57 protein-coding genes and 2 pseudogenes (1 of these 59 only partly in view) are annotated in these 55,668 nt (G+C 65.7%); 38 read left to right on the forward strand and 21 right to left on the reverse strand.

The window, feature by feature from the left end:
- Positions 1-282 precede the first annotated feature (282 nt).
- Together acnD and prpF are read left to right on the forward strand one after the other, a co-directional pair.
- Positions 283-2,901 carry a Fe/S-dependent 2-methylisocitrate dehydratase AcnD gene (gene acnD / locus LL253_RS16140; RefSeq protein WP_228227832.1) on the forward strand — a complete coding sequence of 873 codons (2,619 nt, stop codon included), beginning with the start codon at positions 283-285 and terminating at the stop codon, positions 2,899-2,901.
- Positions 2,901-4,121, forward strand: coding sequence for a 2-methylaconitate cis-trans isomerase PrpF (gene prpF, locus LL253_RS16145; RefSeq protein WP_228227833.1), 1,221 nt, complete (start codon positions 2,901-2,903; stop codon positions 4,119-4,121). The genes acnD and prpF overlap by 1 nt, the downstream gene beginning before the upstream one ends.
- 529 nt (positions 4,122-4,650) lie before the next feature.
- Here prpF and LL253_RS16150 read toward each other — a convergent pair.
- From LL253_RS16150 to LL253_RS16165, 4 genes and pseudogenes are all read right to left on the reverse strand, one after another.
- Positions 4,651-4,869, reverse strand: a pseudogene (locus LL253_RS16150) (nucleotidyl transferase AbiEii/AbiGii toxin family protein); the annotation flags it as partial.
- A 706-nt stretch (positions 4,870-5,575) separates the two neighbouring features.
- Entirely contained in the window at positions 5,576-6,661 is a 1,086-nt protein-coding gene (locus tag LL253_RS16155; protein WP_228227834.1) for an alpha/beta hydrolase, read from the reverse strand.
- A complete protein-coding gene (locus tag LL253_RS16160) occupies positions 6,658-6,900 on the reverse strand; it encodes a hypothetical protein (RefSeq protein ID WP_228227835.1) in 243 nt (80 codons plus the stop codon). Before LL253_RS16160 ends, LL253_RS16155 begins: the two co-directional genes overlap by 4 nt.
- 92 nt (positions 6,901-6,992) lie before the next feature.
- The gene (locus LL253_RS16165; protein WP_228227836.1) at positions 6,993-7,634 is read right to left on the reverse strand and encodes a hypothetical protein; all 642 of its coding nucleotides are present in this window, start codon (positions 7,632-7,634) and stop codon (positions 6,993-6,995) included.
- Between LL253_RS16165 and LL253_RS16170 the strand changes: the two genes are divergently transcribed.
- Positions 7,600-7,881, forward strand: coding sequence for a hypothetical protein (locus LL253_RS16170; RefSeq protein ID WP_228227837.1), 282 nt, complete (start codon positions 7,600-7,602; stop codon positions 7,879-7,881). The two genes, LL253_RS16165 and LL253_RS16170, sit on opposite strands and share 35 nt — an antisense overlap.
- 567 nt (positions 7,882-8,448) lie before the next feature.
- On the opposite strand, the gene nusB is transcribed toward LL253_RS16170, so the two are convergent.
- From nusB to hisG, 3 genes are all read right to left on the reverse strand, one after another.
- Positions 8,449-8,895 carry a transcription antitermination factor NusB gene (gene nusB / locus LL253_RS16175; RefSeq protein WP_009820418.1) on the reverse strand — a complete coding sequence of 149 codons (447 nt, stop codon included), beginning with the start codon at positions 8,893-8,895 and terminating at the stop codon, positions 8,449-8,451.
- Between the two features lie 86 nt (positions 8,896-8,981).
- Entirely contained in the window at positions 8,982-10,271 is a 1,290-nt protein-coding gene (gene hisD, locus LL253_RS16180; protein ID WP_228227838.1) for a histidinol dehydrogenase, read from the reverse strand.
- Positions 10,261-10,923 carry an ATP phosphoribosyltransferase gene (gene hisG, locus LL253_RS16185; protein ID WP_228227839.1) on the reverse strand — a complete coding sequence of 221 codons (663 nt, stop codon included), beginning with the start codon at positions 10,921-10,923 and terminating at the stop codon, positions 10,261-10,263. The genes hisD and hisG overlap by 11 nt, the downstream gene beginning before the upstream one ends.
- 130 nt (positions 10,924-11,053) lie before the next feature.
- On the opposite strand from hisG, the gene LL253_RS16190 reads away from it, so the two are divergent.
- On the forward strand, positions 11,054-11,299 hold the full coding sequence (locus LL253_RS16190) for a hypothetical protein (RefSeq protein ID WP_156784118.1): 246 nt from the start codon (positions 11,054-11,056) through the stop codon (positions 11,297-11,299).
- Between the two features lie 110 nt (positions 11,300-11,409).
- On the opposite strand, the gene mnmA is transcribed toward LL253_RS16190, so the two are convergent.
- Complete coding sequence (gene mnmA / locus LL253_RS16195; RefSeq protein ID WP_228227840.1) at positions 11,410-12,516, reverse strand: tRNA 2-thiouridine(34) synthase MnmA; 1,107 nt, start codon at positions 12,514-12,516, stop codon at positions 11,410-11,412.
- Positions 12,517-12,667: 151 nt separating this feature from the next.
- On the opposite strand from mnmA, the gene LL253_RS16200 reads away from it, so the two are divergent.
- From LL253_RS16200 to LL253_RS16210, 3 genes are all read left to right on the forward strand, one after another.
- On the forward strand, positions 12,668-12,967 hold the full coding sequence (locus LL253_RS16200; RefSeq protein ID WP_228227841.1) for a hypothetical protein: 300 nt from the start codon (positions 12,668-12,670) through the stop codon (positions 12,965-12,967).
- A 104-nt stretch (positions 12,968-13,071) separates the two neighbouring features.
- Complete coding sequence (sciP, locus tag LL253_RS16205; RefSeq protein ID WP_009820412.1) at positions 13,072-13,371, forward strand: CtrA inhibitor SciP; 300 nt, start codon at positions 13,072-13,074, stop codon at positions 13,369-13,371.
- A 224-nt stretch (positions 13,372-13,595) separates the two neighbouring features.
- Positions 13,596-13,850: a GlsB/YeaQ/YmgE family stress response membrane protein gene (locus tag LL253_RS16210; RefSeq protein WP_009820411.1), complete on the forward strand. Its 255-nt coding sequence runs from the start codon at positions 13,596-13,598 to the stop codon at positions 13,848-13,850.
- Between the two features lie 62 nt (positions 13,851-13,912).
- On the opposite strand, the gene LL253_RS16215 is transcribed toward LL253_RS16210, so the two are convergent.
- On the reverse strand, positions 13,913-14,161 hold the full coding sequence (locus LL253_RS16215) for a GlsB/YeaQ/YmgE family stress response membrane protein (protein ID WP_228227842.1): 249 nt from the start codon (positions 14,159-14,161) through the stop codon (positions 13,913-13,915).
- Between the two features lie 261 nt (positions 14,162-14,422).
- On the opposite strand from LL253_RS16215, the gene LL253_RS16220 reads away from it, so the two are divergent.
- The 9 genes and pseudogenes from LL253_RS16220 (at position 14,423) to ribH (ending at position 24,297) form a co-directional block, all read left to right on the forward strand.
- Positions 14,423-15,592 carry an efflux RND transporter periplasmic adaptor subunit gene (locus tag LL253_RS16220; RefSeq protein WP_228227843.1) on the forward strand — a complete coding sequence of 390 codons (1,170 nt, stop codon included), beginning with the start codon at positions 14,423-14,425 and terminating at the stop codon, positions 15,590-15,592.
- 78 nt (positions 15,593-15,670) lie between these two features.
- Positions 15,671-18,838, forward strand: coding sequence for an efflux RND transporter permease subunit (locus LL253_RS16225; protein WP_228227844.1), 3,168 nt, complete (start codon positions 15,671-15,673; stop codon positions 18,836-18,838).
- 82 nt (positions 18,839-18,920) lie between these two features.
- The gene (locus LL253_RS16230; protein ID WP_228227845.1) at positions 18,921-20,186 is read left to right on the forward strand and encodes a DUF445 domain-containing protein; all 1,266 of its coding nucleotides are present in this window, start codon (positions 18,921-18,923) and stop codon (positions 20,184-20,186) included.
- Positions 20,187-20,196: 10 nt separating this feature from the next.
- Positions 20,197-20,324, forward strand: a pseudogene (locus LL253_RS19950) (energy transducer TonB); the annotation flags it as partial.
- A gap of 71 nt (positions 20,325-20,395) precedes the next feature.
- The gene (locus tag LL253_RS16235) at positions 20,396-20,869 is read left to right on the forward strand and encodes a hypothetical protein (RefSeq protein ID WP_009820406.1); all 474 of its coding nucleotides are present in this window, start codon (positions 20,396-20,398) and stop codon (positions 20,867-20,869) included.
- Positions 20,866-21,855, forward strand: a complete 990-nt coding sequence (gene ribD / locus LL253_RS16240) for a bifunctional diaminohydroxyphosphoribosylaminopyrimidine deaminase/5-amino-6-(5-phosphoribosylamino)uracil reductase RibD (protein ID WP_266101047.1) — start codon at positions 20,866-20,868, stop codon at positions 21,853-21,855. Before LL253_RS16235 ends, ribD begins: the two co-directional genes overlap by 4 nt.
- A gap of 35 nt (positions 21,856-21,890) precedes the next feature.
- Positions 21,891-22,505 carry a riboflavin synthase gene (locus LL253_RS16245; protein ID WP_228222718.1) on the forward strand — a complete coding sequence of 205 codons (615 nt, stop codon included), beginning with the start codon at positions 21,891-21,893 and terminating at the stop codon, positions 22,503-22,505.
- A 68-nt stretch (positions 22,506-22,573) separates the two neighbouring features.
- A complete protein-coding gene (gene ribB / locus LL253_RS16250) occupies positions 22,574-23,863 on the forward strand; it encodes a 3,4-dihydroxy-2-butanone-4-phosphate synthase (protein ID WP_228227847.1) in 1,290 nt (429 codons plus the stop codon).
- Between the two features lie 11 nt (positions 23,864-23,874).
- Positions 23,875-24,297, forward strand: a complete 423-nt coding sequence (ribH, locus tag LL253_RS16255) for a 6,7-dimethyl-8-ribityllumazine synthase (RefSeq protein WP_009820402.1) — start codon at positions 23,875-23,877, stop codon at positions 24,295-24,297.
- Between the two features lie 42 nt (positions 24,298-24,339).
- Here ribH and LL253_RS16260 read toward each other — a convergent pair whose 3' ends face one another.
- Positions 24,340-25,422, reverse strand: a complete 1,083-nt coding sequence (locus LL253_RS16260) for an alkene reductase (protein WP_228222715.1) — start codon at positions 25,420-25,422, stop codon at positions 24,340-24,342.
- A 177-nt stretch (positions 25,423-25,599) separates the two neighbouring features.
- Here LL253_RS16260 and LL253_RS16265 point away from each other — a divergent pair, with 177 nt between their 5' ends.
- From LL253_RS16265 to LL253_RS19855, 6 genes are all read left to right on the forward strand, one after another.
- Positions 25,600-26,262, forward strand: a complete 663-nt coding sequence (locus LL253_RS16265; protein WP_228227848.1) for a COQ9 family protein — start codon at positions 25,600-25,602, stop codon at positions 26,260-26,262.
- 82 nt (positions 26,263-26,344) lie between these two features.
- Entirely contained in the window at positions 26,345-26,614 is a 270-nt protein-coding gene (locus LL253_RS16270) for a FeoA family protein (RefSeq protein WP_009820399.1), read from the forward strand.
- Entirely contained in the window at positions 26,611-28,476 is a 1,866-nt protein-coding gene (gene feoB, locus LL253_RS16275; protein ID WP_228227849.1) for a ferrous iron transporter B, read from the forward strand. The genes LL253_RS16270 and feoB overlap by 4 nt, the downstream gene beginning before the upstream one ends.
- Before the next feature lie 56 nt (positions 28,477-28,532).
- On the forward strand, positions 28,533-29,129 hold the full coding sequence (gene ssb / locus LL253_RS16280; RefSeq protein ID WP_228227850.1) for a single-stranded DNA-binding protein: 597 nt from the start codon (positions 28,533-28,535) through the stop codon (positions 29,127-29,129).
- Positions 29,130-29,147: 18 nt separating this feature from the next.
- Positions 29,148-29,900: an SDR family NAD(P)-dependent oxidoreductase gene (locus LL253_RS16285; protein ID WP_228227851.1), complete on the forward strand. Its 753-nt coding sequence runs from the start codon at positions 29,148-29,150 to the stop codon at positions 29,898-29,900.
- Between the two features lie 71 nt (positions 29,901-29,971).
- Positions 29,972-30,103 carry a hypothetical protein gene (locus LL253_RS19855; RefSeq protein ID WP_009820395.1) on the forward strand — a complete coding sequence of 44 codons (132 nt, stop codon included), beginning with the start codon at positions 29,972-29,974 and terminating at the stop codon, positions 30,101-30,103.
- Positions 30,104-30,116: 13 nt separating this feature from the next.
- On the opposite strand, the gene LL253_RS16290 is transcribed toward LL253_RS19855, so the two are convergent.
- From LL253_RS16290 to LL253_RS16300, 3 genes are all read right to left on the reverse strand, one after another.
- Positions 30,117-30,995 (reverse strand): UTP--glucose-1-phosphate uridylyltransferase, encoded by an 879-nt coding sequence (locus LL253_RS16290; RefSeq protein WP_228227852.1) that lies wholly within the window; start codon positions 30,993-30,995, stop codon positions 30,117-30,119.
- Positions 30,996-31,084: 89 nt separating this feature from the next.
- Entirely contained in the window at positions 31,085-31,546 is a 462-nt protein-coding gene (locus LL253_RS16295) for a hypothetical protein (RefSeq protein ID WP_009820393.1), read from the reverse strand.
- 170 nt (positions 31,547-31,716) lie between these two features.
- On the reverse strand, positions 31,717-31,890 hold the full coding sequence (locus LL253_RS16300) for a DUF1674 domain-containing protein (RefSeq protein ID WP_009820392.1): 174 nt from the start codon (positions 31,888-31,890) through the stop codon (positions 31,717-31,719).
- Between the two features lie 101 nt (positions 31,891-31,991).
- Here LL253_RS16300 and htpX point away from each other — a divergent pair, with 101 nt between their 5' ends.
- The 12 genes from htpX (at position 31,992) to LL253_RS16360 (ending at position 44,340) form a co-directional block, all read left to right on the forward strand.
- Complete coding sequence (htpX, locus tag LL253_RS16305) at positions 31,992-32,942, forward strand: zinc metalloprotease HtpX (protein ID WP_228227853.1); 951 nt, start codon at positions 31,992-31,994, stop codon at positions 32,940-32,942.
- Complete coding sequence (locus LL253_RS16310; RefSeq protein WP_228227854.1) at positions 32,942-33,247, forward strand: hypothetical protein; 306 nt, start codon at positions 32,942-32,944, stop codon at positions 33,245-33,247. Before htpX ends, LL253_RS16310 begins: the two co-directional genes overlap by 1 nt.
- Before the next feature lie 25 nt (positions 33,248-33,272).
- Entirely contained in the window at positions 33,273-34,595 is a 1,323-nt protein-coding gene (locus LL253_RS16315) for an RsmB/NOP family class I SAM-dependent RNA methyltransferase (RefSeq protein ID WP_228227855.1), read from the forward strand.
- Positions 34,596-34,656: 61 nt separating this feature from the next.
- Positions 34,657-35,148: a diguanylate cyclase gene (locus LL253_RS16320; RefSeq protein ID WP_228227856.1), complete on the forward strand. Its 492-nt coding sequence runs from the start codon at positions 34,657-34,659 to the stop codon at positions 35,146-35,148.
- A gap of 90 nt (positions 35,149-35,238) precedes the next feature.
- Complete coding sequence (rpe, locus tag LL253_RS16325) at positions 35,239-35,901, forward strand: ribulose-phosphate 3-epimerase (protein ID WP_228227857.1); 663 nt, start codon at positions 35,239-35,241, stop codon at positions 35,899-35,901.
- On the forward strand, positions 35,898-37,664 hold the full coding sequence (locus tag LL253_RS16330) for a heparinase II/III family protein (protein WP_407696123.1): 1,767 nt from the start codon (positions 35,898-35,900) through the stop codon (positions 37,662-37,664). The genes rpe and LL253_RS16330 overlap by 4 nt, the downstream gene beginning before the upstream one ends.
- A gap of 51 nt (positions 37,665-37,715) precedes the next feature.
- Positions 37,716-38,282, forward strand: a complete 567-nt coding sequence (locus LL253_RS16335) for a DUF1993 domain-containing protein (protein ID WP_228227858.1) — start codon at positions 37,716-37,718, stop codon at positions 38,280-38,282.
- 86 nt (positions 38,283-38,368) lie between these two features.
- Positions 38,369-39,958 (forward strand): bifunctional phosphoribosylaminoimidazolecarboxamide formyltransferase/IMP cyclohydrolase, encoded by a 1,590-nt coding sequence (purH, locus tag LL253_RS16340; RefSeq protein ID WP_228227859.1) that lies wholly within the window; start codon positions 38,369-38,371, stop codon positions 39,956-39,958.
- Between the two features lie 174 nt (positions 39,959-40,132).
- On the forward strand, positions 40,133-40,465 hold the full coding sequence (locus tag LL253_RS16345) for a UrcA family protein (RefSeq protein WP_009820384.1): 333 nt from the start codon (positions 40,133-40,135) through the stop codon (positions 40,463-40,465).
- A 195-nt stretch (positions 40,466-40,660) separates the two neighbouring features.
- Positions 40,661-42,184, forward strand: coding sequence for an NAD(P)/FAD-dependent oxidoreductase (locus LL253_RS16350; RefSeq protein WP_228227860.1), 1,524 nt, complete (start codon positions 40,661-40,663; stop codon positions 42,182-42,184).
- A gap of 4 nt (positions 42,185-42,188) precedes the next feature.
- On the forward strand, positions 42,189-42,596 hold the full coding sequence (locus LL253_RS16355) for a GtrA family protein (protein WP_009820382.1): 408 nt from the start codon (positions 42,189-42,191) through the stop codon (positions 42,594-42,596).
- A complete protein-coding gene (locus LL253_RS16360) occupies positions 42,574-44,340 on the forward strand; it encodes a hypothetical protein (RefSeq protein ID WP_228227861.1) in 1,767 nt (588 codons plus the stop codon). Before LL253_RS16355 ends, LL253_RS16360 begins: the two co-directional genes overlap by 23 nt.
- Here the strand turns inward: LL253_RS16360 and msrB are convergent.
- Genes msrB through LL253_RS16375 form a run of 3 tightly spaced genes read right to left on the reverse strand, consistent with a single transcriptional unit; the run spans position 44,321 to position 46,993 of the window.
- A complete protein-coding gene (msrB, locus tag LL253_RS16365) occupies positions 44,321-44,797 on the reverse strand; it encodes a peptide-methionine (R)-S-oxide reductase MsrB (RefSeq protein ID WP_228227862.1) in 477 nt (158 codons plus the stop codon). The genes LL253_RS16360 and msrB overlap by 20 nt on opposite strands.
- A 19-nt stretch (positions 44,798-44,816) precedes the next feature.
- Positions 44,817-46,007: an ABC transporter permease gene (locus LL253_RS16370; RefSeq protein ID WP_228227863.1), complete on the reverse strand. Its 1,191-nt coding sequence runs from the start codon at positions 46,005-46,007 to the stop codon at positions 44,817-44,819.
- Positions 46,004-46,993, reverse strand: a complete 990-nt coding sequence (locus LL253_RS16375; protein WP_228227864.1) for an ABC transporter ATP-binding protein — start codon at positions 46,991-46,993, stop codon at positions 46,004-46,006. The genes LL253_RS16370 and LL253_RS16375 overlap by 4 nt, the downstream gene beginning before the upstream one ends.
- 43 nt (positions 46,994-47,036) lie before the next feature.
- Between LL253_RS16375 and queG the strand changes: the two genes are divergently transcribed.
- Positions 47,037-48,077 (forward strand): tRNA epoxyqueuosine(34) reductase QueG, encoded by a 1,041-nt coding sequence (gene queG / locus LL253_RS16380; RefSeq protein WP_228227888.1) that lies wholly within the window; start codon positions 47,037-47,039, stop codon positions 48,075-48,077.
- Positions 48,078-48,365: 288 nt separating this feature from the next.
- Here queG and LL253_RS16385 read toward each other — a convergent pair whose 3' ends face one another.
- Both LL253_RS16385 and LL253_RS16390 read right to left on the reverse strand, forming a co-directional pair.
- Positions 48,366-48,737: a hypothetical protein gene (locus LL253_RS16385; RefSeq protein WP_228227865.1), complete on the reverse strand. Its 372-nt coding sequence runs from the start codon at positions 48,735-48,737 to the stop codon at positions 48,366-48,368.
- Complete coding sequence (locus LL253_RS16390; protein WP_228227866.1) at positions 48,734-49,390, reverse strand: EI24 domain-containing protein; 657 nt, start codon at positions 49,388-49,390, stop codon at positions 48,734-48,736. The genes LL253_RS16385 and LL253_RS16390 overlap by 4 nt, the downstream gene beginning before the upstream one ends.
- Before the next feature lie 107 nt (positions 49,391-49,497).
- On the opposite strand from LL253_RS16390, the gene LL253_RS16395 reads away from it, so the two are divergent.
- On the forward strand, positions 49,498-50,499 hold the full coding sequence (locus tag LL253_RS16395) for an adenosine kinase (RefSeq protein WP_228227867.1): 1,002 nt from the start codon (positions 49,498-49,500) through the stop codon (positions 50,497-50,499).
- Positions 50,500-50,533: 34 nt separating this feature from the next.
- Here the strand turns inward: LL253_RS16395 and LL253_RS16400 are convergent, their stop codons facing one another.
- From LL253_RS16400 to tsaD, 3 genes are read right to left on the reverse strand one after another with little or no spacing between them, the layout of a single operon-like run.
- Complete coding sequence (locus LL253_RS16400) at positions 50,534-52,054, reverse strand: lipopolysaccharide biosynthesis protein (protein ID WP_228227868.1); 1,521 nt, start codon at positions 52,052-52,054, stop codon at positions 50,534-50,536.
- 31 nt (positions 52,055-52,085) lie between these two features.
- Entirely contained in the window at positions 52,086-53,057 is a 972-nt protein-coding gene (locus LL253_RS16405; RefSeq protein WP_228227869.1) for an NAD(P)H-dependent glycerol-3-phosphate dehydrogenase, read from the reverse strand.
- A 13-nt stretch (positions 53,058-53,070) separates the two neighbouring features.
- Positions 53,071-54,105 (reverse strand): tRNA (adenosine(37)-N6)-threonylcarbamoyltransferase complex transferase subunit TsaD, encoded by a 1,035-nt coding sequence (gene tsaD / locus LL253_RS16410; RefSeq protein ID WP_228227870.1) that lies wholly within the window; start codon positions 54,103-54,105, stop codon positions 53,071-53,073.
- Positions 54,106-54,149: 44 nt separating this feature from the next.
- Here tsaD and hemC point away from each other — a divergent pair, with 44 nt between their 5' ends.
- Positions 54,150-55,091, forward strand: coding sequence for a hydroxymethylbilane synthase (gene hemC, locus LL253_RS16415; protein WP_228227871.1), 942 nt, complete (start codon positions 54,150-54,152; stop codon positions 55,089-55,091).
- Positions 55,088-55,668 carry the 5' portion of a uroporphyrinogen-III synthase gene (locus LL253_RS16420; RefSeq protein ID WP_228227872.1) on the forward strand. It continues 103 nt past the right edge of the window, so only the first 581 of its 684 coding nucleotides appear in the window; the start codon lies at positions 55,088-55,090; the stop codon falls past the right edge of the window. Before hemC ends, LL253_RS16420 begins: the two co-directional genes overlap by 4 nt.

Here is a 55,668-nt window from a genome sequence, read left to right on the forward strand (position 1 = left end):
GGACGAGTTCAACATGGGTCAATTCTCAGTGGAAATTTACGCCCTACCCGGGTCACTTCTCAGTGGAAATCAACAGGGCCAGTTTGAAATGGTTTCGGTCGACGAGCACGGCAAACCCAAGCCCTATCGCCCGCAAGCGTAGAACGTCCGGGAAATTTGCAAAGTTCGCCGATTTGCAGCTTTTCCTTCGCAAATCTTCGCCTTTTCAGAGGTGTCGGCTCCCTCGCGCGTGCGGGTAAGGATTTTCGACTCTGAAAAATTGCTCTGTAGAGATTTGCGCCGATGAATGATGCTTTTCGCCAGCCGCTTCCCGGCACCGACCTCACCTATTTCGATGCGCGCGCAGCGATCGATGCCATCCGACCTGGTGCTTACGACAAGCTCCCCTATGTGTCGCGGGTTCTTGCCGAGCAGCTCGTCAGGCGCTGCGATACGGCGCTGTTGCCCGAAGCGCTGCGGCAAATTGCAGAAAGCAAGCGCACGCTCGATTTCCCTTGGTATCCTGCGCGCGTCGTTTGTCATGACATTCTGGGGCAAACGGCACTCGTCGATCTCGCGGGCCTGCGCGACGCCATAGCCGATGAAGGCGGCGATCCAGCCAAGGTGAACCCCGTTGTTCCAACCCAGCTCATCGTAGACCATAGCCTGGCCGTCGAATTTTGCGGCTTCGATCGGCAAGCGTTCGAGAAGAACCGCGCGGTGGAGGATCGCCGCAACGAAGATCGCTTTCACTTCATCGAGTGGACCAAGAAGGCGTTCGAGAATGTGGACGTCATCCCGGCGGGCAACGGGATCATGCACCAGATCAATCTGGAAAAGATGTCGCCCGTCGTACAGGTCCGCGACGGTGTCGCCTTCCCGGACACCTGCGTTGGCACCGATAGCCACACGCCGCACGTCGACGCGCTCGGCGTTATCGCGATCGGCGTCGGAGGGCTGGAGGCCGAGACCGTCATGCTCGGCCGCGCCTCGATGATGCGGTTGCCCGACATCGTCGGCGTAAAACTGACCGGCCAGCGCCAGCCCGGCATCACCGCGACCGACATCGTTCTCGGCATCACTGAGTTCCTGCGCAAGGCACGTGTGGTCGGCGCCTGGGTCGAGTTCTTCGGAGAGGGTGCGGACAGCCTCACCATTGGCGACCGCGCGACCATCTCAAACATGTGCCCGGAATATGGCGCGACCGCCGCCATGTTCTATATCGACAGCCAAACGATCGACTATCTGCGCCTCACAGGGCGTGAGCCGGAACAGGTCGCGCTGGTCGAGACCTACGCGAAGCACACCGGGCTCTGGGCCGATGCGCTCAAGACTGCCGAATATAAGCGCGTTCTGGAGTTCGACCTGTCGAGCGTCGTGCGCAACATGGCCGGCCCGTCCAACCCGCATAAGCGCCTGCCGACCTCTGCGCTCGCGGAGCGCGAGATCGCCGTCAATCTCGACAAGGCGGTCGCTGAGGAAAAGCAGGGCCTGCTGCCCGATGGCGCGGTCATCATCGCCGCGATCACCAGTTGCACCAACACCTCCAACCCGCGCAACGTCGTCGCCGCCGGCCTGCTCGCCAAGAAAGCGAACACGCTGGGCCTCGTCCGCAAGCCCTGGGTGAAGACCAGCTTCGCGCCCGGCTCGAAGGTCGCGCGGCTTTACCTGAAGGATTCGAAGCTGCTACCCGAGCTGGAGAAGCTCGGCTTCGGCATCGTCGCCTATGCCTGCACGACCTGCAACGGCATGTCCGGCGCGCTCGATCCAGCGATTCAGGACGAGATTATCGAGCGCGACCTCTACGCCACCGCCGTGCTGTCAGGGAACCGCAATTTCGATGGCCGCATCCACCCCTATGCGAAGCAGGCCTTCCTCGCCTCGCCGCCGCTGGTGGTCGCCTATGCGATCGCGGGCACGGTGCGTTTTGACATCGAGCAGGACGTGTTGGGGCTCGTGGATGGCAGGGAGATCCGTCTCAAGGACCTGTGGCCGAGCGATGAAGAGATCGACGCAATCGTCGCAGCGTCCGTGAAGCCGGAGCAGTTCCGGGAAATCTACGAGCCGATGTTCGCCGCCCGCGACACCGGCAAGGCCGATCCCCTTTACGACTGGCGACCGCAATCGACCTACATTCGTCGGCCGCCCTATTGGGACACCGAGGGCGTGGGCGCGCTCGCCGCCAATCCGCGCAGCCTCAAGGGCATGCGTCCACTCGCTATCCTGCCGGACAACATCACGACCGACCACCTCTCCCCGTCGAACGCCATCCTCGCCAGCTCGGCAGCGGGCGAGTACCTCACGAAAATGGGCGTGCCGGAAGAGGATTATAACAGCTACGCCACGCATCGCGGCGACCATCTCACCGCCATGCGCGCGACCTTCGCCAATCCGCAGCTTATCAATGAGATGGCCGTGGTCGACGGCGCGGTGAAGAGAGGTTCGCTCGCGCGCGTCGAACCCGACGGCAAGGTCATGCGCATGTGGGAGGCGATCGAGACCTATCTCGACCGCCGGCAGCCGCTGATCATCATCGCCGGCGCCGATTATGGCCAAGGATCGTCGCGTGACTGGGCGGCGAAGGGCGTGCGCCTCGCGGGGGTCGAGGCGATCGTGGCGGAAGGGTTCGAGCGCATCCACCGGACCAACCTCATCGGCATGGGCGTGCTGCCGCTCGAGTTCGAACCGGGCACCACGCGCCTGACCCTGGGCCTGGATGGGACCGAGACTTTCGATGTGCTGGGCGACCGCCAACCGGGTGCGACGCTCAACCTTCACATTCACCGCCGCGACGGCCAGAAAATCAGCACAGCCGTCAGGTGCCGCCTCGACACCGCCGAGGAGGTCTCGATCTACGAGGCCGGCGGGGTTCTCCAGCGCTTCGCCAAGGATTTCCTGGCTTCCGAACAAGGCGTTGCGTGATGTCGCCTATTAAGTCTGGCCTGCTGCAAATCCGCATCCCCGCCACTTTTATGCGGGGTGGGACGAGCAAGGGTGTCTTCTTCCGCCTCGAAGACATGCCCGAACCGACGCGGGTCCCCGGCATCGCACGCGACAAGCTGTTCCAGCGGGTGATCGGCAGCCCCGATCCTTATGCCGCGCATATCGACGGTATGGGCGGCGCAACTTCGAGCACCAGCAAATGCGTCATTGTCTCCCCCAGCACGCAGCCCGGTCATGATGTCGACTATCTCTACGGCCAGATCGCGATCGATACCGACTTCGTCGATTGGTCGAGCAATTGCGGCAATCTTTCGACCGCTGCGGGAGCCTTTGCCATCCACGCCGGCTATGTCGATCCGGCGCGGGCCGAACAGGGTATCGTCACGGTTCGCATCTGGCAGGCCAATATTGGCAAGACGATCATCACGCATGTCCCGGTGACCGACGGCCCAAATGGCCTAGAGGTTCAGGAAACCGGCGATTTCGAACTGGATGGCGTGACCTTTCCCGCCGCCGAAATCGTCCTTGAATTTCTCGACCCGGCTGAAGACGGCGACGAGGGCGGCTCCATGTTCCCGACCGGCAACCTCATCGACGAGCTCGATGTGCCGGAAGCCGTGGTTCCAGGCGGCAAGATCAAGGCGACCCTGATAAATGCCGGCATCCCCGCTATTTTCGTCAACGCGGCTGATATCGGCTATACCGGCACCGAGCTGCGAGAGGCGATCAACGGCGATCAGGCCGCTCTGCGGCGGTTCGAGGCCTTGCGCATCGCCGGCGGGCTCAAGATGGGTCTGTTCAAGGCGCCCGAAGATGCCGCGAAAAGCCTGCGCGCTCCGTGTATTGCCTTCGTCGCGCCCGCCACCAGCTACACGTCCTCGAGTGGCAAGACGATCACCGCCGAGGATATCGATCTGCTCGTCCGCGCACTGTCCATGGGCAAGCTTCACCATGCGATGATGGGCACCGCATCCGTCGCCATTGCCACGGCGGCGGCGGTTCCCGGTACGCTCGTCAATCTGGCGGCAGGCGGCGGGGAGCGTCAGGCGGTGCGGTTTGGGCATCCCTCCGGGACTTTGCGGGTCGGCGCAGAAGCGCGCCAGGAAGATGGCCATTGGTCGGTGACCAAGGCCATTATGAGCCGGAGCGCCCGTATCCTCATGGAAGGCTGGATACGTATTCCCGGCGATACGTTCTAGATTTTCCGGCCTGTGACAGGCTGCGTCGCGCCGCGTTTGTGCAGCCTAAATCCGTCGGGGGGCTGGCAGGCATGTACCGCCCGCCCCGAATTGCCCCCGGCGTCATAGAAGTTAGGCAATCCCTGCTACTCCACGCAGCATTGGCTCCTTATATAGTCAGAATAGGCGTCCCGCTGCGCATCGAGGCTATGCCCTTAGCAGGTTTTGGCAGAAGCCGACATTTAGGACGGCGGATATGAACGACCATTCCTGGGAAGGGTTTCGGGCGCTTGCGTACGAAAGCCTCCAGTGCAGGAACCCGCGGGCCCCACGTGCCGGTCTATGGGTAAAAAGGCTTTGGGATGGTCCTGGCGGGTAAGCGCAGCTGATCCAGAAGTGCCGCTGCTGGTCCGTTCAACGTGTTTTCGTGCGGCGTCAGATTGCTAGGTGCGTTTGTGTTGCTGGCCGGTGTGCCCTGGGCCCGGCGTAATTCTATGATAGGCATGCAATGGGTCATCGGCCAGGACACCATGGGCGTGACCATCATGCAAGGCGAGCTGAGCATGAAACCGAGGTCTTTGAAGAACCTGGGCAGGCGGTGCAGAATGCGCAGGCTGGTGCCACCCTGGAAAAAAGCGACGTCGAAAAAGTCGCTACGCCAGAGCGCATACGGAGCGATCTCCTGGATGATCTCCTTGGTCGCATTCTCCTCCTCGACCGCGTTGGTCGCTCGATATTGGCGACGCTTTTCCTGAATGATTTCAATCATCCGCTAGAACAGCAACTCGAACTCGATGCAGAATTCAACGGAGCCCGCTAATTTGGACGGTCAACGCGTTGGCATCTTAGCGGCATGGCGTGGACCCGGCGTCGCCAAGCGAGGTGGCAGGCCGATTTCTTCGTGCGATGACGAAAGCCATCGCTGCACCTCCTGCTGAAGCCGCTGGCGCAAGGAATGCTATTGACCCAAGCCATGACGCCGGCACCGATCCGATGAACAGAGAAACGCAACCGAGAGTTGCAAATGAACCGACCGTTGGCGCGAGAAGCGCACCGCTCACGATCATCAAAGATAAGCTAGCGCCTCCCCGAACGAGGACAAGCGCGATGGGGTACCCGACGAGCACCGCAGGGATGACAAAGAATGCCGCTGCGACCGTAAGCCAGAACATGCTCAGAAGCACCGTGAGGGCTGCGCCGAGAACGTCGTGAGGGAGAGGGTCCGCGTCGTTGAAGACCAGCACCTTTATCGTCGTCGCTAATCCACATGCGAGAGCTGCCGCACAGCATGAGGCCAGAAGACCGCCCATATGTCGGCGGGCTATCCTGTAGGTGCCTCGCTTATGCAAGGGCGTCGCCTTGAGATCGTGATCGGCCTCGCCCGCCTCCTGCCTTCCTCCAACTGTGACGTGGCCCGTGAGCCAAATCCCGCCGCGCAGCCTGCGGCGGGAAGTCCTTGAGGACAGCGGCAACGTCTATTCCCCCTCCCAGCACGCGCGGGCAAACCGCGTGACTTCCACTGCAAGGTCGCGGTCCTCAGGCGTGTTCCCCATGAAGCCGCCATGCGGCATGGCTTCGAACACATGCAGATCAGCGGGCACGCCGGCTTGGCGCAGCGCGCGATGCATTCGAACCGTGTTGGAGAGGAACAGGTCGCGCGTGCCCGATTGGAGGAAGCTTGGTGGGAATCCGGTGAGATCGCCGAACAGGGGCGACAGATAGGGGTGCGACAGCTCTGCGTCGGCTGCATAAAGCTGATTGTTTCGCATCAGCGAGCCGGGCAGGATCACATCGACGAGCTGGTTGACCTGGAAGCTGTCGCCAGATTCGGTGAGGTCGGCTTGGGGGGAAAGCAGCATCAGGCCTGCCGGCATCGGGAGCGCCTCCTCCCTGGCTCGCAGGAGCATCGCAGCCGCGAGATTGCCACCCGCCGATCGCCCGCTCACGAGAATGCGCTTTGGTGCGTGGCGCTCCAAAACATAGCGGTAAGCTGTCATCGCATCGTCGAGCGCAGCGGGGTAAGGGTCTTCGGGCGGCGTTCTGTAATCGACACCGTAGCAAAGAACCCCATGCTGGTCCGCCTGCATCCGCGTCTGGGCGATGCAGGCATCTCCGCCACCAAACACCAATGCGCCGCCGTGAAAGTCGATATAGGCGCATTCGGGGTATGATATGGTCTCCGGCGTTGCGACGTGGATCGTCGCACCGTTCGTGTGGATGGTCGCCACCTGCGAGCGGAGCGTGCCGGCCAGTCCTCTTACCGCCGCGGCATATTGCCCCTCGGCTGCGGCTTTTACCGCCTTCCACCCGGGATGATCGCCCGGCAGCGGCATCGTATGGAGCGAGTTCAGGGGCACACCGTCTGCGCCGACCAGCTGTTCGAGCTTGGCTCGCGCTTCGGCGCTGATGGAGGCGGGAAACGGTATCCGGCGCGCCGGTACGGCTACCCCATAGTCTTCATCGGTCATGTCGCGTGCTAATTCCTTCGCCGATCGGGCAGCGCGCATGGCGTTTGGATCGACTTCAAACTCCGTGTCGGATTTCTCGCCTTCAGCGATCATAAAAGCTGATCCACTTCGTTTTCGTTCGGTAGCTGGTAGCTTCCGGTCAGGTCAATGAGCGTCGCCGGATCGCGCGAGGCGAACAACATGGCGCGGTGGACGGGCTTGAGGAAAGCTTCATCGACGACGTGATCGAGAAAGCGGAGGAGCGTGTCATAGAAGCGCTGCCCGGCCGGCGCTGCGAGCGCCTCACGAATTTCGCCATTGTCGAGCGATATCGCCCGGACCGCGACGGTCACTTCGTTCCGGGCGGGTGACGGGCGAGAGGCAAATCTCTTGAAGCCAAGCCGCCGATCACCTCCTGCCTCCAGCACAGTCACCGTGCACATCGTCAGCGCTCGATGCAAAGGGTTTTGGCCGGATAGTCGAAGGTGATGGTGCCAGCCTTCCAAAATGGCACGCCGAGCGACCCGTCAAACAGACCGATTTCAAACGCTTTCACACCGGATGACAGCGCTGCTTCAACGCCGGGAAAGACGGTTCCGCCAAGGCGCAATTCCGCAACGGCTGCCACGCTGCCCTGCACCTGACCGCCTGTACCATGGCCGACTTGCTGGACCTTGCCCGAAGCGATCAGTGCTTTACCTGCCTCGCTGCGCACGAAGGGGCCGCCGATCATCAAGGCCTGATGCCGGGTGCCCAGATCGACCACGAGCTTGAGCTTAACCAGATCCGCGTTCGGCATAGTCCTGATTTCCGCTTCAACCATGGGAATGTCGGACACGATCGTAAGCGGGATCGGCGCGGCGCACTTGCCAAGGCTTCCGCTGGGGCCGAAAGAGATCAACTGCTTCCTATAATCGACCCGCACCGCGCCGTACTTGAAAGCGGGCGCGCCGATGATGAGATCGATTGGGAACCCCGCCGATGACGAGAGTTGCTCGAGGTTCGCGGAGAGCCCCGGCAGCTCCTTGAACCCCAATTTCGACCGGACGCAGTTGCTGCGCCTGAGCACCAGCACCGGCCGCGTCACCTATAGGTTCCTTGACCGCAAGACCCAGCGCTGTTGTCGTTCGCTGATCGACGACGAGAGCACCGGAACCGCTGTCAAGTACCGCGGACTGACGGCGACCGTTCAGCGTTACATCAATCGCGACAAGGTTGTCGCGGAGCTTGAAGGGAATGCTGGCGGGCTTGCCGGGCGCATGTGCAGGGCGATCGCGTTCGTTAGCTTCGGATTGCCATTGTTCCTGCTTATCCTGAGACGAAGAATTCTGTGAATTGGCTGGCCCGGTCCAGACTCCAGTTGCAAGAAGTGCGGCAAGCACCAGACTAAATTTCATCTGCACGGATATCCTCACTCTTCGTCGTTGAACGCTTTCGGGCTGGAAGCGCGATGACGACCTTCGGGGCATGGAGCACAAGGCGACGCACGGTGATCCTCTCAAGGATATGACCGGCTTATCATTCCACGGCCAATCCTCTCGCGCCCAGCCAATCGTCGGCATTTTTGCTGGAGCTGTCGGCAGGATCGCCCGCGCCGGATGTCCGGGTTCTGATAGTTCAGGAGCCGGCCGCGTTCAGATGAACGAGCGCGCATCGCTGGCGCTCGCTTATCTCGCATATTGTACCAAAAATGTTGCGTTCGAGCGAAGCCGAGATCCGGCGCTCTAGCGAGGAACAGCTTGGGCCAGCGGGCATGTCCGGCGTCTCGAAACTGCCCGTGGGATATGGAAAACGCAGGTGCTACACCGGCACCGCTCCTGACGAAGGCGCGTGGGCGAGCAATTGATATTCCGCTGCTGTTCCTCCTAGCGCAGCCCGATCCTCAGATCAGACGCGCCGGATCAGCCGCGCACATCCTTGGCCACGCCATCGAGCAGGCCGTTGACGAAGCCGGCCTCGCGCTTGTCGTAAAAGGCGTGGGCGACATCGACATATTCGCTGATGACCGTGCCGGTGCCGACATCCTTTCGCGCCAGCAGCTCATAAGTGCCCGCGCGCAGGATTTGACGCATCGGCTTGTCCAGCCGGTCCATCGACCATCCGCTCGACAGGCGCGCGGCGACCAGCGCGTCTATCTCCGCCCGGCGCTTGTCCACACCGGTCACGATATCGTCGAAGAAGCTTTCCTCCGCCTGCGCATAGGTCACGTCCTCAATGGTCGCGCCCAGCCGATGCTGGTGAAATTCGTGCAGCAGGCTGGCGAGCGGCGTGCCCTCCATCTCCAGCTGGTAGAGCGCCTGGACCGCGGCGAGGCGCGCGGCGGAGCGGGATTTGGAGCGATCGTTCATACGCCTAGATAATCCGTTCGGTTCGAGCCTGTCGAGAACCCTGTTCCTCCGGTTCTCGACAGGCTCGAACCGAACGGGGGTGGTTGTCAGGACAAGCGCAGCGCCACTGATGCTGCATGGGCGGGCAGCCCCTCCGCCTGCGCCAGTGCGACGGCGGCAGGGCCGATCGCGCCGATCGCATTGCGGTCGAGGCTGAGGAAACTGGTGCGCTTCATAAAGTCGAGCACTGACAGTCCCGACGAGAAGCGCGCGCGGCGGCCGGTCGGCAGCACATGGTTCGGCCCGGCGACATAATCGCCCACCGCTTCGGGCGTCATCCGGCCCAGGAACACCGATCCGGCATGGCGCACCTGCGCGAACAAAGGTTCGGGGTCTTCCACCGCCAGTTCAAGATGCTCTGGTGCAAGGGCGTTCACCAGCGGCATCGCTTCATCGAGATCGCGCACGATGATGATTGCGCCATTGGCGTTCCAGCTGGTCCGCGCGACCGCGCTGGTGGACAGCGCGGGAAGCTGGCGCTCGACCGCTGCGGCGACCGCATCGGCAAAGGCGGCATCGTCAGTGAAGAGGATCGACTGGCTGGTCGGATCATGTTCCGACTGGCTGAGCAGATCGGCGGCGGTCCATTCGGGATCGTTGCGGCCATCGGCGACGACGACGATCTCCGAGGGTCCCGCAACCATGTCGATACCGACCACGCCATAGAGCTGGCGTTTGGCTTCGGCCACCCACGCATTGCCAGGGCCGGTGATGACGTCTACCGGCCTGATCCGGTCGGTGCCATAGGCGAGCGCGGCCACGGCCTGCGCGCCCCCGACACGCCAGATTTCCTCGATCCCCGCGATCTGCGCGGCGGCCAGCACCAGCGGGTTGATTTCCCCGCCCGGCGTCGGCGTCACCATCGCGATGCGCGCGACGCCCGCAACCTTGGCCGGGATGACGTTCATCAGCAGCGAGCTGGGATAGGCGGCGCGTCCGCCCGGCACATAAAGGCCGGCAGCGTCTACCGCGCTCCAGCGGGCGCCCAGCCGCACGCCGGCCGCGTCCACGCCGTCGCTGTCCTGCGGCTTCTGCTTTTCATGATAGGCCGTGATGCGCGCGGCGGCGAGTTCCAGCGCGTCCCGCAATTCGCTGGAAATTCCATCGAGCGCCGCGCGCGTTTCCGTCGCCGTTACCGCCCAGCCGCTGACATTCAGGTCATGCCGGTCGAACCGCTGCGTATAGTCGGCCAGCGCCGCGTCACCCCCGGCCCGCACCGCCTTGAGGATCGCGGTCACGTCCCGCGACACATCCTCATCCGCTTCCCGCCGCGCATCGACCAAAGCGGTGAACGCAGACGGGAAATCCGAGTCCGTGGTGGAAAGCCTAAGCGGCATCCTTCACCCCCACGGCGGCGCGGAACGCTTCGACCAGCGGCACCAGATCGGCCGACCGCATCTTGTAGGCAGCGCGGTTGACGATCAAGCGCGCGGAAATCGGCATGATGATGTCGGTTTCGACGAGGCCATTGGCCTTGAGCGTCGCGCCCGACGAAACCAGATCGACGATCCGCCGCGACAGCCCGAGCGAAGGCGCCAGCTCCATCGCGCCATTCAGCTTGACGCATTCGGCCTGAAGCCCGCGCGCCTCAAAATAGCGGCGGGTGAGGTGCGGATATTTGGTCGCGACGCGCACATGGCTCATCGCCGCCGGATCTTCATCGGCCAGGCCCGCAGGCTCGGCGACCGACAGGCGACAATGGCCGATATCGAGGTCGACCGGCGCATACAGCTCGGAATAGCCGAATTCCTCCACCACATCGGACCCCACGATGCCGATCTGCGCCGCGCCATGGGCGACGAAGGTCGCCACGTCGAAGGCGCGCACGCGGATAATCGACACGTCCGCGCGGTTGGTGGCAAAGCGCAGCGCCCGGCTCTTCTTGTCATGAAACTCCGCCTCCGGCTCGATACCGGCCTTGGCGAGCAAAGGCAGCGCCTCATCGAGGATGCGCCCCTTGGGAATGGCGAAGGTGAGCGAACGAGTCATGACGCGGGGCACTTAGGCGCGGGGGCGCAAAAGGGCAAGGTTTGGAGAAGCAGGCAGAACGGCTTGCTGATATGTGCGAGCTAATAGAACCTAGTATCTTCATCAGTTAATTCGAGCGCGGAGAAAGCCAGTGGCTGAGGCTATCATTGGACCCATCATCGGATTAGCCGTTTCAGCAATGACAGCGTGGCAGCTGATCGACGGCTTTCGGAGAGGCACAATGGAAGCGCCCTATTGGGGCTTCGCCTTTTCAGGCCGCAGAAAAGATCAGCCATTTCGTTTTTGGATGCTCACGCTGCTGCTGGCCTTTTGGATGATTGGCGGCATCTTTCTATGCATCGGGATCATGTTTTTTCCGAACGGCCTCGCCGGATAGAACTCTTCACTATCGTCATCCCGGCCTTGAGCCGGGATCCCACTTCTTCCGTATCGCCAGAAGGTCAACGGGATGCCGGATCGAGTCCGGTATGACGAGGCGGAGGAAGGTTACGCCGCCTCCGCCATCGCGCCTTGCGTGCTGGCGATCCAGCCGCCGCCCAGCACGCGGTCGCCGGCGTAAAGGACTGCCGCCTGCCCCGGCGCGACGCCATATTCCGGCGCGTCGAAGATCAGCCGGTCGCCCTCCAGCCGCGCGGGCACGGGCCTGGCCATCGATCGCACCTTGGCGGTCAGCGGCCCCGTAAAATCCCCGCCCAGCCAGTTGATGTCCGACAAGAGCGCGCCCGACACCGCCAGCGCCGCCTTCGGCCCCACGATCACGCGCCGCGCCTCCGCGTCCAGCCGCACGACGTAGAGCGGCTCAGCCTGCCCGCCAATCTCCAGCCCCTTGCGCTGGCCGACCGTATAATGGATCAGCCCCCTGTGCCGCCCCATCACCCGGCCATCGACATGGACGATCTCGCCGCCCTCGTCCGCATCCGGGCGCAGCTTGCGCACGATCTTGGCATAATCGCCATCGGGGACGAAGCAGATGTCCTGGCTGTCAGGCTTCAACGCTACCGACAGGCCCAGTTCCGACGCAATCTCGCGCACTTGGGCTTTGGGCAGCCCGCCCAGCGGAAAACGCAGATAGTCGAGCTGCGCCTGAGTCGTGGCAAACAGGAAATAGCTCTGGTCGCGCGCCGGGTCGGCGGCGCGGTGCAGCTCTGCTCCTGCCGCGCCCTCGACCCGGCGAACATAATGGCCCGTGGCCAGGCAATCGGCCCCCAGGTCGCGCGCAATCTGGAACAGGTCGGTGAACTTCACCCCCATATTGCATTTGACGCAGGGAATGGGGGTGCGCCCGGCCATATATTCATCGGCGAAGTCGGCGATCACCGAATCGCGGAACCGGCTTTCATAATCAAAGACATAGTGCGCGATGCCGATGCGGTCGGCGACCGCGCGCGCATCGCGTATGTCCTGCCCCGCGCAGCAGCTGCCGGTGCGGCCCACCGCTGCGCCATGATCGTACAGCTGAAGCGTTACGCCGATCACTTCCGCGCCGGTCTTCGCCGCAAGCGCGGCGACGACGCTGCTGTCCACGCCGCCGGACATGGCGACGACAATGCGCCGCTGATCGCGCGGCTCGGCAAGCTGAAATTCGGGCTGCATGGGCGCGCATATAGGAGCAAGCGCGGCGGCGTGCAAAAGTTAACGAAATATGACGCCCTTCGGTCACTTTACCGCCAGAATGACTCGCAGAACGGGGTGAAGCGTTGGGCGGGTTTACCGACGGTTATCCATTCCCCGCTAGAACAAGCCCATGGACTTGAGTTTCCTCCGGGCAGGCGGGCTGACCCCCGCCAACGCCAGAGTGACCGGCTGGCCGCGCGTGCCGGTCTGGCCGTTCCTGCGCGCCGCCACTGCGGCGGCCCAGGCTGCCAGCCCGACCGCAAAGGCCGTGGCGGGAAGCCTGCGGGGGCAGGATGGAGGCGATGATTGGGTCCAGGAACTGGCGGATGTGTTCGCGCCACGTTCCGGCGGCATGATCGAAGCCGTGCGATTGTCGGGCAGTTTCAACCCGGTGGTCGCAGGTCGACTGAATAGGGGACAGGAGGAATGAAGCCGGTGTTTACCTTCGCGCTTTAGTCCCTGTTCAGGGCTGATGGAGATAACAGGGTTTCACGGCAGAGTTCGGCAAGGCCAGCGCCGCAAATTGAGGTAAGAATGATCGAGAACCAGAAAATCAGGCCAGCCCAGGTCGTCGGTCCGCTCGGAGAGCCCCTGACGCTCGACAGCCTGCCGCCGCGCGATACGACGCGCTGGGTGGTGCGGCGCAAGGCCGAAGTGGTCGCCGCCGTGAATGGCGGATTGCTCAGCGTGGACGAAGCCTGCGCCCGCTATAATCTGACGCTGGAGGAATTTGCCGGCTGGCAGCGGGCCGTCGATCGGTCGGGCATGCACGGACTGCGCGTGACGCGCATCCAATATTATAAGTCGCTCTATGAGCGGCAGCAGAAATATTGACCGTCGGAGCGTCACCGTCTTGGGCGCGGCTATGACAGCCCATCAGGAAGCCGCTGGCGCGATCCGGCGGCTTCTTTGCCTTGGCGCATAAAAAAGCCTGCTCTAACGGGCGGAAAGCCAAGATGGTTTCAATCCCGGAATCATTTCTGCGTGATGGAACGCGATGCCCTTTGCTCCGTTGAATAGGCACCCAACCCGATGGGGGCCTGGTCAAGGAGAGTAACATGGGAATCATCTTGTGGCTGATCGTCGGCGGCATCATCGGCTGGCTTGCCAGCATGGTCATGCGCACGGACGCACAGCAGGGCATTTTGCTCAATATCGTTGTCGGCATCGTCGGCGCCTTCATTGGCGGCCTGATCTTCAGCGGCGGTTCGATCAACGACGGTCTGACCGTCTACAGCTTCCTGGTTTCGCTGGTCGGCGCAATCATCCTGCTGGCGATCGTCAACCTGGTGCGTCGCGGCTCGATGCGCTAAGCGCGAAGACGCTTCAATCCTAAAAGGCCGCGCCCCATGGGCGCGGCCTTTTTTGCATGCGCTCAACGGCGGGCCATGACCAATCGATAGAGCGCCAGTATAGCGGCCGATCCCGCGCAGGCGGCGATAAATCCGGCTTTTTGCCCGGCCCCGTAAAGCCCCATCAGTCGCCCGACGAAACCGGCGAACAATGCCCCCGCGATCCCCAGCAGGATCGTCACCGCACGACCGCCTGGATCGCGCGCCGGCATGAGAGAGCCCGCCAGCGCGCCCACCACCAGGCCGATCAAAATCCACCCCAGCACGTCCATGACGCACCCTCCTTGTCCTTGATGTGCGACCCGCCGGGATAGCGCCACAAAACAGGCTGCGTGGCAAGTTGATGCGCTATCGAAACGGTCCAGCCCGTGCTAAGGCGTCGCCATGGCGAAGCGGCCGGACGCCGGCGGACCATGGTCCTATTATCGCTTTGCGCTCTAGCCCGCCCCCATGATAAATGGGCTTGAGGCAGGTGCTATATTCATATAACACAGTCGCCAACAGGGGCAAAGCGCCGGAGAGATGGAATCGGCATGAACTACGAAACCCAGCTGCTGGGCGACTCGGCAATCATCATGGACGGGGATGATCGGCGCCGCAGCAGGAAGAAGCTCATCATCGGCGCAGGCGTCGTGGTCGCGCTGATCGCGGTGGCGGCGGCCATTTCGATGCGCGGAGGCGATCCTGCCGCGACGCCCGCGCCGGGCGCTGTCGCACCGGTCGTGACCGTAACCAGCCCTGGCCAGTCGACGGTGGCCCGCACCGTGCGCGCGACGGGCTCGCTCGCGGCGCGCGTCGACATGCCGGTCGGCGTCGTCGGCGAAGGCGGCATGGTCAGCCGCGTTCTGGTTCAGCCGGGCGACTGGGTGAAGGCGGGCCAGACGCTCGCGACGATTGAACGTTCGGTGCAAAGCGAGCAGGTGCGCTCGCTCGCCGCGCAAGTCGAGGTCGCCCGCGCCGACGCCAAGCTCGCCCAGGCCCAGCTTGATCGCGCCAAGGCGCTGGTCGGCCGCGGCTTCATCAGCGCCGCCGACATTGACCAGCGCACCGCCACCCGCGATCAGGCGGAAGCGCGCGTGCGCGTAGCTCAGGCGCAGCTGGCCGAACAACGCGCGCGCACGGGCCGACTGGATATCCGCGCGCCGGCCGCCGGACTGGTGCTCACCCGCTCGGTCGAACCGGGCCAGATCGTGCAAGCGGGCAGCGGCGTGCTGTTCCGCATGGCCAAGGGCGGCGAGATGGAAATGCAGGCGCAGGTCGCGGAAGGCGATCTTGCGACGCTGCGCGCCGGCAACAGCGCCGTCATCACGCCGATCGGCACCGACGCGCGGATCGCCGGACGCGTGTGGCAGGTGTCGCCCGTGGTCGATCCCCAGACGCGCCAGGGCATCGCCCGTATCGCCATTCCCTATGACCAGGCGATCCGGCCTGGCGGATTTGCGTCCGCGACCATCACCAGCGGATCGGGGAACGCGCCGCTGCTGCCGGAATCGGCGGTGCAGAGCGATCCTAAGGGCAGTTTCGTCTATATCATCAATGGCAAGGATCAGGTGGAACGGCGCAATGTGACAGTGGGCCAGGTGTCCGATGATGGCGTGGCGATCACCAGCGGCATCACCGGCGCGGAAAAGATCGTGACGTCGGCCGGCGCCTTCCTGACGCCGGGGCAGAAGGTGAAGCCGGAAATGGCGAAGGGCCGCTGAGGCGACAGGGCCGGTCCCGGCCCGGCAAGGACAGACAAAGCGAGCGCCAGGATGGGCGGTCGGTGAAGGAAGCGCGTCATGAATTTTCGCAACATTTCCGCATGGTCGATCCGTAATCCGGTGACACCGCTGGTGCTGTTCGTCGCCCTGGTGCTGGCGGGCGTCGTCAGCTTCATGCGGATGGACGTAAACCAGAATCCCGACGTCAGCTTCCCCATGGTCAGCGTCACCGTGGTTCAGCCGGGCGCCGCTCCGACCGAACTGGAAACCCAGGTCACGCAGCGCGTGGAGGCCGCCGTCCGCGGCATCAGCGGGGTGGAGGACATCACCTCCTTCGCGTCCGAAGGCCAGTCGCTCACCAACGTCCAGTTCCAGATCGGCACGCCGGTCGACCGCGCGGTCAACGACGTCAAGAACGCCGTCGACCAGATTCGCAGCGATCTGCCGCAGGGCATATTGGAACCGCAGGTCCAGCGCATCGACGTGGATGGCGGCCCGATCGCCTATTTCAGCGCCGAAGCGACCGATATGACGCTGGAGGAACTGTCCTGGTATGTGGACAACACCATCGCCAAGCGCCTGCTGAGCATCAGCGGCATGGCGGCGGTCAATCGCGGTGGCGGCGTCAGCCGCGAAATCCGCGTGATCCTCGATCCCGCCAAGCTCCAGGCCTATGGCATCACCGCCGCGCAGGTGAATGCGCAACTGCAACAGGTGAACATCAATTCGGCGGGCGGCCGCACCGAAATCGCGGGCGCGGAGCAATCGATCCGCGTGCTGGGCAATGCCCGCAACGCCACTGCGCTGGGCGACACGCAGATCGCCATTTCCGGCGGCCGCACGGTCAAGCTCGCCGACCTTGCCACCGTGCGCGACATGTATGCCGAACAGCGCAGCCTGTCGCTGATGAATGGCCGTCAGGTGACAAGTTTCAGCATTGCCAAGGCCAAGGGCGCATCGGACGTCACCGTCTATGACGAAGCGATGAAGGTGCTGGACCAGCTTAGGAAGGAAAATCCCAAGGTCCAGTATAAGCAGCTTTACAGCAGCGTCGAATATACGCGGGGCCAATATCACAGCGCCATGTCGGCGATGATCGAGGGCGCGGTGCTGGCGGTCGTCATCGTCTTCCTGTTCCTGCGCGACTGGCGCGCGACGATGATTTCCGCGCTCGCCATTCCCCTGTCGGCGATTCCGTCCTTCTGGTTCATGGACATGATGGGCTTTACGCTCAACGGCATCTCGCTGCTGGCGCTGAGCCTGGTCGCGGGTGTGCTGGTCGATGACGCGATCGTGGAGATCGAGAATATCGTGCGTCACATGCGCATGGGCAAATCCGCCTATCAGGCGTCGATCGACGCAGCGGACGAGATCGGCCTCGCCGTACTCGCCACCACCATGGCGATCGTCGCGGTGTTCCTGCCGGTCGCGCTCATGCCCGGCCTTGCGGGGCAGTTCTTCATCCAGTTCGGCATGACGGTGGTCGTGTCGGTGTTGATGAGCCTTGCCGTGGCGCGCCTTATCACCCCGATGGTCGCGGCCTATTTTCTCAAGGCCCATGGCGAAGCGAGCCATGGCGAAGGCTGGATGATGGATCGCTATATGGGCGTGCTGCGCTGGTCGCTTGAGGACCGCCGGGCGAAGGCGCGCCATGCGCGCGGCGGTGTGCGCAACCATCTGGCCGGCTTCTTCACCGATCACCGCGTCTGGACGCTGGGCGCGGGCATCCTGGCCTTCATCGCCACGATCGCTGCGTTCGCCACGCTGCCCATGACGTTCCAGCCGACGATCAACACCGATTTCAGCCAGGTGAAGATCGAAACCGTGCCGGGCAGCACGCTGGAACAGACCACCGCGATCACCCGCAAGGTGGCCGAGATGCTGGCCGCCGATACGCAAACGGTGGAAGCCGCCTTTGCCGACATCAATCCGACCAGCGCCGACATTTTCCTGACGCTCAAGAAGGACCGGCCGATGACGTCGGTGGAATGGGAACGCAAGGTCGCGCCCAAATTCCAAACGATCGCCGACGCGCGCGTCAATTTTCAGTCGCAATCGGGCGGCGGCTTTGGTCGCGACGTCATCATGATGTTCGGATCGGACGATCCGGCGCTACTGGAACGCACCGCCAACAAGCTGGTCGGGGAAATGAAGGGCCTCAAGGAACTGCGCGACCCGCGCGTCCAGGGCGACATGCAGCGGCCCGAAATCATCATCAAGCCGCGCATGGACCTGGCCGCCAGCATGGGCGTGACGACAGCGGCGCTCAGCCAGTCGATCCGCATCGCCACGATTGGCGATATCGATCAGAATGTCGCCAAATTCTCGCTGTCGGACCGCCAGATCCCAATCCGCGTGTCGCTGTCCGAAGACAGTCGGCGCGACCTGTCGACGATTCAGAACATGCCGGTCCCCACCGTGTCGGGCGGCACCGTGCCGCTGCGGGTGGTGGCCGATATCAGCTTTGGCGCCGGGCCAACCCAGATCCGCCGCTACAACCAGATCCGCCGCATCGTCGTCGGGGCCGATCTCGCCCCCGGCCTCGTCACCAGCCAGGCGATGACGAAGATCAACGCACTGCCCACCATGAAGGCGATCAACGAAGGCCGCATCCAGGGCGTGCAGAAAATCAATGCGGGCGACGCCAAATGGCAGCTGGAAATGCTCCAGAGTTTCGTGATCGCCGTCTTTTCGGGCGTGTTGCTGGTGCTCGCTGTGCTGGTCCTGCTGTACAAGCGGATCATGCCACCTTTCGTCAACCTTGGCTCGCTGTTGCTGGCGCCGCTGGGCGGAGCGCTGGCGCTGCATGTCGCGGGGCAGCCGCTGTCGATGCCCGTCTTCATTGGCCTGCTGATGCTGCTGGGCATCGTTGCAAAGAATTCCATCCTCGTTATCGACTTCGCGCTGGAGGAAATGGAAAAGGGCGTGCCCAAGAAGGAAGCGATCATCGACGCGGGCCACAAGCGCGCCCAGCCGATCGTTATGACCACGGTCGCGATGGTCGCGGGCATGGTGCCCACCGCCCTGTCGCTGTCGGGTGACGCGGCCTGGCGCGCGCCCATGGGCATCACCGTGATCGGCGGCCTCATCCTGTCAACCATCCTGACGCTGGTCATCGTGCCAGCGGTCTTCAGCCTGGCGATCGGTCTGGAAAGCTGGGTCGGACCGCGGCTGGGCCGTGGGCTGCTGACCTACAAGCCCGGTGATGACGGGCGGCCGGTGCCGGGCCATGCGCCCGCCGAATGAGTGCGGCAGGGCGGGCTGGATCGCCCGCCCTGCCAAAGAGAGACTTGCTTGAACGAAACGGCCGCGTAACCGTTTCCCGCCCATGAAGTTGCTCGCCGCGCCCCGATCACCCCTGGCCCCTGCGTCCCATCCCGCGCGGCGCATGCGGATCGTGGCGACGGGCATGCTGGTCGCGATGGCGCTGCTGTTCGTCCTCGCCCGCGCGACCGTGCATCTCCATCCCGCGATCGGCTTTGTCCAGGCCTTTGCCGAAGCCGCGATGGTGGGCGGCCTGGCCGACTGGTTCGCGGTAACGGCGCTCTTTCGTCATCCGCTGGGCCTTCCGATCCCGCACACCGCCATCATCCCGCGCAACAAGGACCGGATCGGCGACACGCTCGCCATTTTCCTGCGCGATAATTTCCTCACCCCCGCCGTCGTCGCGCGGCGGATGCGGCACATGGACGTGGCGGCGGCTGCCGGGCGTTTCCTGGCCAGCCCGTCGGGCGGCGACGGCCGCTTGCGCGAAGGCGCGTCGCGCCTGATCGCGGACATATTGGAAGCGCTCGACCAGGAACGGCTGGGCGGCATGGTCAAGGGCGCGATCGGCCAGAGGCTGCGCGCCATCAACATCGCGCCGCTCGCGGGACAGGCGATCGAGGCGGCGATGCGCGACGGCCGCCATGGCCCGGTCATGGATGGCATCATCCACTGGGCCGACCGCACGCTCGAAGCGAACGAGCATCTCATCCGCCAGATGGTGCATGAGCGCGCGGGCAAGGTGCTGCGCTGGACGGGCCTCGATGAAAATCTGGCCGACGCCATCCTGTCGGGCCTGCGCAAGTTGCTTGCCGAAATGGCGCAGGATGCCGGCCATCCCCTGCGGTTGAAGGCGGAAGAGGGCATGGCGAAACTCGCCTTCGATCTGCAATTCGACCTGGACATGCAGGCGAAGGTCGCGGGCGTCCGCGACGAGATACTCGACAATCCGGCGATGCAGCGCTGGATCGACGGCCTGTGGGAACAGGCGCGGGCCGGACTGCTGCGCGCGGTGCGCGATCCCGGTCGCGCCATGGCCGGACGGCTGGGCGAGGCTCTGCGCGCGCTGGGCGCGACCCTGCAACAGGAGGCGCGGCTGCGCCTCGTCATCAATCGCTTCGCGCGCCGCGCGGCGGTGGGCGCGACCGCAAGCTATGGCGACGCGATCGTGCGGCTGGTCAGCGATACCGTGCGCGGATGGGACGCCGGGACGGTCACGACGCGCCTCGAACATGCGGTCGGGCGCGACCTGCAATATATCCGCATCAACGGCACGCTGGTCGGCGGGCTGGTCGGCCTAGCCATACACGCGATCGACACGCTGCTGTAAGGCACAGGACACAGTGCGCGTCAGCATCAACGCGCAGGGCCGCATGACGGATATCGAGAAGGTCGAGGGCTGGCGACGCAGCGTCACGCAGTGCGGGCATGGCGCTTCCGTCCGGCAACGCGCGATGGCGCGGTCGTGCGGGGTCCGGCTCATCCCCGTCCAGGCGGACAGTTTTTGCATCCGTCCCGCCCTTGGCGTATAGAGACGGCATGGCGATCTTCCCCCGTCCCGTTTCCCCCAAGAACGCGCTTGGCGATTTCTGGAGCTATTTCCGTCAGCAGCGTCAGCATAAATGGCCGCTGCTCGGCCTGTCGGTGGCGATCACCTGGGTCATCATATGGACCTTCGTGATCGATGCGAACACCAACACCATGCCCACGCGCAACAAGATCATCTATGTCGAAAGCTGGGACGCCAACCGCTCCGACGCCGCGATCATCCTTCAGCAGAAGATCGACTTCGCCAAGCGCGAAGCCGCGCTGGTGCGCCAGCAAAAGCGGATGCAGGGCTATGCCGACGCCTTCGGCATCGAATGGCGCGAGGAGGAAAAGCGCAACACCGCCGAACGCAAGCAAGCCGTCAAGGCGATCAACGAACTGCTCGATGACCGGCTGGTAAAGGCCGAATCGAATGAACAGGCCGCGCCGGCAACTCCGGGCGCGGCGGGGATCGGCCGCCCCTGAAACCGCCCGTCCCCGCCGACGACCGGCGCTACATGGCTGCGGCGATCGCGCTGTCGCGGCGCGGACGCGGGCTTTCCACCCCCAATCCCAATGTCGGCTGCCTGATCGTGCGCGACGGTCGCGTGGTCGGGCGGGGCTGGACGCAAAAGGGCGGCCGGCCCCATGCCGAAGCGCAGGCGCTGGACCAGGCGATGGAGCAGGCGCGCGACGCTACCGCCTATGTGACGCTGGAACCTTGTTTCCACCTCAGCCCGCGCGGCCCGCGCTGCGCCGACCTGCTGGCGCGCGCGGGTGTCGCGCGGGTCGTCATCGCCCTGCGCGATCCTGATCCCAGGACGAATGGGCAGGGCGCGGCCTGGCTGCGCGATCGGGGCGTTGCGGTGGAGATGGGGCTGTTGGCCGACGAGGCGGCGGCCGCCATGGCGGGCTTCGTCCTGCGCCAGACGCTCGGCCGGCCGCATCTGACGCTGAAACTCGGCCTGTCGCTCGATGGCCGGATCGCGCTCGCCAATGGGTCGAGCCGCTGGATCACCGGCCCGCACGCGCGCGCCCACGCGCATCTGGAACGCGCGCGCCATGACGCGATCCTGGTCGGCGGCGGGACGCTGCGCGCCGACGCGCCCAGACTTGATGTGCGGCTGCCGGGGCTGGAAGATCGCGCGCCCCGCCGCCTGCTGCTGACGCGCGGGCCAGCTCCTGGCAATTGGGAACGAATCGGCGCACCGGAAGAAATCGCCACGCTTGATCGGGTCGATCATTTGCTGGTCGAAGGCGGCGCTGGCGCCGCGGCAGCTTTTCTGCGCGCCAACCTCATTGATCGGCTGCTGCTCTATCGCGCGCCCATCCTGATCGGCGACGGGCTGGCCGGGATCGGCGACATCGGCCTTGGCGACCTTGCCCAGGCGCATGGCCGCTGGCGGTTGACGGATGGCCGCACGCTGGGCGTCGACAAGCTGGAGGTTTACGAGCGGGTTCGCAACGCTTAAGCGACCTTCCCATTCTGCTTAGCGGGGCAAGGCATATGTTCACCGGCATCATCACCGACATCGGCACCATCCGCAGCCATGAGCAGCGCGGTGATCTGCGGCTCGTCATCGGCTGTGGCTATGCCATGGACAGCGTGGCAATCGGCGCGTCGATCGCCTGTTCGGGCGCGTGCCTGACCGTTGTGGACAAGGGCGACGACTGGTTCGCGGTCGATCTGTCGGCCGAAACCGTTTCGCGCACCGCGCCCGGGCTGTGGCAACAGGGCGGCAGGCTCAACCTGGAACGCGCGCTCAAGGTCGGCGATGAACTGGGCGGCCATATCGTGACCGGCCATGTCGATGCCGTGGGCCATCTTGTCTCCGCCCAATCGGAAGGCGATTCGATCCGCCTCGTCATCCGCGCACCACAGGCGCTGGCCGCCGCGCTGGCCGCCAAAGGGTCGATCACCCTCGATGGCATCTCGCTCACCGTCAACAGCGTCGAGGATCAGCCCGACGGCAGCGTGGATTTCGGGCTGAACATCATTCCCCACACCACCGCCGCCACGACCCTGGATCGGCTGGAGGATGGGCGCGCCTTCAATCTCGAAATCGACGTGCTCGCGCGCTATCTCGATCGAATGCAGGCATTGCGGTCGGGCGTAATGTGATTGCTTCTTGAATTTATCACATTGTAGTGTGATATAGGGGCCATTCCAAAGAGGAATGGAGTCCTGCCATGTCGTCCGCGCTTCTCGATACCGTCCGCAATCTGGTCACCGAAGGCGGCATGTCCCGTTCCGGCCTTGCCCGGGCCGCCGGTCTGCACGCCAATTCCCTGCGAAAGCTGGGCGAAGCCGACTGGAATCCCACGGCCGACACGCTGGGCAAGCTCGAAGCCTATCTGATGAAGCGCGAAGGCGGCACCGCGCTCGCCAGCCCCGAGGAAATCATCAACGAAGCGCGCAACGGCCGCATGTTCATCCTGGTCGATGACGAGGATCGGGAAAATGAAGGCGACCTCGTCATTCCCGCGCAGATGGCGACGCCCGATGCGATCAATTTCATGGCGACTCATGGGCGCGGGCTCATCTGCCTCGCCATGACGCGCGACCGGGTCGAACATCTCGGCCTGGAACTGATGAGCCGCAACAACGGCACCCGGCATGAAACCGCCTTCACCGTATCGATCGAGGCGCGCGAGGGAGTCACCACCGGCATCAGCGCCGCCGACCGTGCCCGCACCATCTCCGTTGCGATCGACGGGTCGAAAGGGCGCACCGACATCGTAACGCCGGGCCACGTCTTCCCGCTGGTCGCCAAGGATGGCGGCGTGCTCGTGCGCACCGGCCATACCGAAGCGGCGGTCGATGTGGCCCGGCTCGCCGGTCTCAACCCGTCCGGCGTCATCTGCGAGGTGATGAAGGATGACGGGACCATGGCGCGGCTGGACGACCTCATCCCCTTCGCGCGCAAGCACAGGATGAAAATCGGCACCATTCGCGATCTCATCGCCTATCGCCGCCGCCACGACCATATGGTCGAACGCCGCGCCGAAACCAGCTTCACCAGCAAATGGGGCGGCGAATGGAAAGCGATCAGCTTCTACAATCGCGCGACCCGCACCGAACAGATGGTGCTGCAAAAGGGCCATGTCCTGCCCGACCAGCCGACCCTGGTGCGCATGCACCAGCTGTCGCTGATGGACGATATCTATGGCGCGCAAGGCAAACGCAACGACCTGCTCGCTCGCTCGATGGAGCTCATCGGTCACGAAGGATCGGGCCTGGTCGTTCTGCTGACCGGTTCGGACGAAGGCGATTTCTTGTCAAAGTCGATCCTGCGCTATGCCGCCAAGGGCGCATTGCCCAGCGACATGGACGAATTGCGCAACTATGGCGTGGGCGCGCAGTTGCTCGCGGAACTGGGCGTGCATGACATGATCCTGCTGACCAACAGCCAGCACAGTCTGGTCGCGCTTGACGGCTATGACCTGGCCGTGGTTGGGCAGCGTTCGATCACAGTGTAAGGATTATCGACATGGCCAAATTCCTGATCGTCGAGGCGCGCTTCTACGACCATCTCAACGACCTGCTGATCGAAGGGGCCAAGGCGGCGCTGGACGAACAGGGGCACCGCTATGAGGTGGTGACGGTGCCCGGCGCGCTTGAGATTCCCGGTGCCGTGGCGATGGCCGCGGAGACCGGCCGCTATGACGGCTTTGTCGCGATCGGCGTCGTGATTCGTGGCGAAACCTATCATTTCGAAGTGGTGTCGAACGAAAGCGCGCGCGGCCTGATGGCGCTCAGCATGGACGGCATCGCCATCGGCAATGGCATTTTGACCGTCGAAAATGAGGAGCAGGCGCTCGTGCGCGCGCGCCCCGATCAGAAGGACAAGGGCGGAGAAGCGGCCAAGGCCGCCATCGCCATGCTGGCCCTGCGCGACCGCTTCGGGGCATAAGCGGGAAAAAAAGGGGCTCCGTCGCAGGAGCCCCTCTTCATTTCACGCCACCTTTTCCAGTGCGGGATAGTCGGTGTAGCCCTCCGCCCCCTGGGTGTAGAAGGTCTTGGGGTTCCACTCGTTGAGCGGCGCGTCGATGCGCAGCCGCTCAACCAGGTCGGGATTGGCGATAAAGGGCCGGCCAAAGGCGATGCCGTCCGCTACCCCGCTGTCGATCGCGGCCTGCGCACTGGCCTTCGTATAATCGCTGTTGAGGATCAGCGGCCCCTTGAAATGCTGGCGGATGAGCGGCGACTGGCGCGGCACCTCGCTGCTGCCATAGGTGCCGGTCGGTGTCAGTTCGCGCAGTTCCAGAAACGCGATGCCCAGCGCATCCAGCGCCTGCGCCGCGACCGGGAACAGGCTTGCCGGGTCGCTGTCGTCCGTGCCCTGCGTCTCGCCATTGGGCGACAGGCGCACCGCAGTCCGGTCCGCGCCGATCGCATCGACGACGGTGCCGGTCACTTCCCGCAGCAACCGCACGCGGTTGTCCGCGCTGCCGCCATAGTCGTCGCTGCGCTGGTTGACGCCGTCACGCAGGAATTCATCGATCAGATAGCCGTTCGCGGCATGGATCTGGACGCCGTCGAACCCGGCCGCGATCGCGTTGCGGGCCGCCTGAGCATAGGTGTCAAGCAAATGCGGGATTTCGGAAACCTCCAGCGCGCGAGGCGTGGGATAATCCTTGTTGCCCTCATAGGTATGCGCATGGCCCGGCGCTGCAATCGGGCTGGACGACACGGCATCTTCGCCCGTCACGGCCGGATGCACCAGCCGGCCCATATGCCACAGCTGCGCGACGATGCGACCGCCGGCCTCATGCACGGCGTCAGTGACCGGCTTCCACCCTTCGACCTGCTCCTGACTCCACAAGCCCGGCGCATAGGGCCAGCCCAGCCCTTGCCGCGAAATGCCCGTCGCTTCGCTGATGATGAGGCCGGCCGAGGCGCGCTGGCGATAATAATCGACCATCAGCGGCGTCGGCACATGATCGCGGGTTGCGCGGGCGCGGGTCAGCGGCGCCATCAAAATGCGGTTGGGCGCGGCAATCGCGCCAAGCTGGATAGGATCGAACAGGCTGGTCACTCAAACAATCTCCTTCGTCACATTGGTTTCATATTGAAACCAAGATGGATGCGTCCCGCCACTTGGGGAAGGGGTTGCCCCGCTTCAACCCTTGGCGCCGTCTTTTCCTCGAACCCTGGCTAACGAACGGCCCGGCAAATGGTTGTGCGCCGTGCGCGCGCGTCCTAGATTGGCGGCATGAGCGAGACCCAGGACCTCACCCTTGACGAAATCCGCGCGCTGCTGGCGCCGGCCCTCCCCCGTCACGCCGCCTTCGATGGCTGGCGGCCACAGGCAGTGGCCATGGCCGCGCAGGAAAAGGGTGTGGACGTCGATATTGCGCAGCTCGCCTTTGCCGATGGCGCGATGGGCATGATCGACGCGTGGTTTGCCAGCATCGACGCGGCCATGCTGGACGCCCTTCCCGCCGAAGGTCTGTCGGCCCTCTCGATCCGCCGCAGGATCATCGCGCTGGTCGAAGCGCGGCTGGCCCTGCTCGCCTCCGACCGGGATGCCTTGCGCCGGGCGCTCGCGATCCTGGCGATGCCGACCCATGTCGTGCAGGCCGGCAAGCTCGGCTGGCGCGCTGCCGACGCGATGTGGCGGGCGGCGGGTGACAGCACCACGGACCTCAACCATTATTCAAAGCGCATGACGCTATCGGCCGTCTACGCCTCTACCCTGCTCGTCTTCGTCAATGACGACAGCGCCGATCATGCCGACAGCCGCGCCTTCCTTGCCCGCCGGGTCGAGGATGTGATGCGCTTTGAAAAGACCAAGGCGAAATTCCGCAACGCGGGTGGTGGCGAGCGGCTCAGCCTCGCCCGCTTCGTGGGTCGCCTGCGTTATCCCGCCATCTGATCGGGTCCCCCAATCGATTATGCTGGCCATCGCGCATCGGTATTGATAGTCACTCGCAAAATCGTTTGATGAGTGTCTCTCCTTGCGCCTGACTGACCTGCCGCTGCGCCAACCCGCTTATGTCGACCTGATCGACTGGACCAGCCTGCCTGCCAGCGACGCCCAGCGGCTGCGGGAATTCGGTCTGTGCGAAGGCGCCAGCGTAGAGGCGCTGCACCATGGCGGCTTGCTCGGCCGCGGGCCGATCGCCTGCCGCGTCGGTCGCATGACCATCGCGATGCGGCGCGCCCATGCCGCCGCCGTCACCGTGCGCACGGGACCGGAGACTCTCGGATCGGAGTTGGGGGCATGAGCGCCCTGCCGCTGGTGGCTCTGGTCGGCAATCCCAATGCCGGCAAGAGCGCGCTGTTCAATGCGCTGACCGGCGCGCGCCAGAAGCTGGGCAATTATCCCGGCGTCACCGTGGAGCGCAAGGCGGGCCGCCTCTCGCTCGCCGACGGCCGGCCGCTCGAACTGGTCGACCTGCCCGGGACTTACAGCCTCGACCCCGCCAGTCCCGATGAACAGGTGACGCGCGATGTCGTCATGGGGCGCCAGGCCGGCGAAAAACGGCCCGATGCGCTGGTCATCGTCGTGGATGCCGCCAATCTCGACAATCATCTGCGCTTCGCCCTCGAACTGATCGCGCTGGGCCTGCCGACCATCGTCGCGCTCAACATGGTGGACCTGGCCACGCGCGACGGGCTGGAGCTGGACGCCGCCGCCCTGTCCCGCGAATTGGGCGTACCCGTCATCGCCACCGTGGCGGTGCGCAAGCGCGGCCTGGACCATCTGCGCACCGAGATGGAAGGGCTGCTGAACGGCGCGCCCTCCCCCTATCCCGCCCCGGCGTCCGCCCCGCGTGATTTCGAGGCCACCCGTCAGGAAGCGCGGCGCATCGCCCGCGCAGGCGTCATCCGCGAAACCCCATCGCGTCGGTTGACCGCCGCCGTCGATCGTGTCGCGCTACACCCGCTCGCCGGCCTTGCGTTACTGCTTGCACTGCTGTTCGTCATGTTCCAGGCCGTCTATGCTTGGTCCGAAGCGCCCATCGCAATGATCGAGGGTCTGGCCGAAGCCGCCGCCACGCTGGTCCGCGATGCCCTCCCCGACGGTATCCTGCGCTCCTTTCTGGTCGATGGCGTCATCAACGGCGTCGGATCGGTGGTCGTCTTCCTGCCGCAGATCCTGATCCTCTTCTTCTTCATCCTGATGCTCGAAGCGACCGGCTATATGGTCCGCGCCGCCTTCCTCATGGATGGCATCATGGCGAAGGTCGGCCTGTCTGGCCGCGCATTCATCCCGCTTCTGTCTTCCTTCGCCTGCGCCATTCCCGGCATCATGGCGACCCGCACCATTTCCGATCCCAAGGACCGGCTCACCACCATATTGATCGCGCCGCTAATGACCTGTTCGGCGCGGCTACCGGTCTATGCGGTCATCATCGGCGCCTTCATCCCGGCCCGCGACATCGGGTTTGGCATCGGGCTTCAGGGCTTTGTCCTCTTCTGCCTCTATCTGGCGGGGATCGTCGGCGCGATGTTCGTCGCGCTGATACTGCGCCTCACCGTGACCAAGGGCGCGAGCGGCAGCTTCCTCATGGAAATGCCCAAATATCAGTGGCCACGCCCGCAGGACGTCCTGCTTGGCCTGTGGCAACGCGCTGTGATTTTCCTCAAGCGCGCCGGGACGATCATCTTCACCTCTACCGTCATCCTGTGGCTGCTGCTCAGCTTCCCACGCGTGCCCGAAGGCGATCCCGCCAGCCAGGTCGATCATTCCATCGCCGGCCGAGTCGCCAGTGGCCTTAATGTCGTTCTGGAGCCGATCGGCTTCAACCGCGACATATCGCTGGCGCTGATCCCGGCCATGGCGGCCCGCGAAGTCGCGGTGTCGGCGCTCGCCACCGTCTATTCGATCGACGCGGGCGATGATGAAGCCGCGCTGGAACAGAGCCTGGGCGACCGGCTGAAGGGGCAATGGCCGCTGCCAACCGCGCTTGCCTTCCTCGCCTGGTTCATCTTCGCGCCGCAATGCATTTCCACCATTGCGGTGACGCGGCGGGAAACCAACGGATGGAAATGGCCGCTCTTCATGGTCGGCTATCTCTTCGCCCTCGCCTATGTCGCGGCGGGCCTGACTTACTGGACCGCCACGGCTTTAGGTCTGGCTTAACGCTTGAAGGGCTGGAGACGCGCTCTATAACGGCCGATCAATCTATCGGAGGTAACATGGCAGGCTCGGTCAACAAGGTCATTCTGGTCGGCAATCTGGGCGCCGACCCGGAGGTCAAGAGCTTCCAGAATGGCGGCAAGGTGTGCAATCTGCGCATCGCCACGTCCGAAAGCTGGAAGGACCGCATGACCGGGGAGCGCAAGGAGCGCACCGAATGGCACAGCGTCGCGATCTTTTCCGAAGGTCTTGTCGGCGTCGCCGAACGCTTCCTGCGCAAGGGCTCCAAAGTCTATATCGAAGGGCAGCTTCGCACCCGCAAATGGCAGGACCAGTCGGGCAATGACCGGTACACGACCGAAGTCGTGCTCCAGGGCCTCGGCTCTGTGCTCACCATGCTGGACGGCGCACCGGGCGGTGGCGGTCAAGGTGGCGGCTACGCCGGTGGCGGCGGCGGCCGCTCGCAGGGCGTGAGCGACTGGCAGGGCGGATCGGGCGGCTTTGGCGGCGGCGATTATGATGATTTCGGCGGCGCGTCCGGCGGATCGGGCGGTGGTGGCTATGGCGGCGGCAACCGGTCGCAGGGCGGCGGCAATCGCGGCGGCGCGGGCAGCCCCAATTTCGACAATGATCTGGACGACGAAGTCCCGTTCTGATCCGGCGGGGGACCAGCCATGGCGATCTTTGATGATCTGAACGGCAAGCGCGCGCTCGTCACCGGCGCGTCGAGCGGCCTTGGCCGGCATTTCGCGCTGCTGCTGGCGCGCCACGGCGTCGCGGTCACCCTGGCCGCGCGCCGGCTCGACAGGCTGGAGGCCGTGGCAGCCGAGATCGCCGCAACGGGCGCACAGGCCGACTGCGTGCGCATCGACGTGCGCGATCCCGCCTCGGTGGACGCCGCCTTCGACCGGCCGGCCTTTGACATTGTCATCAACAATGCCGGCGTGGCGCAAGGCGGCCCGGCGCTCGCCATGGATGAAGCGAGTTGGGGCGATGTGATCGACACCGACCTGTCCGGCGTCTTCCGCGTCGCGCGCGCGGCCGGACGGGCCATGGTCGCCGCGCAGCAGGGCGGCAGCATCGTCAACACCGCATCGATCCTGGGCCTGCGCGTGTCGACCTATCTTGCCGCCTATTCCGCGGCCAAGGCGGGGGTGGTCCAGCTCAGCCGCGCGCTGGCGCTGGAATGGGCGGGCCAGGGCATCCGCGTAAACGCGCTTTGCCCCGGCTATTTCGAAACCGACATCAATCGCGGTTTCCTCGCCAGCAAATCGGGCCAGGCGATGGTGGCGCGCATTCCCCAGCGCCGTGTCGGCCAGTTTGAGGATCTGGACGGCGCCCTGCTGCTGCTCGCCTCGGACGCGGGCCGCTATATGACTGGCACGGAACTTGTGGTCGACGGCGGCCATATGGTGTCGACGCTATAATCGCCTCACACGATTATCTTGACTGATATAATCGATGCGACCGGTGCCATCGCCGCGCCTATATCATCGACATGTCCAGGATCGAACACAGCATCGCCCTTCCCATCCGTCGCATGGTGAACCCCGCCCAGCTGGCATTGGGGAGCGCCATCGCCGTCAGCGGACTGGCCATCCTGCTGCATGGCGCACTGGCGCTCTCCTGAGCCCGCGCGCCCTCTAGCGCGCCAGTTCCTGCTGGGCGAAGGCGCGAATATGGTCCTTCAGATCCTCGCGCTCCAGCGACAGCGCCAGATTGGCTTCGATATAACCCGCCTTTGACCCGCAGTCGAAACGACGCCCTTCGAACGTCACGCCATGGAAGGGCTGGGTGCCGATCATTGATGCCATCGCGTCGGTCAGCTGGATTTCCCCGCCCGCGCCCTTGTCCTGCGTTTCCAGGATCTTCATGACCTCGGGTTGCAGGATATAACGGCCCGGCACGATCAGGTTGGATGGCGCGGTGCCGAGCTTGGGCTTTTCAACCAGCCCCTTGACCTGCGTCAGCACGCCGTCCCGCGCGCCCGGATCAATGACGCCGTAGCTGGGCGTTTCGTCCATCGGGATTTCCAGCGCGCAGACCAGATTGCCGCCGACCTTGTCATAGGCATCGACCATCTGCTTGAGGCATCCATTGCCCTTCGCTCCCTTCATGAATTCGTCGGGCAACAGGATGGCGAAGGGTTCGTCACCGACGATCTCGCGCGCGACCCAGATCGCATGGCCCAGGCCCAGCGGCTCCTGCTGGCGGATGAAGACGGCGTTGCCGGGCATCAGCCGCGTGCCTTCCAGCGCGCCAAGGTCTTTGCCCCGCTCACGCTGGGTGGCCTCGGTTTCATAGGCAATGTCGAAATAATCCTCGATCGCTCCCTTGCCGCGACCGGTGACGAAGATCATCTGCTCAATGCCCGCCTCGCGGGCCTCGTCCACCGCATATTGGATCAGTGGCCGGTCAACGACGGGCAGCAATTCCTTGGGCACGGCCTTGGTGGCCGGCAGGAACCGGGTGCCAAGGCCGGCAACGGGGAAGATGGCTTTGCGAATAGGCTTGTTGGACATGCTGCTCCATTCTCGCTGCAACGCGGAAAGACGTGCCTGACTTCGCGGGCGCGGCCGCAAAGGTCAAGCATTTGCGCACGCCTAACGCATCACACCGCCAGAAGTCTCTGCGCGACCTCCTCCAGAGCGGAAATTTCGCTGTCCAATTGATCCAGGGAAACATGAATCCGGTTATTGCGCGGGTCGCGGCAGGCAAAGCCGCCAGCCTCGGGCTGCTGAAATCCCTGGATGATGAGCGCGCGGAACCGGTCGATCCGCTGCATGTCCCGCTCGATCGCCGATATTTCCATAAGCGCGCTGGCGTTGCGCCGGTCGCGCATGGCGACCATGGTGCGCAATTCGGTCATGAGCTTGGACATGCTGGGCCGGGTGCGCGCGCCCACGGTGCGCACATCCCCCATGCCCTCGCGCATCAGCCCGACCTTGGCCTCCAGGCTCTGTTCCAGCATGGTCCAGGCGCAGATCAGCCGCCCGACCGAACAGAGTAGCGCCGCGTCCTCCGGCGCATAATCCGATACCGGTTTCACATTTACGTCAGATACAAGATGCACACCCACGCCCCATAGTCTCCTTTATGAGGCTGAGTCCTGCACCCCGCAAAGGCGCGAGGCCAGTGTCGGGGCGTCATGCTCCTCGCTTCTGCCGCACGGATCACCGGCAGCCGTGCAGGAAGGGCGGCGAATCGTGCGCGTGTCCCAGCTTTCCAAGGATCGCCGGTCGCTCAGAAATCGATGGCAATGCCCTTGCGCTCCCAGTCGCCATAGCGGACCGGGCTCATCGCCTCGTCATGCGGGGTCGGATTGTCGATCGGATCGGGCTCGGGCACCGGCGGGCTTTTCGACAGATGCCTGGGCGGCGTCACATGCGCGGGACGCTTGCCGTTGAAGGTTCCCATGAAGCGGCCTTTCGATTGGGGGCGGGCAATTGCGAGCAGCGCTGATCCACCCCATATTCATCTCTACCCCGCTATCTGGGCGGGCAAGGAGCATTTGGCAAGTGAACGGCATCAAGACGACGATGTTGCTGGCGGCGCTGACGGCGCTGTTCATGGCATTGGGCTACACGCTGGGCGGCAGCGGCGGCGCGGTCATCGCGTTGCTGGTCGCGGCGGGGATGAACCTCTTCACCTTCTGGAACGCGGACAAGATCGTCCTTAAAATGCACAATGCGCGCGAGGTGGACGAACGCAGCGCCCCTGATTTCTACCGGCTGGTGCAGCAGCTGGCGCAGCGGGCCAACCTGCCGATGCCGCGCGTCTATTTGATCGACCAGGACGCGCCCAACGCCTTTGCCACCGGGCGCGATCCAGACCATGCCGCCGTCGCTGCCACTACCGGGTTGCTGGCGATGCTCAGCCGCGACGAAGTGGCGGGCGTCATGGCGCACGAACTGGGCCATGTGAAGAATCGCGACACGCTCATCATGACGATGGTCGCGACGATCGCGGGCGCCATTTCCATGCTGGCGCAGTTCGGCCTCTTCTTTCGCGGTGGCCGTGACGAAGGCCATGGCAATATCCTCGCCACCCTGCTTGCGGTAATTGTCGCGCCTTTTGCCGCGATGATCGTGCAAATGGCGATCAGCCGCACGCGCGAATATGGCGCCGACCGCGCCGGCGCAGAAATCAGCGGCAATCCCCGCGCGCTCGCCTCCGCCCTCGCCAAGATTTCAGGGGCCGCGCAGGCGATCCCCAACCCGGTCGTCGCGAGCAACCCCGCCACGGCGCAGCTCTACATCGTGCCCACCCATGTCAGCGAGCTCTTCTCGACCCACCCCGCCACCGAGAAGCGCATCGCCGCGCTGCAGGATATCGCCAGTGACATGGGGTCGGTGGAAGGGATCGCGCCCACCCCGATCGTCCAGCCCCGCGCATCGGCCCTGTCGCCAGTCGCCCCCACCCCTGAACCGCCGCGCCGCCGCAGCGCGCTCGATCCGCACGGGCGCTGATGATCGATGATATTGCCGCCGAAGCCGCCGGCTTTGTTGTTCGACAAGTCGGTGGTCTGGCTATCGACCTCACCGTCGAACAAATATTTTCTCGGCATAGTGCCAGGTTTTTTCACGGCATCGGCCGCCGCGCCGTTGCAGTGTCCACCCTAGGCGCGAAGCGAATCCCTAGCTCGCTCCGGATTGTGCCCAAGGGCAGCCGCGCAAAGCCGAGACGCTCGGACTGGCTGGCTTTGTGGATCGGCGTGCTGGTTTGGATCGCCTTGTTTCTCAGCCTAGGCGTGGGCGTCTCCCATTTTCTTTGACGGCGAAAGGGCGTAGGGGCCGCCAATGCCTCCCCGTCCTTCGTCCCGCCCGTCCCGCCCCCGTCCCGATGACGTACCCGGCCTGCCCGCCCGCCGCGCGGCGCTGCGGTTGCTGGACGCGGTGCTGCGCCGGGGCGAGCCGCTGGAATTGGCGCTACACGGCGCGGCGCAGGGATTGCCGCGGGAGGATCGCGCGCTCACCCATGCCATCGCTGCCGAAGTCTTGCGCCATTTGCCCGATCTCGACGCTCTGATCGACGGCGCGACCCGCCAGATCCTGCCCGACGATGCCAAGGCGCGCATGGTGCTGCGCATCGCGCTGGCTCAAACCTTGCGCATGGACACCCCGCCTCATGCCGCGATCGCGACCGCCCTGCCCCTGGTCGATGGCGGCCCGCGCAAGCTGGTCCATGGCGTGTTCGGCACGGTGACGCGCGGTCAGCCCGCGCTGCCCGATCCGCCAACCCTGCCCGCCGAGGTGCTTGCGCGCTGGAGCGATCAGTGGGGCGCGGCGATGCCGCAGGCGGCGGCCCATGCCTATGCCGTCCGCCCGCCGGTGGACGTCACCCTGCGCGACGCGAGCGAGACAGCGAGATGGACAGATGCGCTGGACGGCGCATCCTTCGCGCCCGGCCATGTCCGCCTGCCCACCCATCCCGTTGACGGCAACGGGGCCATCCCCGCGCTGCCCGGTTTTGCCGAGGGCGCCTGGTGGGTTCAGGACATCGCCGCCGCCTGCCCCGCGCGACTGCTGGGCAAAGGCGATGGCCGCCAGGCGCTTGACCTGTGCGCCGCGCCGGGTGGCAAGACGATGCAAATGGCCGCCGCCGGATGGCGGGTCATTGCCGTCGACCAGTCGAAGAAACGGCTGGAGCGAGTGTCCGAAAATCTGGCGCGCACGGGGCTTGCCGCCGACATCGTGGCGGCGGACCTGCGCCAGTGGCAACCGCCCGCGCCAGTGGACGCCATCCTGCTCGACGCCCCCTGTTCCGCCACCGGCATCTATCGCCGCCATCCTGACGTGCTGCACCGCATCGGCTTGCGCCAGATCGCGGACCTTGCCGAATTGCAGGCGCAGTTGCTGGCGCGCGCCGCCGACTGGCTGACGCCGGGCGGGCGCCTCGTCTACGCCACCTGTTCGCTCGAACGCGCGGAGGGCGAGGATCAGATCGCCCGCTTCCTTGACGCCCGGCCGGATTTTGCGTTGGACCCGATCGCGACCAGCGAACTGCCCGAAGGAATGGCGCCCGACCCGCAGGGCTGGCTACGCACCCTGCCCGACACGCTCGCCAGCGCGGGTGGCACAGATGGATTCTTCATCGCCCGGCTTGTCAGGCGCGCACACTGAGCATTAACCATGATGGCGTAAGGCTGCGACAGAATCCCTTCCACCAGCCCAAGGTTCATCCATGCGCCCGATCGAGCCATTGCCCCTTCACCATAGCTGGCCGCTCTATGATCTGCGCGCGCATCTTGCCCCGGTGTTGCTGGACCCTCACATTGCCCGCAACGACGCGGCGCTGGCGGAACGCGGGCTGGGCTTGTGGCGATGCGACTTGACCGACAACCGGCTGGAATGGACCGCCGGCGTCTATGACATATTCGGGCTGGAGCGCGATCTCGACGTGTCGCGGCCGCTGGCCGTTTCGCTCTATACCCCGGAATCGCGCGAACCCATGGAGCGGCTGCGCGACTATGCGATCCGGCACAAGCGCGGCTTCACGCTCGATGTCGATATCGATCAGGCCGATGGCCAGGGCCGCTGCGCGATGCGACTGATCGCCGCGCCCGTGCTCGACGACGCGCAACAGGTCGTCGGGCTGCATGGCGTCAAGCAATTGCTGCCGCAGGGCGCGCCCGCCTCGCGACGGCTCGACCCGACCATTTTCGTCATGCTCTGACCCGGCCTCCGGCTCCCGGCCTGATCGGCCCGGACGGTCGGGAAAATCGCCGTTGCCTCCCGCACCGCGCGCCACTAAGGCGGGGGGTTAATGACCCATCCCATCCTTATCTCACCCTCGATCCTGTCCGCCGACTTCGCGCGCCTTGGCGAGGAAGTGCGCGCGATCGACGAAGCGGGCTGCGACTGGATCCATATCGACGTCATGGACGGGCATTTCGTGCCCAACATCACCATCGGTCCTGCCGTGGTGAAGGCGCTGCGCCCGCACAGCCAAAAGCCGTTCGACGTCCATCTGATGATCTCGCCGGTGGACCCGTATCTCGATGCCTTCGTTCAGGCCGGCGCGGACATCATTACCGTCCATCCTGAAGCGGGTCCGCATATCCACCGCACCGTCCAGCATATCAAGTCGCTGGGCGTGAAGGCGGGCGTGGTGCTCAATCCGGGCACCCCGGCAAAGATGCTCGACTATCTGATCGATGATGTCGACCTCATCCTGGTGATGAGCGTCAATCCCGGCTTCGGCGGCCAGAGCTTCATCGAAAATCAACTGCGCAAGATCGAGGCGATCCGCAAGATGATCGACAAGTCGGGGCGCGATATCCGCCTTCAGGTCGATGGCGGCATCGACCTCAATACCGCGCCCAGGGCCATTGCAGCCGGCGCCGACGTGCTGGTGGCCGGCACCGCGACCTTCCGCGGCGGCCAGAGCACCTATGCCGACAATATCCGTCAATTGCGGGGCGGGTGAGCGACCCGCGACGCCTGTCGGCCCGCTCGGGCCAGGACCTGCCGCCCGAAGAGGGCGCGGACGGCATCGAGCAGGGCAAGCGCCTCATCCGCGTCGCGGATGACAAGGGGCTGTCGCTGACGCAGAAGATTGCGCACCACGTCTATCTGCTCAGCTGGAAGACGCCGATCCACGGTCGCCGGCTGCGGGGCAAATATCCGCTCAAGCTGCTGGCCGTGCCCGACGACGACATTGTCGGCGACGGCCGCGCCGGGGCGGCGATGCGCGCGGGCTATTTCCTGTTTCGCGGGCAGAAATTGCCGATCGACCGGCTGGACTTTGCCCGGCCGGGCGTGGGGCCGGCCTTTTCCGATTATCTGCATGGCTTCCGCTGGCTGCGCGACCTGTCGGTCAGCGCCTCGCGCGAACAGGGCGCACCGATTGCCGAAGGCATCCTGCGCAAATGGCTGGCCGTCCATGCCGAAACGCCCAGCGAGCCGGCCTGGCGGGCGGACAATGCCGGCTGGCGGCTGCTGTTCTGGACCGCGCACGCGCCGCTCATCCTCTCGTCCAGCGACCTCGTCTATCGCTCGCTGGTGCTCAACTGCATCGCCCGCACCGCCAGGCATCTGGATCGGGGCGCGGACAAGGCGCCGATGGGCCTGCCACGCATCGTCGCCTGGTGCGCGATCATCGCGGCCGGGCTGCTGATCCCGGGGGGCGAAACCCGCAGGCAATTTGGCGAGGCGGGGCTCAAGCGCGCGATCGACAGTGGCATCCATGCCGATGGCGGCATCGTGTCGCGATCGCCGCTGGCGCAGATGGAGGCGATCATGGCGCTATCCATGCTGCGCGCCGTCTACGACGTGCGCCGGGAAAAGCCACCGCTCTTTCTTGGCGATGCGCTGTCCCGCACGGTCCCTGCGCTGCTGGGCCTGACCCATGGCGATGGCGGGCTTGGCAACTGGCAGGGGTCCGGCGCCATCGCGCCGCAGATGGTGGACAGCGTGGTGCAGGCCAGCCGCGTGCGCACCCGCCCGCTGCGCCAGGCGCGCGACTGGGGCTATCAGCGGATCGCGGCCGGCGCGACCGTCATTCAGGTGGACGCTGCCCCGCCGCCGGTCGCGCGCCTCGCCGACGCGGGGTGCGCCTCGACCGGCGCGATCGAGATCAGCGACGGGCGCCAGCGGCTCATCGTCAATTGCGGCGGCGCAGGGCTGGAGGGTGCGTGGATCACCGCCGATCTGGCGCAGGGGCTGCGCACCACCGCCGCGCACAGCACGCTGGTGCTCAATGACAGCAACTCCACCGCTCTGCTGCCCGGCGGCACGCTGGGCAAGGGCGTGACCGAGGTCGAGCTCAACCGGCAGGAAATGGACAATGGCAGCCGGCTGGAGCTCAGCCATGACGGCTATGTCCGGCGCATGGGCTATGTCCATCGCCGCCTGCTGATGGTGAGCGGCGATGGCCGCGAAGTGCGGGGCGAAGATATGCTGACCCCCGCTGAACGCCGGCGCAAGCCAAGCCGCCAGCCGGTGCAGATCCGCTTCCACCTCGCGCCCGGCGTCGAACCCACGCTGACCGCCGACAATCAGGCCGCCGTGCTGCGCATCGACCAGGGCGCGCTCTGGCAGTTCCGCACCGGCGCGGGCCTGCTCAGTGTCGAGGACAGCCTTTGGGTCGATGGGGATGGCCACCCCCATCCCACCCGCCAGCTGGTCGTCACCGGCGAAGCCCTGCCCGGCGGCTCCAGCATCGGCTGGCTGTTCAAACGCATGGGCTGAACATCCCCGTCTCACCTCTTCGCTCCCCCGCTCCTGCAAGGACATCGCCGCATGACCCCGACCAACCTGCTCGTCCCCACTTGGCGCCAGATGCTGGGCGCGCTGGCCGACTGGCTTGCCAAGGCCGAGGTGCAGATGCCTGGTGGCAAGGCGGAAACGCTGCTGTCTGCGCGGCTTGCGCCCGACATGTTCCCGCTCGCAACACAAGTACGCTTCGCCTGCGTGCAAGTGTGGGAAGGCGCACATCGCCTGCGCGACGAGCCGCTGCCCGACCGGGTCATGGCGTTGCTGGACGAAGGGCGGCAGGCGGGCGACCAGCCGGGCACCATGGCGGACGCGCGGGCGCGCATCGCCGAAACCCTCGTCCTGCTCGACAGCCTGGCCGCAGACGCGCTGGACCGGGCCGGCGATGCCCCGCTTGCCCATGACCTGCCCAATGGCATGATCTTCGACCTGGCGTCCGACAGCTATGCGCGCGACTGGGCGCTGCCCCAATTTTATTTCCACGTCCTGACCGCTTACGCCATCCTGCGCGCGCAGGGCGTGGAGCTGGGCAAGGCGGACTATGTCGCGCACATGCTGCCCCGCCTGCGCCAGCAAAGCACGCCGCAGGGCTGAGCCCGCATCCCAAGGCTGTATTTTTCCGCCGACCCGGCCTAAGGGACGGCCCATTCTTCCTGTCCTGCGATAAGAAAGCCTGCCTCATGTCCGACGTCACCATCAAGCGCGCCCTCCTGTCCGTGTCGGACAAGGCGGGCCTCATCGAACTGGGCCAGGCGCTGGGGAAGCATGGCGTCGAACTGGTGTCGACCGGCGGCACGGCCAGGGCGCTGCGTGAGGCGGGCCTGACGGTCAAGGATATTTCCGACCTCACCGGCTTTCCCGAGATGATGGATGGCCGCGTCAAGACGCTGCACCCCAAGGTTCATGGCGGCCTGCTCGCCGTGCGCAACAACCCGGATCATGTCGCTTCGATGGACGCGAATGACATCGGCGCGATCGACCTCGTCGTCGTCAATCTCTATCCCTTCGCCGCCACCGTCGCCAAGGGCGCGGATCGCGAGGAAATTATCGAGAATATCGACATTGGCGGCCCCTCCATGGTGCGTTCGGCCGCGAAAAATCATGAGAGCGTGGCGATCGTCACTGACCCGGCAGACTATGCCCGGCTGATCGCCGAAATGGACGAGAAGGGTGGCGCGACCAGCTACGACTTCCGCCGCATGCTCGCGGCCAAGGCCTATGCGGCGACCGCAGCCTATGATTCGATGATCGCCAGCTGGTTCGCTTTCGCAGACCAGGGCGTCGCCTTCCCCGAAACGCTCAGCCTGTCGAGCACGCTGGGCGCGACGTTGCGCTATGGCGAAAATCCGCATCAAGCCGCCGCCCTCTACCTACCGGTCGGTCCCACCGCGCGCGGCATCGCCCAGGCGCAGCAGATCCAGGGCAAGGAACTCTCCTACAATAATTACAACGACGCCGACGCCGCGCTGGAACTGGTCAGCGAATTTCGCGACGGCCCGCCGACCGTCGTCATCGTCAAGCACGCCAATCCTTGCGGCGTCGCCACCGGCGACACGCTGATCGAAGCCTATGAAGCCGCGCTCGCCTGCGACAGCGTTTCGGCCTTTGGCGGCATCATCGCGGTCAACCGCCCGCTCGATGGCCCCACCGCCGAAGCGATCAGCGGCATCTTCACCGAAGTCGTCGCCGCGCCCGACGCCGATGAAGACGCGCGCGCCATCTTCGCGAAAAAGAAGAACCTCCGCCTTCTGCTGACCGGCGACCTGCCCGATCCGACGCGTCCGGGCCTTCAGGTCAAGAGCATCGCGGGCGGCATGTTGGTGCAAAGCCGCGACAATGGCCAGGTCAGCCAGGATGCGCTCAAGGTCGTGACACAGCGCGCGCCGACCGAACAGGAATTGAAGGACTGCCTGTTCGCCTGGACCGTGGCCAAGCATGTGAAGTCCAACGCCATCGTCTATGCCAGGGATGGCAGCACGGCAGGCGTCGGCGCGGGCCAGATGAACCGCCTCGAATCGGCCCGCATCGCCGCGTGGAAGGCGAAGGATGCGGCGGAAAAGGCTGGCTGGAGCGAGCCGCGCACGATCGGCTCCGCCGTCGCCTCCGACGCCTTTTTCCCCTTCGCCGACGGCCTGATGGCCGCGGTCGAGGCCGGCGCGACCGCCGTGATCCAGCCGGGCGGTTCGATCCGCGACGACGAGGTGATCGCCGCCGCCGACAAAGCAGGCCTCGCCATGGTCTTCACCGGCATGCGTCACTTCCGGCATTGAGTCTCATGCAGGTGCGAACGCATCCTGTTCGCACCTGCAAAATCGCGCAAATCCGCCAATTTTTGCCAAGTGGCCTCTTTTCAACCCGCCCTGCCGCGCCTATTTAAGGTGCGACCCTACGTCCACGTCAGACGTGGGGCACAAGATAAGAAACATGTTCGACAGGAGACAAGGATGAGCATGAAGACGCTGGCGGCCCTTGCCGCCACGATGGCCCTTGCGCTGCCCGGTATGGCCAGCGCCGGCAGCACCAATAATGACGTGATCGTCGATGGCACCAGCGGCACAGAAACGCGGTCGATGACCGTTTCGCTTAGCGACCTGAACCTCGCGAGCGCAGGCGATGTGCGCCGCGCCGATTATCGCCTGATCCGCGCATCCAAGAAAGTGTGCGGTTTCGTCAATGGATCGGTCATCCCCGTGACCGACGATTATCGCAATTGCTATGGCGCCGCGATCGACGGCGCGCGCAGCGATCTCAGCACCCTGACCCAGCGTCTGGGCTGATCGAGCGATCGCAAAAGCGCGCCGGTCGCGCTGGAGCCTTCCCCCGCGAAGGGGACTGCAGGGGGCCGTTCCGCATCGCGCGGGGCGGCCCTTTGTCCTGTGCCACCCGCCGTCACGCTTACCGGCAATTAACCACTCCTTAGAAGATTTCCTTCACTCCGGGCGGTACGAAGACCATCGGGGGACCAGACTGCCATGCCGCATACCGATCAGAAGGTGGATGTTGCCATTATCGGGGCTGGCCCGGCCGGCTTGACCGCCGCCTATCTGCTGACCAAGCAGGGCTATAGCGTCGCCGTGATCGAAAAGGACCCGACCTATGTCGGCGGCATCAGCCGCACGGTCGAACTGAATGGCTTTCGCTTCGACATTGGCGGCCACCGCTTCTTTTCCAAGTCGCAGCAGGTGGTCGACCTGTGGAACGAGATTCTTCCGCACGATTTCATCCAGCGCCCGCGCATGAGCCGCATCTATTATGAGGGCAAATATTACAGCTACCCTCTGCGCGCGTTCGAAGCTTTGCGGAACCTGGGCATCTGGCGCTCGACGCTCTGCATGGCGAGCTTCGCCAAGGCAAAACTCTTCCCCAATCGCGACATCCGCTCCTTTCAGGACTGGACCGTCAATGCCTTCGGGCACAAGCTCTTCTCGATCTTCTTCAAGACCTACACCGAAAAGGTCTGGGGCATGCCGTGCGATGAAATGTCGGCCGACTGGGCAGCGCAGCGGATCAAGGGCCTGTCGCTCTGGGGCGCGGTCAAGGACGGGCTCAAGCGCAGCCTTGGCCTCAACAAGACGCCCAATGACGGCATGGCGACCAAGACGCTGCTAGAAAGTTTCCGCTACCCGCGCCTTGGCCCCGGCATGATGTGGGACGCGGCGCGCGACTATGTGGTCGCGGGCGGCAACCAGGTGCTGATGGCGCACAGTTTCAAGCGGCTGGAGGAAGACCAGGCGCATGGCACATGGCGGCTGATCGCCGATGGTCCCGATGGCGATGTCACCATCCGCGCCGGCCATGTCATTTCCTCCGCGCCGATGCGCGAACTGGCCGGCCGCATCCACCCGCTGCCCGCCACGCTGCCGCAGGCGATGGACCTCAAATATCGCGACTTCCTGACCGTCGCCTTGATGGTGAAGGGGGATGATATCTTCCCCGACAATTGGATCTATATCCATGACCCGCGCGTGCAGGTGGGCCGGATCCAGAATTTCCGCAGCTGGTCGCCCGAAATGGTGCCCGATCCCACGCTCGCCTGCGTGGGCCTGGAATATTTCTGTTTCGAAGGCGATGGCCTCTGGTCCTCGACCGATGCCGATCTGATCGCGCTGGCGACACAGGAAATGGCGCAGCTTGGCCTGTGCAACCCCGATGATGTCGTGGGCGGCGCAGTGGTGCGTCAGGAAAAGGCCTATCCCGTCTATGACGACGCCTATGCCGCCAATGTGCTGGCGATGCGCACCGAACTGGAAGCGCGCTATCCCACGCTGCACATGGTCGGCCGCAACGGCATGCACCGCTACAACAATCAGGACCATGCGATGATGACGGCGATGCTGACGGTGCGCAACATCATCGCCGGCCGCCGCGTCCATGATGTGTGGCAGGTCAATGAAGACGCCGAATATCATGAGGCTGGCGCCGAAGGACAGGATGCCGACGCGCAGGCCGCGCTCGCCAGCGTCCGCGCCGTCCCTGCCCGGCTCAAGGCGGCCTGACTCCATGGCCCCCCGCCTCCGGGCGGCGGTGCTGCCGGTCGCGCGCCTGATGTTCGCCCGCTATCTGCTGGCCAGCATCATCGCGCTCGCCAGCGACTTCGCCCTGTTCCTGCTGCTGGACCGCCTGGGCCTGCCGCCGGTCGCGGCGGCGTGCGGCGGCTATGCCGGCGGCCTGCTGGTCCATTGGGCGATCAGCGTCCGCTTCGTCTTCGACACCGGGGCGGGGCCATCGCATGGCCAGCGCCTCGCCTTCATCGCCAGCGCGCTGCTGGGCATGGGCATGACCATGGCGATGGTCGGCGCGCTCAGCCTTGTCGGCACCGCGCCCGCGCTCGCCAAGCTCCTGTCCGTCCCGGTCAGCTTCCTTACCGTCTATGCGATCCGCAAATATGGCGTCTTCGCCCGCGCCTGACCTGCGCCGCGCCGCGCTCTGGGCAGGACTCGCCTGGCTGACGTGCTGCGTGGTCCTGATCTGGCTGGCCCATGGCCGCTTCTCGACGCTCGCCTTTCGCGACCCCGATGATGCGATGCGGCTGGTGCAGGTGCGCGACTGGCTGGCCGGGCAATTCTTTTTCGATGTGTCCCAGCATCGGGTGAACCCGCCCCATGGCGGACCGATGCACTGGTCGCGCATCGTCGACATGCCGGTCGCGGGCCTCATCCTGCTCCTGCGGCCGCTGCTGGGGGCAGCGAGCGCCGAACTCATTGCCTGCATCGCCGTGCCGCTCCTACTGCTGGGCGGTCTTGTCGCCGCCGCCTTCATCGCCGCGCGCCGAATCGCGGGCAGCGCCGTGGCGCTGGTCGTCGTCATCCTGCTGCTGACATCGCCCAGCATCCTCGTGCAATTCGCCCCGCTGCGCATCGACCACCATGGCTGGCAGATCCTGCTCGCCGGCGTCGCGCTGATGGCCGCGTTCGACGGGCGGCCCGCGCGGGGCGGCGTCATCGCCGCGCTCGCGCTGGCGACATGGCTCCAGATTTCGAGCGAGGCGCTGCCTTATACGGCACTGTTCGCCGGCCTGTTCGCGCTGCGCCACTGGATCGACCGGGCTCAGGCGCCCGGCTTCATCGCCTTCGCGGTGACGCTCGGCCTTGCCGCCGCCACCCTGCTAGCGCTGCTGCGCGGGCCGGGCGCGCTGCTGGCGACGCAATGCGATGCGCTATCCTACGCCTATGTCTGGCCGCTCCTTGCGCTGGCGGTCATAGCGGCGCTGGCGGGGCGCCTGATCGGCCTGGATACCGCCAGGCGGCGGCTGATCGTCGCCGCGCTGGCCGGCGGCGCAGCGGTCGCGACCTTCCTCATGACCGGCGGCCCCTGCCTGTCGGGTGATCCCTTCGCCGCGCTCGGCCCGGTCGCCTATCGCCTCTGGTATCTCAAGGTCATGGAAGGGCGGCCGATCTGGGCGCAGGATCTTGCCATGCGCGGTGCCATCCTGCTGCCGGCGCTGACAGGTCTTGCCGGCGCGCTGCTGGCGGCATGGCACGCATCGGGTGCGGCGCGAGCGCGCTGGGCGACGCTGGCACTGCTGATCGTTGGCGCAACCCTGGTGGCGATGCTGGTGATGCGCGCCCTGTCGGTCGCCCATCTGTTGGCGCTGCCGGGCATCGCCTGGCTGATCGTCCTGCTCTTTCGCCGCGCGCAGGCCGCGCCCAGCGCGATCATCCGTGTCCTTGGTTCAGCCGCGCTGGTGCTGTTGACCCCGGCGGGGCTGAGCGCTGCCTGGATCGCGCTTGTCTCCCACCACCCGCCCGAAGACAAGAGCGCCGCTGCCGACTGCCGCGCCCAATTCCTCCTCGCACCCCTCGACCGCCTGCCGCCCGCCACCCTGTTTGCGCCGATCGACATGGGGCCGGACATATTACTCCGCACCCGCCACAGCGTCATCGCCACCGCGCATCACCGCAATGTCGCGGGCCTGACGGAAGTCATCCGCGCCTTCGTCGCCGACCCGCAACAGGCGCGATCCATCGTCGCGGGCAGCGGCGCGACCTATCTGGTCGGGTGCGATTCGCTGACGGAACTCCGCTCCTACGCGCGCGAGAACCCTGAGGGGCTGGCCGCCATGGTCCGGCAGGGCCGCGCGCCGGACTGGCTGGAACCGCTGCCGGGTAAGGGACCGCTGCGGGTCTGGCGGATCAGGCGGGCTGGAAGCTGAGCGCCACGCCGTTCATGCAATAACGCTTGCCCGTGGGCTTGGGGCCATCATCGAACACATGGCCCAGATGCCCGCCGCAGCGCGCGCAATGCACCTCGGTGCGCGGATAGCCCAGCGCGAAGTCGCGGTTGGTGCCCACTGCGCGCGGCAAAGGCGCCCAAAAACTGGGCCAGCCGGTGCCGCTGTCGAACTTGGTCTTGCTGCTGAACAGCTTTTGCGCGCATCCCGCGCAGCTAAAGATGCCGGCGCGATGCTCGTCATTGAGCGGGCTGCTATAGGGATGCTCGGTCGCTTCCTGCCGCAACACCTTATAGGCCCAGGGACTCAGCTTCTTGCGCCATTGCGCGTCGGTCAGCGTATAGGCATAGGCCGCCTCCGCCTCGCCCGGCAACAATTGCCACAGCGCCACCGCGCCCACGCCGCTGGCGATGCCGCCCAGAAAATGCCGTCTGTCCATGGGCGACGGCGTACCGCAATCAGCCTGTCGCCGGCCTGAACAGCTGTTTCCACCAGCGCCCGCCCGACTGCATCACATGCCGCCGGAACAACAGCACGCCCACCCGGATGATCAGCGCCACGAACGCCGCCTGCCATAGCAACGCCAGCAGATGCGGCCACACCGCCGCATCCTGCCCCGCCCGCGCGATCATCGCGAAGGGCGAACTGAACGGGAAGATGCACGCAGCGATCTCGGCCGGCGATCCCATATGGTCGACGGCATAGCTGGCGAAGAAGAAGATCAGCATCTGCCCCATGGTGATCGGCATGTTGAGCGTCTGCACCTCGCGCACCGTCGCGGCCTGCGCGCCGATTCCCAGGAACAGCGACCCCAGCAGCGTATAGGCCATGGTGAAATAGGCGAGCGCCAGCGCCAGAAAGATCGGCCACCCCACCGCCGGCGCGGGCAGCCCCGCGGGCTGCCCGCCCACCGCCAGGAAAATGGCGAACGCCGTCCCGCCCCAGAAGGCGATGCCCACCAGGCTCATCGCCAGCATCGCCATCAGCTTGCCCAGGAAGATCGCGTCGATCGGCACGGCGGCCGCCAATATCTCGATGATCTTGTTCGTCTTTTCCTCAACCAGGTTGGACAGGATCATGCCCGCCAGCAAGATAGTGAGGAAAAATATCACCACCTGCGCCGCCCGCCCGATCAGCAGTCGCGCCTGCGCCTGCGCGCCCAGACTTGTCGCGACTTCCTGCCGCTCGACCGGCACGAACCGCAGCGTCCGCTCCGCCAGCGCAGCCGTCGCCAGCAGGCTTATGTCGCCCTGCAACCGGTCCAGATCTTCCGGCTTTCCCGTCAGCATCGGGCGCGTCAGACTCCCCGAGATGATCGCCACCACCTGCGAATCCGGGTCCGCCAATTGCGTGCGGGGATCGGGCGCAAGCGGGGCTTTTTGCAGGTGCGGCAGCGCATCCGCACCCATTCGCTCGACCAACCTGTGCTCCGCCCGCAGCATCGCCGCCGTCTCCGCCGGGGCCAGCGCCACGCCCACTGCCGGCCGCAGGTCCGACCGCGAAATCCGCTCGCCCAGCCCGCCAAAGGCAAAGCCGATGACGATCGGCAGCAATGGCCCCAGCAGGAACAGGATGAAGGTGCGCGACAGCACCACGGCGGTGAAATCGCGCCGGGCGATGACGAACGCCGCGCGCCACAATGCCCTCATGCCCGCGCCTCCTTGTCCTTTTCATCGCGCATCTGCCGCGCCACCGCTTCGCCGGCGATCGCGACGAAAGCGTCGTGAAGGCCCGGCCGCTCGATCGACAGGCTCTCGATCCCCGCCCGGTCGTCGATCAGCGCGCGCAGCAGCGGCTCGATCCCCTCGGCCGGCAGGGCGAAATGCCACGCCCCTTCCTGCGCCATCGTATCGGGCGGCAAGGCGCGCCGCCATGCCCCGTCGGTCGCCCGCGTGCGCAGCCGCACCTGCGGTTGCAGGCGGTCGCGCGCCTCGCTGACCGTGCCGTCGAACCGGATGCGCCCGCCCGCGATGATGGCGACCCGCTCGCACAGCCGTTCGGCATGGGCGATGACATGGGTGGAAAACAGGATGGTGACGCCGCGCCGCGCCTGCTCGCGGATCAGCGCCTCCAGCTTTTCCTGGTTGATCGCGTCCAGCCCGGAAAAGGGCTCGTCCAGCACGATAAGGCGCGGCTCATGCACGATCGTGCCGAATAACTGCACCGTCTGCGCCATCCCCTTGGACAGTTGGCGGATCGGCTTGGCGATGGCCGCGCCCATCCCATGATCTTCCAGCAAAGCCTTGGCCCGGCGCCGCCCTTCCGCCAGCGGCAATCCGCGCAGCGCCCCCATGAAGGCGATCGCCTCAAACGCCTTCATCGAAGGATAAAGCCCGCGCTCTTCTGGCAGATAGCCGACCTGCTGCGCCATGCGCAAAGGCTGGCTCGCCCCCAGCAACCGCCGCTCGCCCGCATCCGGGTCGACAATCCCCAGCAAGGTGCGCAGCAATGTCGTCTTACCCGCGCCATTGGGGCCTAAAATGCCGTAGATCGCGCCCGCGGGCACCGCGATGTCGACGCCATCGACCGCGCGGAAGTTGCCGAATGTCTTGACGAGCCCATGGCCTTCGACGGCGAAGACGGGCATGGGGGCCGGAATGGAGGCGGAGGACGGGGCCGGGGTGTCGCCGATCATCCCGCCCTGATAGTCTGGACCCGTGGCCGTGCCTATAGAAACCTTGGAGCAGCGCCTGAAGGCGCAGGCGCAGCAGCTGGGCTTTGCCGCCTGCCGTATCGCCGACGCCGACGCCGCGCCGCAAAGCGCCGCGCGGCTGCGCCAATGGCTGGACGCCGGCCATCATGGCGACATGCTGTGGATGGAGGAGCGCGCCGACCAACGCGGTTCGCCGCGCGGCCTGTGGCCCGCCGTGCGCAGCGTCATCATGCTGGGGATGAGCTATGCGCCTGGCCGCGATCCGCTGGCGCTGGCCGATGCGCCCGACCGCGCGCGCTTTTCGGTCTATGCGCAGGGCAAGGATTATCACGACGTCGTGAAAAAGGCGCTGAAGGCGCTTGCCCGCTGGCTGGTGGAGCAGCAGCCGCGCGAGGACGAATCGGGCGGCCTTAAAGTCTTCGTCGATACAGCGCCGGTGATGGAAAAACCCCTGGCGCAGGGTGCCGGCCTTGGCTGGCAGGGCAAGCACAGCAATCTGGTCAGTCGCGACCATGGCAGCTGGCTGTTCCTTGGCGCCATCTATACCGAACGGGCGCTGACGCCCGACGCGCCCGAACGCGATCATTGCGGCAGCTGCACCGCCTGTCAGGCCGCCTGCCCGACCGATGCCTTCCCCGCCCCCTATGTCGTCGATGCGCGCCGCTGCATATCCTACCTCACCATCGAACATAAGGGGCCGATCCCGCAGGATTTGCGGGAAGGCATCGGCAACCGCGTCTATGGCTGCGACGATTGCCTTGCGGTCTGCCCCTGGAACAAATTTGCCGACCATGCCGCCGCGAACAAGGCGTTCCTTGGCCGCGCCGAACTCGCCGCGCCCGATATCGGCGACCTGCTCGACCTCAATGACGCGACCTTTCGCGAGATTTTCTCCGGCTCGCCGATCAAGCGCATCGGCCGCAACCGCCTGGTCCGCAACGCCGCCATCGCCGCAGGCAACAGCGCCGATCCGCGCCTGCTCGCACGCTTACGCCCCCTGTGCGACGATGAAGACCCCGTCATCGCCGAAGCCGCTGCCTGGGCCATCGCCAAACTCACCGCCTGACCCCCCCGTCACCCCCGCGAAAGCGGGGACCCATCTCTCCCCGCAATGCTCCATCAGACACAAGGCTGTGCCGCTAAAGGCCCGCCCATCCTATTTTCTTCCAAAATAGGATTTCGCCTGCTTTACCCTTGGCGATGCACCGACACCGCCTTTTCTTGCCCTTCGCGCTGCCTTCCGCTCCCTGCGACCACTGTCGCGTCGCGGTCGCTTCGCAGACGCTTCGGTGTCGCTTCGCACCCCAAAAGGCCCCACGACACTGTGAACTTCGGCCAATCGGAACAGCGCCGCCTATTTGCTCTGGAGCGCGCTCACGCAGGCGGCCGGATCGACGTCCGCGCCGGTCGGGTTGCGCGCGTCGACATGCGTCACCACCGGCTCCTTGCCGCGCGCGGGCGCATAGAGATAGGCGTCGAGTACGCAGCGGCCATTGGCGAATTGCAGCTTGCGCACCGTGGTTTCGCGAATGTCGAGCCGGGGCGTGCCGAACAATTGTGTCAGGCGGCGCGCGTCCGACCCCAGCAATGGACCCTGTTTCTGGAATGCGCTGGCCGGCGGGCCGGCGGGGGGTGGGGCGTAGCTGCCCCTGGGAACGACCGATCCGCCACAGGCCGCCAGCGGGGCGAGCAGCAGGACCGACAGGACAGGGCGGGCAATCTTCATCGGGTCTTCCGGCCAAGCAGCATATGCACCGCCATAGCTGCGCTGAAGATCGGCGCAAGCAGGTTGACCAGCGGCACCAGGAACAGAAGCGCCGAAACGAGCCCCATGAGCCACCGGCTGCCGCGCGGGATGGGTGGCAGCGCGGGATGACGCGGCTCGACCATGTCGGCCATGTCGCGGCCCAGCAGAATGGCGTTGAGCGCCAGGAAGAGGCCGATCGTCCCCACGCCCGTCACCAGCAGCGCGATATAGGCGGGCAGCGCCAGCACATTCCAGCCGATCGCGCGCGCCAGCGAGGCGAGCGCCAGCCGCACGCTGCGCCCCCACCCCACGGGCCGGGCCGCGATCTGGGGATAGTCGGCGCGTTCGACCGCCGCGATAATATCGTCGGCGAACAGGCCCATCACCGCCATCGCCGTCGCCCGGAACAGCAGCCATCCCGCCGCGAGCAGGACGATCGCCGTTGCACTTGCCTCGGCCAGGCCCCCGCCGCCCCAGCCCAGCGCCAGCCGCGCGGCATGAAATCCGCTCCACAGGGCTGCGCCCAGCAGCGCGAACAGCAACAGCGTCAGCGCCAAAGTCTTGGCCAACAAGCGCAGCGTCGCCCGCTGGAAGATGGAAGGGAAAGCGCGCAGCGCGGCGGTCAGGATCATGCTTCCGCTATCCGCTGCCCTAGCCCCGCCGTCAATCAGCGCCGTTGCGCCCACGCCGCCGGCCCGGTAGAGACGGCGCAATTTTATTACCAGCATAAGGATATTGCGTGACCGCTTCCGCCCCCACGCTCGACGTCGTCGCCATCGGCAACGCTATTGTCGATGTTCTCGCCCGCAGCGACGATGCCTTTCTGGCGCAGCACGCGCTGACCAAGGGCGGCATGCAGCTGATCGACGCCGCCATGGCCGAAAGCCTCTATGCCGACATGCCCCAGGCCAAGGAAATCAGCGGCGGGTCGGCCGCCAACACGCTGGCGGGCTTGGCTGCGCTGGGGAAAAAATGCGGTTTCATCGGTCAGGTCAATGACGATCAGCTGGGTGAGGTCTTCGCCCATGACGTCCATGCGCTCGGCATCCGGTTCGACACGCCCGCCATGAAGGGCGACGTGCCTACCGCCCGCTGCCTCATCCTGGTGACGCCCGACGCGCAGCGCACGATGAACACCTTTCTGGGCGCCTCGCAATTCCTGCCGGAAGCCGCGCTCGACCTCGACATGATCCGCTCTGCCGGCATCCTTTATCTCGAAGGCTATCTGTGGGACCCGGAACAGCCCCGCGCGGCGATGCGGGCGGCGATCGACGCGGCGCGCGGCGCGGGCCGTAAGGTCGCCTTCACCCTGTCGGACAATTTCGTCATCGACCGGCATCGCGCCGACTTCATCGACCTCATCGACCAGGGTCTTATCGACATCCTCTTTTCCAACGAGGGCGAAATCCAGTCGCTGGCGCAGGTGGATGATTTCGACAAGGCGCTCGCCCGCTTCGCCGGCAAAGTGCCGGTGCTGGTGTCGACGCGCAGCGAAAAGGGCGCAGTCGCGGTGGTCGATGGCACACGCTATGAAGCGCCCGCCGCGCCGGTCAGCCAGATCATCGACACGACCGGCGCGGGCGACCTGTTCGCCGCCGGCTTCCTTGCCGCCCATATCGAGGGGCGCGATGTTGCCGATTGCCTGAACCTCGGCGCAGCGGCGGCGGCGGAAGTGATTTCCCATTGGGGCGCGCGGCCCGAGGCCGATCTGGTGGTGATCCGCGACCAGCTGTTCGCCTGACCTGGCGCAGCGGAAGGCGCGGCTGGTCTCTGGGTCAGCCCGCCTTCTGCTTGCGGAACAGCGCGCGGTCATCGGGGCCAAAGCCCCAGCGCCAGATGACCAGCGCATAGGCCCCCAATATCGCCCATACGCCGACCGCCAGCTCGACCCATTCGAACCGTGGTGGCAGGGCAACGAAGCCCGCCCCCACGATGCAAGCGACCCCCGCCGCGCTCAGCAGCGGCCAGCGCCAGGCGTTGATCGGCGCGCCGAGCAGCCGCGAAAGCAGCCGCGCCTTCACCAATGCACCCAGCGCCAGCGCCAAGCACAGCGCCAGCGCCGGTGCCGCCGCCACCCACAGGCCCGGCAGCTCCATCTGCCGGGCGAGCAGGATGAGCGCGAAGCTGAGCGCCGCCTGGCACACGATCATCACCAGCGAAATCATAAGGTTGCGGTGCCGGGCGATATAGACCAGCGCCGATTCGCTCACCACCGCCGTCGCCGCCACCACTTCGGCCAGCAGCAGGAAGGCGAGCGCGCCGGTCCCCCCGACGAAATGCGGTCCCACCAGCCCCATCACCGCTTCACCCGGAATGCCCAGCGCCAGCGCAATCCCCGCCTGCGCCGCGATGATCCAGAAACCGACCTGGCTCACCTGCTTGGCGATGGCGGCCAGGTTGTTTTCCGCCAGATTGCGGGTGATGACCGGCCCCAATATCGGGTCGAAACTGGTCTTGAGCTTTTGCGGCAGCGACGCGACCTGCTGCGCTACATAATAGATGCCGATCACCGCCGGGCTGACGAACAGGCCCAATATCGCCATGTCGAGCCGGCGCGATCCCCATTCGACGCCGTCGGCCGCCGCCAGCGGCAGGTTGCGCCGCGCCAACCGCCACAGTCGGCCACCATCGGGCCGCCAGCCGCGCGGCACGCCATAATGGCGCATCAGCGGGATGATCGACGCCACCAGCGCAGCGATCATCGACACGGCATAGGACAGGATCAGGCCGTCGCGGGTCGAATAAAAGGCAAAGGCAAAGGCGCCGATGCTGATCGCCCAAGGCTCGATGATCGACCGCGCCCGCACGGTCGCGCCAATGTCGAACCGATAGGCGCAGGCAGCGAGCGCCACATCGGACCCTGCAACCCCGATCACCACCAGCGCCAGCAACCGATCAAGCCCGTTGATGCTGCTGTTGGGGAACATAGCCTGCGGAAAAGCGATCAGGATCGCCGCGCCCAGCAACGACGCCAGGAACGTCACCAGCATCGCGTCGGCAACGACATGATTATGCGGCCGCTCGGTTTGGGCGAGCGCGCCGGCGAGGCCGCGCTTGAGGCCCAGCGTCGCGATCTGGGCGATGAATTCCACCACCAGCACGGCATAAGCGAAACGGCCGAGCGCATCTGCGCCATACCAGCGACCCGCGATGAACAGAAACGGAAGCCGCGCCGCCAGCCGCAGCAGGAAGCCAAAGATATTCGTCCGCCCACCCTTCGCCAGCGCGGCGATATCGTCCCGGTCATCGGGCAAGGACCGGTCGGTCGCGGTCAGCGGCGGTTCGGCCGGCGTCATGACGGGGAAAGGGATGTGGGCACGGGGCGCTTTATTCGGGTCGCAACGGCCGCGCAAGCAGCGCGTCGATTACATCGGATAATGGTGCGGCCTCGGACAGCAGGGCGCAGACCGCCTCCACCACCGGCATTTCGACTCCCGCCGCGCGCGCTGCGTCGCGCAGCACCGGGGCGGTATGCGCGCCTTCGGCCACGGTCCGGCGGTTGGACAACAGCTCTGCCGCGCTCGCCCCCTCGCCCAGCCCCTTGCCGAGCGAGAAATTGCGCGAATTGGTGGACGAGCAGGTCAGCACAAGGTCGCCCAGTCCCGACAGCCCACCCAGCGTTTCGGCCCGCGCGCCACGCGCCAGGCCAAAGCGCGTCATTTCGGCAAAGCCCCGCGAAATCAGCGCCGCGCGGGCATTGAGGCCAAGCCCCGCGCCCTCCGCGACACCACAGGCGATGGCGAGCACATTCTTGACCGCGCCGCCAATCTCCGCGCCGATGACATCGTCGGACAGATAGGGGCGGAAGGACGGACGCGCGATCCGCGCGGCAAGGCGCTGGCCCAGATCCCGATCCTCGCACGCCAAAGTGACGGCGGTCGGCAGCCCCTTCGCCACCTCATGGGCAAAGGTCGGACCGGACAGCACCGCTATGGGCGAATCCGGCTGCGCCTGCGCCGCGACTTCCGACATGAGCAGGCTGCTGCCCGCCTCGATCCCCTTCGAGCATAACACCAATGGCACCCCCGCCGGGGCCTGCGAGACCACGGCGCGCAGATGTTGGGCGGGACTGACCACCAGCAGCATCTCACAGGCGGCAAGGTCGCCCATCGACCCAGTCGCCCGGACCGAAGGCGATAGCGGGATATTGGCGAGGTAGAGCGGATTTTGATGGCTGGCGTTGATTGCTTCCACCACATCGGGTTCCAGCGCCCACAGCACCACATTCTGGCGATCGCTGGCCAGCAATTGCGCCAGCGCCGTGCCCCATGCGCCCGCGCCGATGACTCCCGCCTTCATGCCTTTACGCCCCTCATGCCTTGACACCGGCGCCGCGCGCCTTTTCCGCCGCCGGGTCGAGCGGCCAGCGCGGCCGGGCCGGAACGCTCAGGTCATCGACCATGCCGGCAGCATAGCGTTCCGCGCCTGCCCAGGCGATCATCGCCGCATTGTCGGTGCACAGCCACAGCGGCGGCGCGACGAAGGGCAGGTCATGGGCGGCGGCCAAATCTTCGAGCGCGGCGCGGATCGCCTGATTGGCGGCGACGCCCCCGGCGACGACCAGCGCGGTGACGCCCGCGCTTTCGCCCAACGCCCGTCGCGTCCGATCAACCAGGCAATCGATCACCGCCTGCTGGAAGGATGCCGCGATATCCTCGGTCGCATAGTGGCCGGATTGAACCGCGCGCATCACAGCGCTTTTGAGGCCCGCGAAGGAAAAATGCGGCTCCGCCGTGCCGGCCAGCGGCCGGGGCAAGGGCACCGCCTTGGGATTGCCCATGGCCGCCGCCTTCTCGATCAGCGGCCCGCCGGGATAACCAAGGCCCAGCAGCTTGGCTGTCTTGTCGAACGCCTCGCCCGCCGCATCGTCGATCGTGGTGGCTAGCCGCGCATAGTCGCCCGGCCCCTTCACATGCAGCAACTGGCAATGGCCGCCCGACACCAGCAGCAGAAGATAAGGAAATTGCAGCGTCCGATCGGCCAGCCGGGGCGAGAGCGCATGCCCCTCCAGATGGTTGACCGCGACCAGCGGCTTGCCGGCCGCATGGGCGAGCGCCTTGCCGGTGACGAGGCCGACCATCACTCCGCCGATCAGGCCCGGCCCGGCGGTCGCGGCGATCACGTCCACATCGGCCAGCGTCATCTTCGCGTCGGCCAGCGCGGCTTCGATCAGGGGGCTGAGCGCCTCGACATGGGCGCGCGCGGCGATTTCGGGCACGACGCCGCCATAGGGGCGATGCGCCTCCTCCTGCGTCGCGAGGCGATGCGCCAAAATGCGTCCATCGGCCGTCACCAGCGCCGCTGCGGTTTCATCGCAGCTCGATTCCAGGCCCAGAATGATGGTCATTGCCGCTTCCATCTAATGCCGCTGGTCATTAGAGCAAGCCGGATATGCTTTTCACCCCACAAAGCGACTTTGGCCGACCGCTGCGCCTGGGCACCAGGGGATCGCCGCTGGCGCTGGCGCAGGCGCGCCTGACCGCGCAGGCGCTGATCGCCGCGCATGGCTGGAGCGCCGACGCGATCAAGATCGTCACCGTCCAGACCAGCGGCGACCGGATACAGGACCGTGCGCTCGCCGATATCGGCGGCAAGGCGCTCTGGACCAAGGAGTTGGACCGCGCGCTGGTCGCCGGCGAAACCGACCTGTCCGTCCATAGCATGAAGGATGTGGAAACCGTCCGGCATGACATATTTCATATCGCCGCGATGCTGCCGCGCGCCGACCCGCGCGACAAGCTGATAGGCGCGTCCAGTTTTGACGCCTTGCCTCCCAACCCGATCGTCGGCACCAGTTCGCCGCGACGCGGCGCGCAGGTCAAGCGGCTGCGCCCGGACGCCACCATCACGCTGTTCCGGGGCAATGTCGCGACACGGCTGGCGAAGCTGGCGGCGGGGGAGGTGCATGCGACCCTGCTCGCGGCGGCCGGTCTCGACCGGCTGGACCAGGGCAATGTCGGCACGATCATCCCGGTCGACACGATGCTGCCCGCCCCGTCGCAGGGCGCCGTGGGCATCGAAATATTGGCCGGCAACGCGCCTGTCATCGAAGCCGTGGCGGCGATCAATCATCGCGACACGTTCGACACCGTCATGATGGAGCGCGCCGTGCTGCGCGGCCTGGGCGGCACCTGCCATTCACCCATCGCCGCGCTCGCGCTGGTCGACGGCGACGATCTGATGCTGCGCGCCGAGATCATCAGCCCGGACGGGCAGGAAACGGTCAGCGAGAATCTGCGCCTGGCATGCGGCGACTTGGATGCGGGCGAAGCGCTGGGCCGCGCGCTGCTCGACCGCGCCAGCCCGGCCCTGCGCGCCCTGTTCGAGGCGTGAGCCGCATCCTCATCCTGCGGCCCCAGCCGGGCGCCGATCGCACCGCAGAGAGGGCGCGGCAGCTTGGCCTGTCGCCTGTGGTCCATCCGCTGTTCGCGCCGGAAACGCTGGACTGGCCTGCTCCCCCGGTACAGGATTTCGACGCGCTGCTGTTGACCAGCGCCAATGGTGCGCGCTGCGCCGGTCCCGCGCTGAAGGCGTATCGCGGCCTGCCGACCTATGCCGTGGGCCAGGCCACGGCCGATGCCCTTCATGCCGCGGGCTGGGACGATGTGGCGGCGGGCGACAAGGACGGCAGCGCCATCGCCGCGCGGATCGCGCGGGACGGGCATCGCCGCGTGCTCCACATTGCCGGCACGACCGTCGCGCTGATCGAGGCCGGTCCGCTCGCCATCACCCGCATCGCCGTCTATCATATGGCCGCGCTTCCGTCCGATCCGGCGCTGATTGCGGCAGCAATGCCGGGCGCGATCCTGCTGGTTCACTCGCCGCGCGCGGGCGAACAACTGGCAGCGCAGATGCCGCAAGCCCGGCGCGGCGCGCTGCACCTGATCGCGATCAGCGCCAACGTGCTGGC

Source organism: Sphingobium soli (assembly GCF_020782245.1).
In the GTDB taxonomy this organism is placed as follows: domain Bacteria; phylum Pseudomonadota; class Alphaproteobacteria; order Sphingomonadales; family Sphingomonadaceae; genus Sphingobium; species Sphingobium soli.

Excerpts from the sequence above, each read along its gene's own strand:
- acnD (WP_228227832.1), top strand. The coding sequence starts at position 283 with ATGAATGATGCTTTTCGCCAGCCGCTTCCCGGCACCGACCTCACCTAT.
- prpF (WP_228227833.1), top strand. The coding sequence starts at position 2,901 with ATGTCGCCTATTAAGTCTGGCCTGCTGCAAATCCGCATCCCCGCCACT.
- LL253_RS16155 (WP_228227834.1), bottom strand. The coding sequence starts at position 6,661 with ATGATCGCTGAAGGCGAGAAATCCGACACGGAGTTTGAAGTCGATCCA.
- nusB (WP_009820418.1), bottom strand. The coding sequence starts at position 8,895 with ATGAACGATCGCTCCAAATCCCGCTCCGCCGCGCGCCTCGCCGCGGTC.
- hisD (WP_228227838.1), bottom strand. The coding sequence starts at position 10,271 with ATGCCGCTTAGGCTTTCCACCACGGACTCGGATTTCCCGTCTGCGTTC.
- hisG (WP_228227839.1), bottom strand. The coding sequence starts at position 10,923 with ATGACTCGTTCGCTCACCTTCGCCATTCCCAAGGGGCGCATCCTCGAT.
- mnmA (WP_228227840.1), bottom strand. The coding sequence starts at position 12,516 with ATGCAGCCCGAATTTCAGCTTGCCGAGCCGCGCGATCAGCGGCGCATT.
- LL253_RS16200 (WP_228227841.1), top strand. The coding sequence starts at position 12,668 with ATGGACTTGAGTTTCCTCCGGGCAGGCGGGCTGACCCCCGCCAACGCC.
- sciP (WP_009820412.1), top strand. The coding sequence starts at position 13,072 with ATGATCGAGAACCAGAAAATCAGGCCAGCCCAGGTCGTCGGTCCGCTC.
- LL253_RS16210 (WP_009820411.1), top strand. The coding sequence starts at position 13,596 with ATGGGAATCATCTTGTGGCTGATCGTCGGCGGCATCATCGGCTGGCTT.
- LL253_RS16215 (WP_228227842.1), bottom strand. The coding sequence starts at position 14,161 with ATGGACGTGCTGGGGTGGATTTTGATCGGCCTGGTGGTGGGCGCGCTG.
- LL253_RS16220 (WP_228227843.1), top strand. The coding sequence starts at position 14,423 with ATGAACTACGAAACCCAGCTGCTGGGCGACTCGGCAATCATCATGGAC.
- LL253_RS16225 (WP_228227844.1), top strand. The coding sequence starts at position 15,671 with ATGAATTTTCGCAACATTTCCGCATGGTCGATCCGTAATCCGGTGACA.
- LL253_RS16230 (WP_228227845.1), top strand. The coding sequence starts at position 18,921 with ATGAAGTTGCTCGCCGCGCCCCGATCACCCCTGGCCCCTGCGTCCCAT.
- LL253_RS16235 (WP_009820406.1), top strand. The coding sequence starts at position 20,396 with ATGGCGATCTTCCCCCGTCCCGTTTCCCCCAAGAACGCGCTTGGCGAT.
- LL253_RS16245 (WP_228222718.1), top strand. The coding sequence starts at position 21,891 with ATGTTCACCGGCATCATCACCGACATCGGCACCATCCGCAGCCATGAG.
- ribB (WP_228227847.1), top strand. The coding sequence starts at position 22,574 with ATGTCGTCCGCGCTTCTCGATACCGTCCGCAATCTGGTCACCGAAGGC.
- ribH (WP_009820402.1), top strand. The coding sequence starts at position 23,875 with ATGGCCAAATTCCTGATCGTCGAGGCGCGCTTCTACGACCATCTCAAC.
- LL253_RS16265 (WP_228227848.1), top strand. The coding sequence starts at position 25,600 with ATGAGCGAGACCCAGGACCTCACCCTTGACGAAATCCGCGCGCTGCTG.
- feoB (WP_228227849.1), top strand. The coding sequence starts at position 26,611 with ATGAGCGCCCTGCCGCTGGTGGCTCTGGTCGGCAATCCCAATGCCGGC.
- ssb (WP_228227850.1), top strand. The coding sequence starts at position 28,533 with ATGGCAGGCTCGGTCAACAAGGTCATTCTGGTCGGCAATCTGGGCGCC.
- LL253_RS16285 (WP_228227851.1), top strand. The coding sequence starts at position 29,148 with ATGGCGATCTTTGATGATCTGAACGGCAAGCGCGCGCTCGTCACCGGC.
- LL253_RS19855 (WP_009820395.1), top strand. The coding sequence starts at position 29,972 with ATGTCCAGGATCGAACACAGCATCGCCCTTCCCATCCGTCGCATGGTG.
- LL253_RS16290 (WP_228227852.1), bottom strand. The coding sequence starts at position 30,995 with ATGTCCAACAAGCCTATTCGCAAAGCCATCTTCCCCGTTGCCGGCCTT.
- LL253_RS16300 (WP_009820392.1), bottom strand. The coding sequence starts at position 31,890 with ATGGGAACCTTCAACGGCAAGCGTCCCGCGCATGTGACGCCGCCCAGG.
- LL253_RS16310 (WP_228227854.1), top strand. The coding sequence starts at position 32,942 with ATGATCGATGATATTGCCGCCGAAGCCGCCGGCTTTGTTGTTCGACAA.
- LL253_RS16315 (WP_228227855.1), top strand. The coding sequence starts at position 33,273 with ATGCCTCCCCGTCCTTCGTCCCGCCCGTCCCGCCCCCGTCCCGATGAC.
- LL253_RS16320 (WP_228227856.1), top strand. The coding sequence starts at position 34,657 with ATGCGCCCGATCGAGCCATTGCCCCTTCACCATAGCTGGCCGCTCTAT.
- rpe (WP_228227857.1), top strand. The coding sequence starts at position 35,239 with ATGACCCATCCCATCCTTATCTCACCCTCGATCCTGTCCGCCGACTTC.
- LL253_RS16335 (WP_228227858.1), top strand. The coding sequence starts at position 37,716 with ATGACCCCGACCAACCTGCTCGTCCCCACTTGGCGCCAGATGCTGGGC.
- purH (WP_228227859.1), top strand. The coding sequence starts at position 38,369 with ATGTCCGACGTCACCATCAAGCGCGCCCTCCTGTCCGTGTCGGACAAG.
- LL253_RS16345 (WP_009820384.1), top strand. The coding sequence starts at position 40,133 with ATGAGCATGAAGACGCTGGCGGCCCTTGCCGCCACGATGGCCCTTGCG.
- LL253_RS16350 (WP_228227860.1), top strand. The coding sequence starts at position 40,661 with ATGCCGCATACCGATCAGAAGGTGGATGTTGCCATTATCGGGGCTGGC.
- LL253_RS16355 (WP_009820382.1), top strand. The coding sequence starts at position 42,189 with ATGGCCCCCCGCCTCCGGGCGGCGGTGCTGCCGGTCGCGCGCCTGATG.
- LL253_RS16360 (WP_228227861.1), top strand. The coding sequence starts at position 42,574 with ATGGCGTCTTCGCCCGCGCCTGACCTGCGCCGCGCCGCGCTCTGGGCA.
- msrB (WP_228227862.1), bottom strand. The coding sequence starts at position 44,797 with ATGGACAGACGGCATTTTCTGGGCGGCATCGCCAGCGGCGTGGGCGCG.
- LL253_RS16370 (WP_228227863.1), bottom strand. The coding sequence starts at position 46,007 with ATGAGGGCATTGTGGCGCGCGGCGTTCGTCATCGCCCGGCGCGATTTC.
- LL253_RS16375 (WP_228227864.1), bottom strand. The coding sequence starts at position 46,993 with ATGATCGGCGACACCCCGGCCCCGTCCTCCGCCTCCATTCCGGCCCCC.
- LL253_RS16385 (WP_228227865.1), bottom strand. The coding sequence starts at position 48,737 with ATGAAGATTGCCCGCCCTGTCCTGTCGGTCCTGCTGCTCGCCCCGCTG.
- LL253_RS16390 (WP_228227866.1), bottom strand. The coding sequence starts at position 49,390 with ATGATCCTGACCGCCGCGCTGCGCGCTTTCCCTTCCATCTTCCAGCGG.
- LL253_RS16400 (WP_228227868.1), bottom strand. The coding sequence starts at position 52,054 with ATGACGCCGGCCGAACCGCCGCTGACCGCGACCGACCGGTCCTTGCCC.
- LL253_RS16405 (WP_228227869.1), bottom strand. The coding sequence starts at position 53,057 with ATGAAGGCGGGAGTCATCGGCGCGGGCGCATGGGGCACGGCGCTGGCG.
- tsaD (WP_228227870.1), bottom strand. The coding sequence starts at position 54,105 with ATGACCATCATTCTGGGCCTGGAATCGAGCTGCGATGAAACCGCAGCG.
- hemC (WP_228227871.1), top strand. The coding sequence starts at position 54,150 with ATGCTTTTCACCCCACAAAGCGACTTTGGCCGACCGCTGCGCCTGGGC.